Source organism: Pseudoalteromonas sp. MMG007 (assembly GCF_018100985.1).
In the GTDB taxonomy this organism is placed as follows: Bacteria; Pseudomonadota; Gammaproteobacteria; order Enterobacterales; family Alteromonadaceae; genus Pseudoalteromonas.
In genome coordinates this window covers 1-57,671 of sequence record NZ_JAGJEI010000013.1, presented here as the reverse complement: position 1 = coordinate 57,671, position 57,671 = coordinate 1, and the positions used below count along the sequence as shown (strand labels likewise).

The 57,671-nt window shown below is 38.4% G+C and carries 52 protein-coding genes and 1 pseudogene; 24 read left to right on the top strand and 29 right to left on the bottom strand.

The features are described from left to right. Nucleotides 1–133 precede the first annotated feature (133 nt). Nucleotides 134–553 (top strand): hypothetical protein, encoded by a 420-nt coding sequence (locus tag J8L71_RS14460; protein ID WP_211001151.1) that lies wholly within the window; start codon nt 134–136, stop codon nt 551–553. A gap of 66 nt (nt 554–619) precedes the next feature. Here J8L71_RS14460 and J8L71_RS14455 read toward each other — a convergent pair whose 3' ends face one another. The 16 genes from J8L71_RS14455 to J8L71_RS14380 all read right to left on the bottom strand — a co-directional run bounded on the left by J8L71_RS14455 (nt 620) and on the right by J8L71_RS14380 (nt 18,877). Beyond that, nucleotides 620–967, bottom strand: a complete 348-nt coding sequence (locus tag J8L71_RS14455; protein ID WP_211001150.1) for a hypothetical protein — start codon at nt 965–967, stop codon at nt 620–622. A 247-nt stretch (nt 968–1,214) separates the two neighbouring features. After that, entirely contained in the window at nt 1,215–3,938 is a 2,724-nt protein-coding gene (locus tag J8L71_RS14450; RefSeq protein ID WP_211001149.1) for a TonB-dependent receptor, read from the bottom strand. Nucleotides 3,939–4,010: 72 nt separating this feature from the next. After that, the gene (locus tag J8L71_RS14445; protein WP_211001148.1) at nt 4,011–5,615 is read right to left on the bottom strand and encodes a hypothetical protein; all 1,605 of its coding nucleotides are present in this window, start codon (nt 5,613–5,615) and stop codon (nt 4,011–4,013) included. 296 nt (nt 5,616–5,911) lie between these two features. Further along, a complete protein-coding gene (locus J8L71_RS14440; protein ID WP_211001147.1) occupies nt 5,912–7,258 on the bottom strand; it encodes a hypothetical protein in 1,347 nt (448 codons plus the stop codon). 45 nt (nt 7,259–7,303) lie between these two features. Beyond that, entirely contained in the window at nt 7,304–7,909 is a 606-nt protein-coding gene (locus J8L71_RS14435) for an energy transducer TonB (RefSeq protein ID WP_211001204.1), read from the bottom strand. Nucleotides 7,910–7,921: 12 nt separating this feature from the next. Then, complete coding sequence (locus J8L71_RS14430) at nt 7,922–8,335, bottom strand: biopolymer transporter ExbD (protein ID WP_058550327.1); 414 nt, start codon at nt 8,333–8,335, stop codon at nt 7,922–7,924. 53 nt (nt 8,336–8,388) lie between these two features. After that, the gene (locus J8L71_RS14425; protein ID WP_211001146.1) at nt 8,389–8,916 is read right to left on the bottom strand and encodes a MotA/TolQ/ExbB proton channel family protein; all 528 of its coding nucleotides are present in this window, start codon (nt 8,914–8,916) and stop codon (nt 8,389–8,391) included. Nucleotides 8,917–8,919: 3 nt separating this feature from the next. After that, on the bottom strand, nt 8,920–10,287 hold the full coding sequence (locus tag J8L71_RS14420) for a MotA/TolQ/ExbB proton channel family protein (RefSeq protein WP_211001145.1): 1,368 nt from the start codon (nt 10,285–10,287) through the stop codon (nt 8,920–8,922). A gap of 10 nt (nt 10,288–10,297) precedes the next feature. Continuing rightward, on the bottom strand, nt 10,298–11,050 hold the full coding sequence (locus J8L71_RS14415; protein WP_211001144.1) for a DUF3450 domain-containing protein: 753 nt from the start codon (nt 11,048–11,050) through the stop codon (nt 10,298–10,300). 251 nt (nt 11,051–11,301) lie between these two features. Beyond that, the gene (locus J8L71_RS14410; protein WP_211001143.1) at nt 11,302–11,928 is read right to left on the bottom strand and encodes a DsbA family protein; all 627 of its coding nucleotides are present in this window, start codon (nt 11,926–11,928) and stop codon (nt 11,302–11,304) included. 2 nt (nt 11,929–11,930) lie between these two features. After that, nucleotides 11,931–13,025 (bottom strand): GGDEF domain-containing protein, encoded by a 1,095-nt coding sequence (locus tag J8L71_RS14405; RefSeq protein ID WP_211001142.1) that lies wholly within the window; start codon nt 13,023–13,025, stop codon nt 11,931–11,933. Between the two features lie 477 nt (nt 13,026–13,502). Continuing rightward, nucleotides 13,503–14,759 carry an L-fucose:H+ symporter permease gene (fucP, locus tag J8L71_RS14400; protein WP_211001141.1) on the bottom strand — a complete coding sequence of 419 codons (1,257 nt, stop codon included), beginning with the start codon at nt 14,757–14,759 and terminating at the stop codon, nt 13,503–13,505. An 84-nt stretch (nt 14,760–14,843) separates the two neighbouring features. Continuing rightward, the gene (locus J8L71_RS14395; protein ID WP_211001140.1) at nt 14,844–15,737 is read right to left on the bottom strand and encodes a transporter substrate-binding domain-containing protein; all 894 of its coding nucleotides are present in this window, start codon (nt 15,735–15,737) and stop codon (nt 14,844–14,846) included. Between the two features lie 174 nt (nt 15,738–15,911). Further along, nucleotides 15,912–16,427, bottom strand: a complete 516-nt coding sequence (locus J8L71_RS14390) for an RNA methyltransferase (RefSeq protein ID WP_211001139.1) — start codon at nt 16,425–16,427, stop codon at nt 15,912–15,914. Next, a complete protein-coding gene (locus tag J8L71_RS14385; RefSeq protein ID WP_211001138.1) occupies nt 16,427–16,939 on the bottom strand; it encodes a YcgN family cysteine cluster protein in 513 nt (170 codons plus the stop codon). Before J8L71_RS14385 ends, J8L71_RS14390 begins: the two co-directional genes overlap by 1 nt. Nucleotides 16,940–17,035: 96 nt before the next feature. After that, complete coding sequence (locus tag J8L71_RS14380) at nt 17,036–18,877, bottom strand: DUF885 domain-containing protein (protein ID WP_211001137.1); 1,842 nt, start codon at nt 18,875–18,877, stop codon at nt 17,036–17,038. A 154-nt stretch (nt 18,878–19,031) separates the two neighbouring features. Between J8L71_RS14380 and J8L71_RS14375 the strand changes: the two genes are divergently transcribed. After that, the gene (locus tag J8L71_RS14375; protein ID WP_211001136.1) at nt 19,032–20,309 is read left to right on the top strand and encodes an amidohydrolase family protein; all 1,278 of its coding nucleotides are present in this window, start codon (nt 19,032–19,034) and stop codon (nt 20,307–20,309) included. Nucleotides 20,310–20,692: 383 nt separating this feature from the next. After that, the gene (locus J8L71_RS14370; protein WP_211001135.1) at nt 20,693–23,107 is read left to right on the top strand and encodes a TonB-dependent receptor; all 2,415 of its coding nucleotides are present in this window, start codon (nt 20,693–20,695) and stop codon (nt 23,105–23,107) included. Between the two features lie 86 nt (nt 23,108–23,193). On the opposite strand, the gene adhP is transcribed toward J8L71_RS14370, so the two are convergent. Then, a complete protein-coding gene (gene adhP, locus J8L71_RS14365) occupies nt 23,194–24,204 on the bottom strand; it encodes an alcohol dehydrogenase AdhP (protein WP_211001134.1) in 1,011 nt (336 codons plus the stop codon). Between the two features lie 215 nt (nt 24,205–24,419). Here adhP and J8L71_RS14360 point away from each other — a divergent pair, with 215 nt between their 5' ends. Next, nucleotides 24,420–24,968: a MarR family transcriptional regulator gene (locus tag J8L71_RS14360; RefSeq protein WP_211001133.1), complete on the top strand. Its 549-nt coding sequence runs from the start codon at nt 24,420–24,422 to the stop codon at nt 24,966–24,968. A gap of 67 nt (nt 24,969–25,035) precedes the next feature. Here the strand turns inward: J8L71_RS14360 and J8L71_RS14355 are convergent, their stop codons facing one another. Next, complete coding sequence (locus J8L71_RS14355; protein ID WP_211001132.1) at nt 25,036–26,052, bottom strand: lytic murein transglycosylase; 1,017 nt, start codon at nt 26,050–26,052, stop codon at nt 25,036–25,038. Beyond that, complete coding sequence (locus J8L71_RS14350) at nt 26,045–26,332, bottom strand: YcgL domain-containing protein (RefSeq protein ID WP_211001131.1); 288 nt, start codon at nt 26,330–26,332, stop codon at nt 26,045–26,047. Before J8L71_RS14350 ends, J8L71_RS14355 begins: the two co-directional genes overlap by 8 nt. Before the next feature lie 154 nt (nt 26,333–26,486). Here J8L71_RS14350 and minC point away from each other — a divergent pair, with 154 nt between their 5' ends. The 3 genes from minC to minE are packed head-to-tail and all read left to right on the top strand — an operon-like array spanning nt 26,487 to nt 28,271. Beyond that, entirely contained in the window at nt 26,487–27,191 is a 705-nt protein-coding gene (minC, locus tag J8L71_RS14345; protein ID WP_211001130.1) for a septum site-determining protein MinC, read from the top strand. A 5-nt stretch (nt 27,192–27,196) separates the two neighbouring features. Continuing rightward, the gene (minD, locus tag J8L71_RS14340) at nt 27,197–28,006 is read left to right on the top strand and encodes a septum site-determining protein MinD (RefSeq protein WP_211001129.1); all 810 of its coding nucleotides are present in this window, start codon (nt 27,197–27,199) and stop codon (nt 28,004–28,006) included. A gap of 1 nt (nt 28,007) precedes the next feature. Next, nucleotides 28,008–28,271: a cell division topological specificity factor MinE gene (minE, locus tag J8L71_RS14335; RefSeq protein ID WP_004586362.1), complete on the top strand. Its 264-nt coding sequence runs from the start codon at nt 28,008–28,010 to the stop codon at nt 28,269–28,271. A gap of 156 nt (nt 28,272–28,427) precedes the next feature. On the opposite strand, the gene rnd is transcribed toward minE, so the two are convergent. The 3 genes from rnd to J8L71_RS14320 form a co-directional block, all read right to left on the bottom strand. Next, entirely contained in the window at nt 28,428–29,558 is a 1,131-nt protein-coding gene (gene rnd, locus J8L71_RS14330; protein WP_211001128.1) for a ribonuclease D, read from the bottom strand. Between the two features lie 51 nt (nt 29,559–29,609). Next, nucleotides 29,610–31,262: a long-chain-fatty-acid--CoA ligase FadD gene (gene fadD, locus J8L71_RS14325; protein ID WP_211001127.1), complete on the bottom strand. Its 1,653-nt coding sequence runs from the start codon at nt 31,260–31,262 to the stop codon at nt 29,610–29,612. A 115-nt stretch (nt 31,263–31,377) separates the two neighbouring features. Next, complete coding sequence (locus J8L71_RS14320) at nt 31,378–32,229, bottom strand: alpha/beta hydrolase (protein ID WP_211001126.1); 852 nt, start codon at nt 32,227–32,229, stop codon at nt 31,378–31,380. A 408-nt stretch (nt 32,230–32,637) separates the two neighbouring features. On the opposite strand from J8L71_RS14320, the gene J8L71_RS14315 reads away from it, so the two are divergent. Further along, complete coding sequence (locus tag J8L71_RS14315; RefSeq protein ID WP_211001125.1) at nt 32,638–33,927, top strand: alkaline phosphatase; 1,290 nt, start codon at nt 32,638–32,640, stop codon at nt 33,925–33,927. Between the two features lie 57 nt (nt 33,928–33,984). Here J8L71_RS14315 and J8L71_RS14310 read toward each other — a convergent pair whose 3' ends face one another. The 5 genes from J8L71_RS14310 to J8L71_RS14290 all read right to left on the bottom strand — a co-directional run bounded on the left by J8L71_RS14310 (nt 33,985) and on the right by J8L71_RS14290 (nt 41,285). Beyond that, nucleotides 33,985–34,314, bottom strand: a complete 330-nt coding sequence (locus J8L71_RS14310) for a hypothetical protein (RefSeq protein WP_211001124.1) — start codon at nt 34,312–34,314, stop codon at nt 33,985–33,987. Between the two features lie 67 nt (nt 34,315–34,381). After that, nucleotides 34,382–35,086 (bottom strand): tRNA (adenosine(37)-N6)-threonylcarbamoyltransferase complex dimerization subunit type 1 TsaB, encoded by a 705-nt coding sequence (gene tsaB, locus J8L71_RS14305; RefSeq protein WP_211001123.1) that lies wholly within the window; start codon nt 35,084–35,086, stop codon nt 34,382–34,384. Nucleotides 35,087–35,095: 9 nt separating this feature from the next. Further along, a complete protein-coding gene (locus J8L71_RS14300; protein WP_211001122.1) occupies nt 35,096–37,012 on the bottom strand; it encodes an ATP-dependent DNA helicase in 1,917 nt (638 codons plus the stop codon). A gap of 162 nt (nt 37,013–37,174) precedes the next feature. Beyond that, on the bottom strand, nt 37,175–39,034 hold the full coding sequence (locus J8L71_RS14295) for a M28 family metallopeptidase (protein ID WP_211001121.1): 1,860 nt from the start codon (nt 39,032–39,034) through the stop codon (nt 37,175–37,177). A gap of 64 nt (nt 39,035–39,098) precedes the next feature. Beyond that, nucleotides 39,099–41,285 (bottom strand): pre-peptidase C-terminal domain-containing protein, encoded by a 2,187-nt coding sequence (locus J8L71_RS14290; protein WP_211001120.1) that lies wholly within the window; start codon nt 41,283–41,285, stop codon nt 39,099–39,101. 532 nt (nt 41,286–41,817) lie between these two features. On the opposite strand from J8L71_RS14290, the gene J8L71_RS14285 reads away from it, so the two are divergent. Together J8L71_RS14285 and J8L71_RS14280 are read left to right on the top strand one after the other, a co-directional pair. After that, a complete protein-coding gene (locus tag J8L71_RS14285) occupies nt 41,818–43,101 on the top strand; it encodes a sodium:proton antiporter (protein WP_211001119.1) in 1,284 nt (427 codons plus the stop codon). 260 nt (nt 43,102–43,361) lie between these two features. Next, on the top strand, nt 43,362–45,227 hold the full coding sequence (locus J8L71_RS14280) for a cytochrome c/FTR1 family iron permease (RefSeq protein WP_247655313.1): 1,866 nt from the start codon (nt 43,362–43,364) through the stop codon (nt 45,225–45,227). A 79-nt stretch (nt 45,228–45,306) separates the two neighbouring features. Here J8L71_RS14280 and J8L71_RS14275 read toward each other — a convergent pair whose 3' ends face one another. Beyond that, complete coding sequence (locus J8L71_RS14275; RefSeq protein ID WP_211001118.1) at nt 45,307–45,555, bottom strand: hypothetical protein; 249 nt, start codon at nt 45,553–45,555, stop codon at nt 45,307–45,309. 435 nt (nt 45,556–45,990) lie between these two features. On the opposite strand from J8L71_RS14275, the gene hisG reads away from it, so the two are divergent. From hisG to J8L71_RS14225, 10 genes are all read left to right on the top strand, one after another. Then, complete coding sequence (gene hisG / locus J8L71_RS14270; protein ID WP_004586378.1) at nt 45,991–46,890, top strand: ATP phosphoribosyltransferase; 900 nt, start codon at nt 45,991–45,993, stop codon at nt 46,888–46,890. Between the two features lie 5 nt (nt 46,891–46,895). Beyond that, a complete protein-coding gene (gene hisD, locus J8L71_RS14265; protein ID WP_211001117.1) occupies nt 46,896–48,197 on the top strand; it encodes a histidinol dehydrogenase in 1,302 nt (433 codons plus the stop codon). Next, nucleotides 48,187–49,296, top strand: a complete 1,110-nt coding sequence (hisC, locus tag J8L71_RS14260) for a histidinol-phosphate transaminase (protein ID WP_211001116.1) — start codon at nt 48,187–48,189, stop codon at nt 49,294–49,296. Before hisD ends, hisC begins: the two co-directional genes overlap by 11 nt. Then, a complete protein-coding gene (gene hisB / locus J8L71_RS14255) occupies nt 49,293–50,354 on the top strand; it encodes a bifunctional histidinol-phosphatase/imidazoleglycerol-phosphate dehydratase HisB (protein WP_058552308.1) in 1,062 nt (353 codons plus the stop codon). The genes hisC and hisB overlap by 4 nt, the downstream gene beginning before the upstream one ends. Next, nucleotides 50,351–50,941, top strand: coding sequence for an imidazole glycerol phosphate synthase subunit HisH (gene hisH / locus J8L71_RS14250; RefSeq protein ID WP_211001115.1), 591 nt, complete (start codon nt 50,351–50,353; stop codon nt 50,939–50,941). Before hisB ends, hisH begins: the two co-directional genes overlap by 4 nt. A gap of 33 nt (nt 50,942–50,974) precedes the next feature. Next, nucleotides 50,975–51,709, top strand: coding sequence for a 1-(5-phosphoribosyl)-5-[(5-phosphoribosylamino)methylideneamino] imidazole-4-carboxamide isomerase (locus tag J8L71_RS14245; protein WP_211001114.1), 735 nt, complete (start codon nt 50,975–50,977; stop codon nt 51,707–51,709). Then, nucleotides 51,691–52,470, top strand: a complete 780-nt coding sequence (hisF, locus tag J8L71_RS14240; protein WP_211001113.1) for an imidazole glycerol phosphate synthase subunit HisF — start codon at nt 51,691–51,693, stop codon at nt 52,468–52,470. Before J8L71_RS14245 ends, hisF begins: the two co-directional genes overlap by 19 nt. Continuing rightward, nucleotides 52,461–53,075, top strand: coding sequence for a bifunctional phosphoribosyl-AMP cyclohydrolase/phosphoribosyl-ATP diphosphatase HisIE (hisIE, locus tag J8L71_RS14235; RefSeq protein WP_211001112.1), 615 nt, complete (start codon nt 52,461–52,463; stop codon nt 53,073–53,075). The genes hisF and hisIE overlap by 10 nt, the downstream gene beginning before the upstream one ends. 108 nt (nt 53,076–53,183) lie before the next feature. Further along, a complete protein-coding gene (locus J8L71_RS14230) occupies nt 53,184–53,711 on the top strand; it encodes a hypothetical protein (protein ID WP_211001111.1) in 528 nt (175 codons plus the stop codon). A gap of 2 nt (nt 53,712–53,713) precedes the next feature. Continuing rightward, the gene (locus J8L71_RS14225) at nt 53,714–53,899 is read left to right on the top strand and encodes a DUF1289 domain-containing protein (protein WP_211001110.1); all 186 of its coding nucleotides are present in this window, start codon (nt 53,714–53,716) and stop codon (nt 53,897–53,899) included. 141 nt (nt 53,900–54,040) lie between these two features. Here J8L71_RS14225 and J8L71_RS14220 read toward each other — a convergent pair. Next, nucleotides 54,041–54,303 (bottom strand): annotated as a pseudogene (locus J8L71_RS14220) (PLP-dependent transferase); the annotation flags it as partial. Between the two features lie 372 nt (nt 54,304–54,675). Between J8L71_RS14220 and J8L71_RS14215 the strand changes: the two are divergent. The 4 genes from J8L71_RS14215 to J8L71_RS14200 all read left to right on the top strand — a co-directional run bounded on the left by J8L71_RS14215 (nt 54,676) and on the right by J8L71_RS14200 (nt 57,584). Then, nucleotides 54,676–55,482: a hypothetical protein gene (locus J8L71_RS14215; protein ID WP_006791721.1), complete on the top strand. Its 807-nt coding sequence runs from the start codon at nt 54,676–54,678 to the stop codon at nt 55,480–55,482. A gap of 116 nt (nt 55,483–55,598) precedes the next feature. Beyond that, nucleotides 55,599–56,492 carry a DUF2971 domain-containing protein gene (locus J8L71_RS14210; protein WP_211001109.1) on the top strand — a complete coding sequence of 298 codons (894 nt, stop codon included), beginning with the start codon at nt 55,599–55,601 and terminating at the stop codon, nt 56,490–56,492. Between the two features lie 144 nt (nt 56,493–56,636). Next, nucleotides 56,637–56,936 (top strand): hypothetical protein, encoded by a 300-nt coding sequence (locus J8L71_RS14205; RefSeq protein ID WP_211001108.1) that lies wholly within the window; start codon nt 56,637–56,639, stop codon nt 56,934–56,936. 111 nt (nt 56,937–57,047) lie between these two features. After that, nucleotides 57,048–57,584, top strand: a complete 537-nt coding sequence (locus J8L71_RS14200; RefSeq protein ID WP_211001107.1) for a GNAT family protein — start codon at nt 57,048–57,050, stop codon at nt 57,582–57,584. Nucleotides 57,585–57,671: the final 87 nt, after the last annotated feature.

The window sequence follows — 57,671 nt, the reverse complement described above, 5'->3', positions numbered from 1 at the left end:
GGGCATGTAACAAAAAGTAGATAAATTAAACATTAATAAAAGCGTCACCCTGTTGAAACCTAAACTGACCAAGCTTAGTAGGAACATTAAATACAGACATTTATTAAATTTTATATTAACCAAAGGAAAAATAATGAAAACATTCACTTTCGCTCTACTTGCTTTAAGTTCAATATCGATTAATGTATTTGCAAACACAACAATTTCAGCAAACGAAATGACACTAAATAAAGATGAACAGGTAACCTTTGCCCGTGCTGAAGTTGGTATAGAAGAACGACAAGGCGTCTTAGTTAATACTGCCACAACCTATTACAGCCCAAAAGTGTGGATAAATGGTAACTTAAAGCCATTTTTCGTAGGCTCTACAAATGGAAATCAATTTTGTGAAGAACGTGGTCATAACCAAGAAATCTCTGGAAGTACAATTACTTGTGGGGAAGATGAAAGCGCTTATGGTAACTTCGATTGGTATAACCAATTATGGACAATGAAAAGCACCGGTAGTAAAAACCAATGCTATCAACTTTATGCAACTATAAAGTGTCAGTAGTATATTCAATTGTAGCCCTATACTAATATGGGGCTACAAATATGGGGCTACAAACAATTTAGACCATTAGATGCGATGAACTGATCCTATATAGTCAGTAATGCTATCACTACAACTGCGCGCATCATCACCATTAAACTCCTCAAGTATATAAATTTTTACAGGCGTTTCTAAACCTTTTGCTTCAACAAGCTTTTCTAAGATCTGGCCAAATTGAGTGTCTTGGTAAGCTAAAGTTAACTTGTCATTAGCCATGTGAGTAATACTATTAGTTGTCTTTACAATTACCTGAGGATGATTTAGTTGAATATCATCAACAATAACAGAACATGATCTTGCAGCTAGAACATCATTTGCAAAACCAAAAGAACCAATTATAACAACTGAGCTAATAACCTTTCTTATTAAATCCATGGATATTCTTCCTTTTAAAATAAAATTATAAAACTTAATTACAGCCTGTTAAATGTAAACAACCATTATGTTTTATTTATTAAAGAAACATTAAGGTTAAATGATTTAGAGAGTATGCGTATGAGGTGAATGATGATTAAGTTAAGGTAAATATAAAAACTACATCTACGTTTAAAACTGAGGTAGTAAAAAGCCCTGCATATGGCAGGGCTAAGGCTGTAATGGCTTATTTTAGTCGTTCGAGGCTTTAGAACTCGTAGCTAAAGCTGACGCTCAATTCTCTAGGCGTTTCTTGAGAACGAATTAACACATCATTTTGTTCTACTTCAAAGTTTTGTCCCAACATATTTTTCACTTTAAGTGTTAATGTGGTATTAAACGTTGGGTAGTAACTATAAACCATGTCTAACGAGTTCAAAGGCTGTTCGTAAGCGTCATCAAAATTGTTAACACCCGCAGCTAAAATACGGTCACCAAATACGTTATAAATAACTGAAGCTTGATGCATGCCATCATGCGAATCGTAATTCAATTGTAAGTTGGCAACATACTTTGAGTGGCCAGTCATACGGCGCTTTAGATTAGTAAGGTCGGCGCGCTGCTCTTGTGCAATTTCCACTTCTGAATCACTAACCGTTAAATTACCAGAAGTAAAAAAAGCCCCCCCTAATAAATCACTATGCAACTCAGTTAACCATTCAGCTTCTATACCGTAAACATAGGCTGTATCTGCATTGTCAAACTGCAGAGTGAAACGGCCGTCACTCTCGGTTAATAATGCTTCGATTGGGTTATCTATATCTTTATAAAATGCGCCAACTGAGTAGTTATCACCATTGTCCATATAAAACTCGATACGTGCATCGAAGTTATCTAGGTAACTAGATTCTAAGAATGGATTACCAAGCGTTCGATAACCAGTCAACGGATCTTGGAATTGAACAGGGCTTAGCTCACGTAAATCAGGACGCACAACCGTGCTACCATAGCCAAAACGCACTTGGTACGACTGCTGACTATATGTCATTGATAATGAAGTAAAATAATCATCTTCCATCACACTTGCTTGTTTTATCGCATCTGCACTTAATTTATCTGCCAATAAAGCAGGGTCGAATGCTGAGCGAGAAAAAGCAAGGGCAACTTGGCGGAAGTCCTCGTAACGCACACCACCACTTAAACGCCAATCTTGAGCAAAAGTGATATCAAAAGAGCCGTAATAAGCATCAATCATTTGCGCTGCTAAGTAATCATCGGCTGTAGGTTCTTGAAACAATAACTCTACATCCGTTGAATCAATAACAGCATCATTTGCAAAGAAACTACCAATTGACAGCGCCTCTTCTTCACTTTGTGCTAAATCTAAAGACTGTGTTTGGCTAAAGCGATAGTTAAAAAAGTCTGTGCGGTAATCACGCGTTTTTTCAACAAAATAACTGCCACCCGCGATTTCAACTTCAGCGTTATCAAAGTAAAAAACTTTGTTAACATTAACGCCCCAGTTTTCTACATCGTCTTCTAGCTCAACAAATCGATACAAATAAGGATTGCCGCCTAAGCTGCCATTATAAAAGGTACGCTGATATTCGCCATCAACGTACTCATCACGCACCGTTACTTCAAGCTCGCCAGGTATACTTGTTGTCGCTGTTGAATCAGTGTACTGCCAATCTACACCAACACCTTCAAGAAAACTCCACTCTAAATTGTGCATTCCACGAAGTTGAAGTATTTCAAGTTCCCGTTCCTCAAAAGAGGTTAGGTGGCTTCGCTGTAATTGCCCAGCATCAATGCTTAATGACTTTGAAGGCTCTTGGTAAAGTGCAACAGAAGCTTCATCTTCAGTATCTCGTAGCATCATATAAGTGGCTGTTAAATCATGGCCGCCAATTTTATAACCTAAATTTAGAGAGCTATTTAATTTTATATTATGCTTTGTTGATACTTCTTTCTCTGTGGCAGAGTAACAAGTAAAGTCATCTGTTGAACATTCAGATTCAGATGCGTCAACAGATGAAAGTACTGCGCTAAACTTCTCTGCATTAGACCATTCATTTTCATAAGCAACTGATGCTAAAAAGCCAAAAGAGCCATCCAAACCAAATAAGTTATCAAATCGGTCGCCATAAACAGCTTTAATGCCTGCATCAGGGTTTAAGCTTTCTTTTTCTAAGCCAAAATCTCTTGGTAGCGCTTTTGATAAACTTTTATTTAAGTCTATTGCAGCTGCTTGACCAATATCAGCTCCCTGAAGCCTTGACTCAGCATCTCTTATATTTCTGTATGAGATATCAGACAAGCCATTGATATAGCTATTTAGCGCCGTTTTAACGGCTCCTGGTAATGCGCGTGTACCATCGTCTTTACCTAACCAGTCATCACTGCCGCCACTGTATGTATAACCTTCATCGTTTGTATCTTTATAACTAGCACCAACCTCAACTTTAAATAAAGTATCACTTGGAATGCTTTTCGTCCTGATATTAACGTCACCACCACCAAAAGCCGCAGGCATATTAGGCGAGTAGGCTTTTTGAACAGCTAGAGATTCAATAATACTTGATGGGAAAATATCAAGTGGAATTACATTTCGAGTCAGATCTGGGCTTGGAACAACCGCGCCATTTAAACGCACGCTTGAGTAACGCTCACCTAAACCGCGTACATAAATAAACTTATCGTTAACTAACGATAAGCCTGTAACACGGCGAAGTGCAGAAGCGGCATCGCTATCACCCGTTCTAGATATTTGCTCTGAACCCATTATATCAGCAACAAATGCCTGATTTTTACGTTCATCAATTACGGCACTCGCACTGCCTTTGAGGCGTGTACCTGTTGCAACAACTTCTTCTATCGCGTCTTCATTGGTTATTTCTTGTGCCTGTTCAGCGAAAGAATTAAATGAAGAAAAAAGGGAGAGCAGAGATAACGTTATTAGATTAGTTTTAAACTGCTTTTGATGTTTCATATTTATATCCTCTAAACCTAAAATTCCCTTAAAAAAGGCGCCAAAGCGCCTTATAATTAGAGCCGGTCTAGATTAATTACTAGCGCGTTGTAAAGATGCGGCTACAAAATCAGCCCATTCACTTGATTCACCTTCTTTAAGTGCACCAATATAACCTGCGTTAGTAAAGAAAGAGTCAACTTCACTCATGTCTTTCGCTGTTGTCGCTACCGTAGTACCTTGTGAGTCTGTAATGGTTGCTGCTGTTGATACACCATCAGCACCAAGTACATTTTCAAAATCAGCAAAACCAATCAGCTGGTTATTTTCGCCACCAGTAAACCAGGTATTTATATCAAAACTTGCTAACGCACCGGTTAAAGGAGTGTTTACGTCTTCAAAATTCTTACCACACGCAAATATTGAACTCATAAATGCGATATCGCCGTTGTTTGCATTGGCATGCACACCAGCATCTCCTGATTTATCTTTTTCATTATATAAATCAAAACAGCCAGCACCATCTACAGATGATGAGTTTACAAACAACATATTAGCTAATTGCGCTTTGCCCCATTCTTTCATTTCCATACCGGCACCAGTACGACGCCCTTCAGCACCTTGATCACCAGTAGTAACAACGGTTGCATTAGCAATAGTTGGGTTAGAAACAGTCGTTACTAAATCTTGTGCGTCTGCAGATAATGGATCAACTTTTGCGCCATCTGTTTCAAAGCCATGATTTCCATATTCATTCGAACGGACAAGAATGTACTGTCCGTAGCCTTTCCAACCCTCATCCCAGTCAATACCGTCATCACCAGTATCAGTAACAACAATGTGTTTAAGATTCACGCTTCCACCAAAAAGCTCTATCCCATCATCAAAGCCATTATGTACATGAACATAATCAATTGTTGTACCTGAACCAACAGCATTTAGTGTCAAACCATTTAGCTCATCACCTTCAACACCAAAACCTGCATACTTAATAACAATATGCTTTAGAATACCGCTACTATCTTGCGGATCATTACCACCGTAATAAGATACAATGCCTTCGGCTGAGTGGTTACACATGTCTTGTGCCGCTGCTGTCGCTGTACAACGAATTGAATGGCCACGTCCATTTACCTGAACACCACCCCAATCCCCAATTTGAGCGGTTGTTGAATCATCACCATCAACTTCTTTGATACTTGTGAAAATAATTGGCTTATCTACTTCACCAATTGCTTCAATATTTGCACCGCGTGCAATACGAATAAAACTCTCTGGCTTGGTAAACGCAATGGTAGCGCCTGCTTCAATAGACAACGTTGGGCCATTAACATCAATAGTAGCACCAGTAGATGTGTCTACATCGTCACCAATAAATAAAGCACCTTCAAAAACATGGGCACCGCCATCGTCTAGCGCGGGGATAACAAAAGAGCTGGTAATTTCTTTTGCATTACTTGCAAATGCTTGGCTGTATAAACAGTTAATGCCCTCTGCTTCACCTGTAAATGTAGCTCCATCTAATGTGTATGTGGCACAACTTAATGTATCGCCGCCATTATCGTCATCTGGATTAGTCACTGAATTGTCTACACTGTTATCAACAGTCGTAGGTGTAACGTTAATATCACCACCACAACCAGCCAATGTTATTGCTGTAGCCACTAAGCTGATTTTGAATAAGTCAGATAATTTCATTGTTCACTCCGTTAAAGTATTTAATTATTTTTTAGGTGCTTAAATAAACTCAAGTCACCTTAAAACACTTAAACAATGCTTTAAGGTCACTTGAGTTTAGCTGCGGTAACAATACGGGAGACTTATGACAAAGCAGTTACAGTTTGATAACCATAAGATGACAATGGTAACTTATTAAAAATCAGACAATTGGGTACTTAAAGAGACGAAAAAAACCGCCCTAAGGCGGTTTTGGTGTTGCGATTATGAAATGGTTTTACACGCGTTACTTTTTAATGAGTAAAGCGCTTTAAAATTTACAATAAAGCTGTTTTGAGCGTTTCTGCATGCACTTTTTCACGCTTTACATATTTGATCCACTGCTGCGCTAAACGCTGAGATTTTTTATGTTTTTCTGCCTGCTCAAACGCTAAAATTGACGCATCAAAATTTTGCATGTTGTACTGAGCCATACCCAGGGCAACAAATGCATTTGATTCAAAATCAAGGCCGCCTTTATCAAGTGCTTTACGCGCAGCATCAGCGGCTTCTTCATATTGTTCTGTGTTAACAAACACTTCTGCTAGACGTTGTTCGTATTTACCGTGCTCTGATAAATCAGCCGCTTTTGCAAAGTAAGTAATAGATTTTTCATCTTCTTTAGCTTGGATCATAGCTTCGGCTACAAAGGCGTAGTTTTTTGCTGTTTTTTCAGCAATACCCTTATCAATAGCTTCACTCATAACAACTGCTGCTTTAAACGCTAAGCCATTGTATAAATAAACTTGAGCAAGCTGTCGTAAATCAGACTTAGAAGTTAAAAAACCTTGTTGGTAAGCTGATTCAATCACCGCTAACTGCTGTTTTTCTTTGCCCGTTTCGCCATACATTCCAGCTAGCTGAACCCAATACTCAGGCTTATTGTATAGCTTTACCATACGTTCAAGTACACCAACCACCTTATCTGTTTGATTAAGTGAGTAATACATTGCACGTTGTAACACCAGCCAGTTTTCTTTTGGGGTTTTACCTTCATTGTCACTTAGTGAAATAACTTGAGTAATATACTCCAGCCCTTTTAGGTAATCTTTTAGCTGATAATACGTTTGTGCTCTTAATAAATAGTAACCTTCTGTTTTAGTTTTAGTTTTAGTTTTAGTTTTAGTTTTAGTATTTATTGCATCCCACTTATCTAAAAACGTAATTACCTTTTTATAATCACTATTGGCCATAGCCAATTGCGCCAAGCTAAATGTAGTACTTAAACGAAGTGACTCAGGAATAGCTTCTTCTGCAACTACTTTTTCAAACGAGGCAATCGCTTTAGGTAAGTCGTTTTCGTTGTAATAAATAAAGCCGTAAAAGTTATGCATCATTGCAATTTCGTACGAGTTCATACTTGAAGCTCGCTCTTCAATGCTATTAAGCGCTTCAAGGCCTGCTTTAACATCGCCATCATCAGCGAGTTTTTGCGCTCGAGCAAGCTGGCTATAAACCTTTTCACGCAGCGCGGGTACACGCTTTGTTTTTTGCTCTGCATGTGCAGTGGCTACGTTTAGCCCAGGCACTAGGCTTAGTGTACTTGGCACAACAATACTTGCACTCACTGCGGCAGTGCAAAATAACGTTATGTTTAAAAGTTTAACTGTAGGGTGTAATTTCATAATCGCCTCGCATTTCTGTCCGTTTACTCATGGTTAATTACTAAATTAACCACTAATTTGGAAAGATATTTTGTTCTGAACACCGGCCACTTCAACGGCTTCACCGTTTACTACGCGCGGTTTATATTTAAATTTAAGGGCTGCATCCATTGCTGCTCTATCAAATAGTGACTCAGGAACGGCTTTTACAACCTGAGGCTCGCGCACCGTACCTTGCTTAGTCACTGTAAATTCAACAATTACATAGCCTTCAATACCACGAGATAGCGCACGACGCGGATACACAGGCGCTACTTTAACAATGGGTAAGTATTCACCGTCGCTTGTTTCCAGCGCCAAGCCGCCTGACAAATTCACATCGGCATCTACATTAGCGCCAAAGTCGAAATTATTTGCGTTTGCCGCTGCATCACTGCTTTGCATTTGTGGTGATTCCATTGGCGGCGGTGGGTCTTTTGGTGTGGGTGGCTTTTGCGGTTTACGTTCTTTTTTTTGTACTGTTTCTTCTTTTTTCAAACGTACAAAATCTAAAACGTTACCTTTTACTGGCTCCGACATAGCACCTTCACCACCGGTAATAAGTGCTTGCATGCCTAAAAACAGCATAAAGGTCACTACACCGGCTACAACTAATGCAACTAAATATCGCAACATAACTAACCCTTACGACGCATCTTGAGCAGCAATAGATACATCAAACGCACCTGCAGCGCGCGACGCATCCATTACTTTAATTAACATATCAGTGGTGGCTTTTTTATCGGCTTGAATAACCACGCTCCCTTGTGGGTTTTCAGCTTTTAAGCGTTCAATATTCGCTTGCACTGCACGTACATCAATTTGGCGTTTATTAATCCAAATTTCACCTTTGTCTGAAATCGCAACTAAGATGTTTGCTCGCTCTTTTTTAACTGCTGTGGCTGCTTCTGGTCGATTTACATCAATACCGGCCTCTTTAACAAATGAGGCGGTAACGATGAAAAAAATAAGCATGATAAATACAACGTCTAACATTGGGGTCATATTAATTTCTTCTGCTTCATCTTCTTGTAATAGGTTTCCTAACGGGGCTCTCATTTTTATTCTCCTAATATAAGCGGCGCTATAGTTAGCCGCTTAACTATATATATTTAGTGATCTAAAACCATGCTGTCTTCAAGTAGTTCAACTTCGCGCTTAGCCCTGCGTTGTAAAAACGTAGAGGCAAATACACCCGAAAGTGCACCCACCATGCCTGCCATTGTTGGGATAGTAGCTTTAGAAACACCTGATGCCATTGAACGCGCACTACCAGTGCCTGTAATTGCCATTACATCAAACACTTCAATCATGCCAGTTACTGTGCCTAGTAAACCAAGGAGCGGACAAAGCGCTACCATTACGTTAATTAACGCAAGGTTTGTGTTTAAGCGCATACCCGCACGGGATATCATCGCCTGGCGTATTTGCTCTGCATTCCAGCTATTGCGCTCTGCTCGATTAGTCCAATCGTCCTTTACGCCGTGTTTATAACTACGAAAACCATTAAAAAAATAAATAAATCGCTCGAGTATCAATAACCACATCGCGAAGATTAACACCCCGATGACCAAGAGAACTTGGCCACCAGTGTCGAGAAAATCACGGATAGCATTGATTGAGTCAATCAATAGCACCATGGTTTATGCTCCTTTCTCACTACGCTTGGCAATAATGCCTGCACTTTGCTCTTGAATAGTAAGCAATATATTTTTAGCGCGAGTATTAAGTAAGGTGTATAAAAATACCGTAGGAATAGCTACAACCAAGCCAAGTACCGTTGTTACCAATGCTTGCGAAATACCACCAGCCATTAATTTAGGGTCACCGGTACCAAACAGCGTGATAGCTTGGAAAGTGTTGATCATACCGGTTACTGTACCGAGTAAACCAAGTAGCGGCGCAACAACAGAGATGATTTTAATCAGTGTTAAATTACGCGTTACTTTTGGCATTTCACGTAAAATAGCTTCGCTTAGTTTAAGTTCTAGCGTGTCGTAGGCAACATCTGGAAATTGATCTTTTACTTTCATTACGCGGCCAAGCGGGTTGTCATCGCGTGCTACGTCATCTTTTAGTTGGCGACGAATTTTTCCACCCATAATCAATAATGAGAAAAAGCGCTCAAGAGATATAAGGAGTGCAATTACACCCACACCTAAAATAACGTAACCGACTGTACCACCTTGATGTACACGCTCTTGCGTATCGGGTGCTTGTACTAACAAACCTAAAATTGAGCCACCTGTTGGGTCAAGTGCAAACTGCACAACACCATTTTTAGTGTTTTGTAACTCATCTGCCGTGGCTGTAAAACGTGATACAGGTTGGCGTGTTAACTCACTCAATGTGTTAGTCGCTGGATTAAACTCTAGGTACTTACCGTTTGATACGAGGTTAAATGCACCAACACGCACCACTTCTTGCTGTGCTTTAGTGCCGCCCTCAACTATAACGCTTGCATCAAAACGACTTACTTTACCTTGCTCGGTCATTTCACGTTGTAGTTCAAACCACACTTTTTCAATATCTTCGATAGAGGCAAGCTTTGAGGTTGAACCCATTTTTTGAGCCAGCTCATCCATAAATGTACTACGTCCAGCAATCTCGGCTGATACCACGGAAGTTGCAAACTTATTGCTTGAATCCCCTGCTACTTGTTGTAGTACACCAAATAACTCTTTAAGTGATCCCATACGTTTAGATAATGTATCGGTTAAATTAGCTAGCTTTACTTCATTTTCTTCAAACTGAGTTTCTAAACGTTCAGATTCAACAAGCATTTGATTACGCTTTGCTTGTGTATTTTTAAGCATTTGTACTTGCTCATTTTGACGAGCTGCGAACTCTTGCTCACGTTGTTTATTTTGTACGCTTTGGGCTGACTTACCCTCTTCAAGGGTTTTAAGTAGCGAATCTAAATTCATCGGCTCTGCCGCTACACATGTACCCGCAATGCTAATACTTGCAACAACAAGGGCCATTTTTGTCATTTGAGTAAACAGTTTCATTTTTAACCTCTTATTCTGCTGCGTGTACTGGCAGAGTTAACATATCTGGGGCAAGTTGCTTACGCGCAATGCGTAAACCTTTATTGATTTGGCTTATCGTAGAATCTGGCAAAGCAACAAACGACTTAGTGTCTGTATTCCAGCTACCTGCTTTTTTACCATCGCGAGTTAAGTAAATAAGCTCTAAGCGGCCAATGCGTAAAAAATCTACCTCCCGCTCTTTACCGTCTATATCTAATAAAGAGGTGTAGGCTTCGATAGTGCGACCGTAATCAACTTCAACTTGGTAAGCTTCAAGTACACGGCGAAATTTTTCGCTTGAGTTGATGTCTGCACGGTTCATCATTTCACTTAAAGAGGTAATTCTTTTTGTGCGCTCGTCAGTTAAAAATGGCACATCAAAGGCTACAAATTGCTCAAGGCCTTCAATCATACGAAGCATAAGCGGGGTAATTTGACGTTCAATAATAGAGACTTGATCCATTGATAGGTTAAGTGATTCCATTTCTTCAATTTGGTTGTTTAACTGCTTAGTTAATTGCGCGTTATAAACCGCTAACCCGTCAATTTCTTTGTTAAGCGTTTTAAATTGCTGAAGACGTCCTTGCATTGAGTCTGCAATCTTGTCTATTTTTGTTTGTGATTGCGCAGCTGACTTATTTATTTCGCTGCTTTTATCGATAACCTTATATAAATCATTCGCCTGTACAGCAGCACTTGCAGCCACAATACCAGCTAAAATTAATGGTTTAACGCCTTTCATCGCATACACCTTTACTCGTTAATTAGCGGATTTGCTAGTAGGTTTTTTAGCTTTAATTGTTCAATGCAAACAATTTAAAGACTAAAGATTTTCAATGAGCGAAATTGTATAGATGAAAAATGACAGGCATGTTGCGCAAAAAAGTCGGTTTTATGACAACGGTAATAATGGCGACTTAATGAAGCAAAAGTGTAATGAGCAGTATAAAAAGGGCACGAGTGTTTTGAGACAAAACACTCATTTATAAAACGTTACTTTAAAAACGCACTAATTTGATTAAAAGACTGCTGCCAATCGGTGTAATTAATATCAATAGGAAAAGCGTTGTTATTATTAATAAGCACTAATGATGGAAAGCCTTGAATGGGTAAGCTATGAGCATAGGCAAGCTCTTTATTGAGCTCATCATTAATTTGATGTGATTGCAGTGAACTTTCAAAATCGGCTTTATCTAAACCAATGTGCTGTGCAAGTTCAATTAGCGTGTTTTCATCAGATGGGTTTTGAGCATTGAGATAATAAGCATGTTGAATAGCAGCGACCATGTCGGCCTCTTTATTGGCTTTACGTGCAATAAGCGCAGCCCTACATGCTGGATAGGTTGAACGCCTAGGCTGGCATTCTTGCCAAAAGGCATAATTAAATTGTGTACCTAACTGTGCAGCGATTTTACGCCATGTGTTTTGTAGCATATCTTGCATATTTTGTGTCATAGGCGCTTGGCTGTCCGGTGCTAAGCCCCCCACTTTGTACTCTATGGTTAGTATATCTTTAAAGTTATTTTCTAGTTCGCTTTTTAGCTTTAACCAGGTAGGTACGAAACCCCAACACCAACTACACATTGGGTCATGAACATATATGAGTTTACTTTGTGTCATAATTAACCTTTATTATGTGCTGATCTAACTTTATTGCGACCTTGCTCTTTCGCTAAATATAAAAATTCATCAGCTTTTTTTAATTCTTTTTCGTACTCAGCCACATTATTTACTTGTGCTACGCCTATACTACACGTTAATACGACCCTGGATTTAGTACTATTTAAAATAACATATTCACTCACATATTCTCTAAAGTCATCAGCTAATTTAGTGGCATGTTGACTGCGCTCGTTTGGCAAAATCACTACAAATTCCTCACCACCATAACGCGCTTTAACCGCAGAGCTTGGAAACTGCGACTCTAGCAATTTTGTAAACTCAATTAAAACAGTATCACCAAAGTCATGGCCGTACGTGTCGTTCAACGCTTTAAAGTTATCTAAATCGAGTAACAAAATTGAAAAAGGCAAGTATTCGTGTGGATTTTCATCAACCAATTTTAAAAAATGTGAGGTTATAAAGCGCCTATTAGCACCACCGGTAAGCTGATCAGTATAAGCGTCTTGTGTTTGTTCAAGAGTAATACCCGCGATATTCATATGGCTTCTGTGCCTAAAATATTCACCAATAAATGAAAAAACAAACACTAAAGTAAAACCGGCTAAAAAACGTGACTTTTCAACATCACCATAACTAACTTGCCCAATATCGGGCCCATACAATATAAATGTACAGCAAAGCAATAAACATGATCCAAGCCATGTAGCATACTTAACACCTAAAGAAGCAAAACTAACAACGGGGTAAAACATAAGCCAATAAAGGGCTGTATTTTCATTTCCCCCTGTATAAGTAAGCGCCACGCACATAATAAAAACTATAAGCATGCTAATTAAAGCGACAACCTCTAGCTTACCCGTTTTTACAAAATAGACTGTGCTACAAATAATTGTAATATTAACTACAATTAACGAAACCGTTAGGATTGGCGAATATATCTTATAATTTAAAGCCACCAGTATCGTTAATACAACAATCGCAATAGCAATCATTGTAAATAACGAAAAAGCTTGCCGTTGCTTGTCAGAGCTATAAACGTTGTCGATGTTGATAAGGTTACGCCAACTTTGTGTACTAACACTTTTTTTAGGCATCAGTTGCACCGAAACGATTTACACTTAATTCTAAAAACCTTGTTCTGCTAGCCATATTTAATAGTTCTGAATAATCAAGCTGATAAAATTTAGCTGTGTAATTAACCATAACAAATTTAGTTATTAAAAAGCACGCAAAACAATAAAAAGCAGAGACTAACTTTTGCTGAAATACAGTAAGCAACACAATATTTACCTTGAAACATCGCTTTAAAGAGTTAAACACATGAGCCCTTTATATTATTCTTCATTATTAACTTCATACTTTTAGCAAAAAAACAGCTAAATGTCTTACTAAACAAGACTTAAAAACAGATTACTAATAAGAAACAATAATAAAGTAGTGAATTTCTATCCTATAACAAGGCAAGTACTTATTTGACGAGAGGTAGCAAGGAAACACTAAAATTGGAACGTTCTTATATTAAAAATAATTTAAGTGGTTGAATACGTATTCAACCACTTAAAATAAGTAGGTTATTTCCACTTATTTGCTAAACGAGTAACATTTAAGCCATACCACGCTATAAATACGTAACATATCATCGGTACAAAAAAACTTTGCTGTATGTTTACTGTATCGGCTATAAAACCTTGCAACAAAGGAACCAACGCACCGCCTACAATAGCTAAACATAACCAACCCGATCCTTTACTTGTCAGCGAGCCTAACTTTTCAATTGCTACAGAAAATATTGTCGGAAACATAATAGAATTAAATAAACCTATCGCAAGCACTGAATAGAGTGCAATATCGCCTTGTGTAAATATGGTAATAAGCAGTAATGCAATAACACTGAATGCGTTAAAGGCAATAGCTTTTGATGGGGCAATTTTTTGTAAAAGTGCCGACCCAATAAAGCGCCCTACCATCGCACCGCCCCAATAATAACTGATTAGTGCAGCAGCTGCATGCTCTTCAAGACCTGCTATATGCGCTTCACCAAAATAATTAACTAAAAAGCTTCCTATAGCAACCTCTCCACCCACATAACAAAATATAGCAAGCACACCCATAGTTAGGTGTGGTGCTTGCGTAAGCGAGCGAGATTCAATGGCGGCATTGTTCTTTTCTTTATGCGCGTCTATTTCAGGTAGTTTAATAAATGCAAAAATAATAGCGATTAACAGCAAGGCAGCTGCAAGCATTAAGTAAGGTACTTTTACAGACTCAGCACTAGCTGCAGAAGCCGCGAGTGTGCCAGCAGTGCCAAAAAATAATATACCACCTACATATGGCCCAACTGTTGTGCCCAAAGCATTAAGTGCTTGTGCTAAGTTTAAACGAGATGAAGCTGTTTTCTCAGGGCCAAGAGCTGCCACGTAAGGATTGGCTGACACCTGTAATACCGTTACACCTGCAGCAAGTACAAATAAAGCACCTAAAAACAGCCAATATTCATGCACTACTACAGCGGGATAAAACAGCATACAACCAACAGAGGCAACAATTAAGCCTGTTAATATGCCCTTTTTATAGCCAAGCTGCTTTACTAAAATGCCAGCAGGTATAGAAACTATAAAATAAGCACCGAAGAAACAGAGCTGTACTAACATTGCCTCAAAATAACTGAGGTCAAATACCCCCTTCAAGCGCGGTATTAGTACATCATTTAAAACGGTTATAAAACCCCACAAAAAAAACAGGGTCGTCATGGCGGTCAACGGAAACAGATAATTTTTATTAGATTGCTCATTGACACCATATGATTGATTTATATTTATTTCACTCACGTTGTTTTCACTCCATTAACAAATTAAGGCAAGTTTACCTGTTTATTTGTTAATTGGGTGAAACTCAAATAGGAACGTTCCTACTCAGTTGCATCCTTTGGCAAGACTTTTAATTATTCGATCAGTCTCTCCACTGTTATGAAACTGATATAGACCTTCATTAATATCTTCTAAAACATTAAGCCATGAGGGTGTAAGTTTACTTATAGCAAAATAAAGTGGGTTATATTGCAAAGGAGTGGTTTCTTGTTCAATAGAACTTAACAGATTCTGCTTTTTGGTATCGCTAAGCGTTGAATACACCACAGAAAATTTAAGTACTTGAGGATCGCCAATTATTAAATCTACACGCTTAGCTGCAAGAAGTTGTACAAGCTGTAAATCATCAACTGCACTAATCGTTTCAAATTCACCATTATCCATCATAGCGTCAAATTCAGGTGTGTTTTGATACCCTCGTACGACCCCTATTTTATGACCTTTTAGAGATTTTAAATTACCTGTAAAACGATCTGTTTCACCTTTGCGTTTTAAAAAAGCAATTTTCCCCCCTACAAATGAATTTGATAATCCTAGTAGTTCACGGCGCGTTTTATTGGTAACGTAATCAGAAGGAGCTGTATCTTCAATAAAGTATTCAGGAAGTAATATATCCGCTTTACCTAGCTCTACGTTTCTTACCGCACGGGCCCATGGTAAAAATTCAATATAAACGCTGTAACCTTTACTATTCAACAACGCCACTGAAAATTGATATACCCATCCTTTTTTACATAAATTATTACCAATATACGGAGGCCAGTCTAGCGTAGCTAAATGAAGAGTTTGCTTTGAATTTTCAGTCTCAAACAGTATTCCTGATTTATGGTTATAACCGTCTATAACATGATGACTACCATTTAAGTAATATTCTACTGTTGAATCAGAATAACTAGGGTTGCTCGCTAACAATAAAACTAATAAAAATAACCAACGCATTGCAATATCTTAAAATGTTTAATTTATTCAAGCTTAGTAAAAAATTAATTATTTGCATGATTTAATTGGGTAAGATTTTGTAAAGGCAGGTGTGTTTAGTGAACTCAACCTAGCTTGTAAGTTACATTTAGGTACATACAAACTAGGTTCTGTAGTAAAAGCAGAAATATACGATTAATCTGTTTTTTTCCATCTCATTTTATTGTTTGTATCGCGAGAGCTAATAATAGTGTCGTCACTACTCTCTACCCCGCCAATCTTCGCTAAGCGATCGTATAACACAACATTACATGTTGCTGCTAAGTTCATACACCCAATAGTAGGAATGTAAACCACTTCATCACACCATTTTAAAACGTCTTTTGGTACAGACCCATCTTCAGGACCAAAAACATAAAACGCATTTTCTGGGTGTTGAAAATCAGGTAACGGTGTAGCACCTTCTATCAGCTCGATAACAACGACAGTTGCACCTTCAGGCTTTACCAACTCAAGGTTGTTAGTTTCGGTAAGGGGGATTCTTTCAACTACATTTTTTGTATCGGTATGAAATTTTTTAGCGTTTAAGTATCGGTTACCAGTAAAAAATACTTGCTTAGCATCGTAGCAACCTGCAGCGCGCAAAACGCCACCTACATTAGTAGGACTCTTAGGATTAATTAAACCAATACTTGCTTTTAGCTCACTCATTAATCAGCGTCCTTTGTTGGCCACTCGGCAATGTATAAATCAAAATCATCAAGCTTTACGTCACAATCTTTAACGGTTTTATCTTTTACAGAAATACCTAACTCATGCATTTTTGTTTTATTCCCGTTATTTAATAACGGATGCCATGATGCTAAACCACGACCTTCATGCAAGCGGCGGTAGCTGCAACTTTGCGGCATAAAAAAGATATCTTTAAGATTCGCTTTAGTAAGCTTTACACAAGATGGGACTAGCGTTTGGCGGTTTTCGTATTCGCTACAACCACAGGTATTGTTATCAAGATATTGGCAAACGATATTTGTGAAAATCAGTTCTTCGCCTTCACGAAGTTGATCGGTGGCGGTGAATTCGTCTTCATCTTCGCTATCAATAAAGGTGTTTAAACAACACTTTCCACATCCGTCACAAATGGCTTCCCATTCATTTTGGTTCATGTCGCTTAGATTTTTTTTAAGCCAAAACTGTGTATCTGCTAATTCTTGATCAAACATAATTTACTCGCGCCCCTAAAGAGCGCGCATTCTAACGTATTGCAGCTATGCGCGCAAAGCCCGCACCTTTATTAGTACGGGCTTTCGCGTAATTGATTACTTTTGCGTTGCAACCCACCGTTTAATTTTTTCTTCTAAAATTGGCATCGGTAGTGCGCCATCTATCAATATTTGTGTGTGGAACGCTTTAATATCAAACTTATCGCCTAATTCTTTTTTAGCGTAATCACGTAACTGCTGAATTTTAAACTGCCCTAATTTGTATGAGAGCGCTTGCCCAGGCCATGCAATATAACGCTCAACCTCGGCTATAACATCGCTTTTGGCCATTGATGAGTTAGCAAGCATGTAATCAATACCTTGCTGACGTGTCCAGCCTTTTGCGTGAAAACCGGTATCAAGCACTAAACGCATAGCTCTAAGTTGTTCATCGGCTAAACGCCCGTACCACATATAAGGGTCGGTAAATAAGCCAAGCTCTTTGCCTAAACTTTCAGCGTACAACGCCCAACCTTCAGCAAATACGGTATAGCCACCAAATTTTCTAAAGTCAGGTAGTCCTTCTATCTCTTGCTGTAAAGCAATTTGAAAGTGGTGCCCTGGTGCAGCTTCATGAATAGAGAGTGTTTCGAGTAAAAACTTAGGCTGCGCTTTTAGGTTATAAGTATTAATGTAAAAAATACCTGGACGTGATCCGTCCGGTGCAGGCGCAGCATATGATGCCCCAGCCGCAGATTGCGCTCTGTACGCTTCAACTGCTTTTACAACATAAGGTGCTTTAGGAGCAATATCAAAAAGTAGCGGAACGCGCGAATCTATTTTTTGTTTAATATTTTCGTATGCGGCGATCAACTCTTCAGGCGTATCGTAATAAAATTCGTCTGAATCACGTAAATGCTCAAAAAACGCTGAGAGTGAGCCTTCAAAACCCACATCGCGTTTTACCTTTTTCATTTCATCTAAAATACGTGACACCTCACTTAAACCAATAACGTGAATTTCATCAGCTGATAAATTAAGTGTCGTGTTCTTTTTAATTTGGTATTCATACCACGCTTTGCCATTGGGTAAGTCGCTATACCCTACTGTTTCTCGGCTATTTGGAATATATTGATTAGCTAAAAAATCACTCATGCTTTTATAGGCTGGCACCAAATCATTCATGATGAGCGTTTCGTATTGTGTTGTTAGTTGCTGTTTTTGCTTTGCCGAAAATGTTTTAGGTAAGTTGGCTACAGGCCCCCAGAATAATGAGCCCTCGGCTTTTTTTACAACGTGAGCTGCAAATTGTGGCTGAAGTTTTTGAGCCAAAGGTTTAGGTAAGGTAATACCGGCTTTAATACCTTGCGCCATTGCATGCTGTACGCTATTAAGCCATGTAATAAACCCTTTGCTGCGCTTTAAAAAATTAGTGTAGTCTTGAAAAGTATTAAATGGCTGAGCACTTTGCCCAGAACCAAAGCCTGCAAAAGTATTATGCGCCCCAGACATTTGGTTAATTGCAAGCATATAGCTTGGAAACTGCATTCCTTCTAAATTGAGTGCCAAATCTCTAGCTAAAATTTCATAGCTTAAAAGCGCTTGCCCCGTTAATTGTGAATTATCTATATAGGTTAGACGTTGTTGGTATTTTTTATAAAAAGCCGCCTTTTTAGCACGATTTTTTTCTGAAATTTCTGGTGTGAATTGGTCGTTAAATTCACTACGGCCAGTGTAAGTTGCATTAATTGGCTTAAATGTAAGTGATTCATCGTAATATTGAGCTACAAGTACATCGAGCTGCTGCTCTGCTGATAATTCTGAAATTACAGATGCTTGTGCGTTTGAACTGTTTAACTGTACATTGGTATTAGTACGCTCACTAACATCAGTACTTGTACAGCCACTTAAAGCAAACATAACGCTACTGGCAACTAAAGCAAATTTAATAGGTTTCATGGTATTCCTTTTTTGTGTCGACTTTTAATTATGCTTATAAACCACTACTTAATAAAGAAATTACGATAAATTGAGCTTCAGAATCTCTATTTACACTTTTGTATTAGGTTGTTACATTAAATTTAATTAAAACCACTACTACAGAAGAATAACAATGAAAAAACAAATGCTCAGTGCTGCAATAGCATTGTTAACTTTTTCAAGCATTAACGCTCAAGCAACGACTTATTTATCTGCAAAAGCGATGATTGATGTACAAACCGGTAAACTCATTCAATCGCCTTTAATTACTATTGATGACGGCATCATCACAAATATTGAACAAAATAAAGATCCCAAATTATTAAAAGGGGATAAATATATTCAACTACCCGAGCAAACAATAATGCCTGGTCTTATGGATATGCACGTTCATTTAACAAGTGATCCTACCGTGCCACGAAGCGAACGTTTAGGCCAATCAGTACCACGTATGGCTATTAAAGCAGCCTATTTTGCTAAAAAAACATTAGAAGCTGGCTTTACCACACTTAGAAATGTGGGTGCACAAGGCTATAGCGTTATTGCAGTGCGTGACGGTATTAACGCAGGTGATATTGTAGGGCCACGCATTTGGGCCGCAGGTCCTTCTTTAGGGATTACTGGTGGGCATTGCGATAATAATCGTTTACCTCCTGAGCTAAAATTCACTTCAAACGGTGTAGCTGATGGTCCGTGGGCTGCGCGCGTAAAAGTGCGTGAAAACATTAAATACGGTGCTAATGCAATAAAGTTTTGCGCAACAGGTGGTGTTTTTTCAAAAGGCACAAAAGTAGGTGTACAGCAGTATTCATTTGAAGAAATGAAAGCCATTGTAGATGAAGCGCACATGCGTGATTTACCCGTCGCTGCGCACGCTCATGGAACAAGCGGTATTAAAACCGCAATTAAAGCAGGCGTTGATAGTATAGAGCATGCCAGCTTTTTAGATGATGAAGCGATTGCCCTAGCTAAAAAACATGGTACATGGCTATCTATGGATATTTACAACACCGAGTATACGCTTAGCTATGGCGAGCAAAATGGTGTAGCACAAGAAAATCTAAATAAAGAACGCCAAGTGTCAAAAAAACAGCGAGACAGTTTTAGTCGAGCAGTAAAAGCAGGTGTTAACATGGTATTTGGTACAGACGCCGCTATTTACCCTCACGGAGATAACGCAAAACAGTTTTCCCGTATGGTTGAATTTGGTATGTCTGAACTGCAAGCAATTCAAGCTGCAACAATTAATAGTGCAAAACTATTAAAAATGAACACTAAGCTTGGTCAGCTAAAAGCAGGGTTTGCGGCAGATATAATTGCATTAAAAGGCAACCCACTTGAAAATATTACTGAACTAGAGCATATCCCTTTTGTTATGAAAGCAGGTAAAGTGTATAAAAATGATTTGTAGCATTAATTTTATAATTTTTAGATAGTAGAATTTACCTGTTCTTAGGGGTTTAAGGTAACACACCTTATTCCCCATAAAAGTTAAGTTAATTACTTATACTTTACGCCTTAAGCTGATATTTAGCTGTTAATAATCAACCTTTACAAACAATAATGACTTTATTGAAGTTAAATTATTTATTTCGTTATTGCTAATTTTATAGTCTTGCTGTTAATTAATAAAACGTAAACAATGTTGCATTAATAACCTAAAAACACCCTCAACTGTATATTTTTAAATCAAAAAACACTATTTAATAAATTTATTTGAACTTTTTATTCACTTTAAAAACAATAACCATTATCATTCGCGCAAAGTTACTAAATGCGAATACTTATCACCCCATGAAAAAATTTAAATACTCATTAGTTACCCTAGCATGTTTAAATGCACATATTGCAGTTGCCCAATCAGCTGAAGAAGATATTGAACGTATTAGCGTTTATCAAAAACAAAACCAAGTAGTAATGAGCTCAGGTCTTGCTACTAAATCTGATATGTCACTAATGGAAACGCCTGCTCCGGTTGTTGTTATTGACCGTGAACTAATAGAGTCACAAGGTGTAGATAGCTTACAAGAGTTAACGCGTAACGTAAGTGGTTTAACACAAGCTGGTAATAACTATGGCATTGGTGACAATCTTGTGATTCGTGGCTTAGACGCTAACTATACTTATGATGGTATGTATGGCGGTGCAGGCCTTGGCAATACATTTAATCCAACACGGTCTTTAACAAATGTAGAGTCGGTTGAGGTATTAAAAGGCCCAGCAACAGGTTTATACGGTATTGGTAGTGCTGGTGGCGTAATTAACTTAATTGAAAAAAAGCCAGAGTTTGAAGAAAAACATAAAATATCTGCTGAGCTTGGACAATGGGATAGCTACTCACTTGCATTTGATAGCACCAACGCAATCACTGATAATTTAGCCTATCGTGTTATGGCAAAAACAGCCTCTAGCGATGGTTACCGTGACCTAAAAGAAGACAGAGATGAGCTTTACGCATCACTTAAATATGTATTAAGTGATAAACAAGACATTATGCTCTCTGGCGCATATATTAAGGACTCGATTGCAGTTGACTCAATAGGTCACCCTATTCGTATTTATAGTGCAGAAACTGCAAATGGCCTAAGCGCTGGTGAAGTAACAGGCGCTGATTTAGTCAATGATCCTACAGGCAGCGGCGTACAATTAACATCAGATCAGCAACAACAGCTAGCTGATTCATTGTCATCGACTGATGGTTTAACCCCTTACGACTTCGGAACCAACGGTATTATTTCACCAATGGCAGATGATAATGAAGGTGAAGAATTACGCTTCAAACTAACGCACAATTACTTTATTACAGATGATTTATTTTTAAATCAGCAACTGCAATACCGTAACTACACATCAAGCTTTGCACGCCAAACCGGTGCGTTTAACTACGTTTATTCAACACGTGACGGGATTATTAACAATGACCCTCGCGCACCACTTGTTGAAGACGGTGTACTTTATCCATTTGCAGCACGTCGACAAGAGTACCGCCAAGTAGAAGCCGACGAAAAATCGTGGCAATACTTTTTAGACCTGCGCTATGACTTTATGCTTGGTGACGTAGATAACGAACTTTTAGTTAATGCTAACTATGAAGACAGAGATATACGCTTTAAACAGTACTCAATATACGATGCAGACAAAGAAATCTACGACAGTGAAGGTAACTTATTATACCAAGGTAGCTTGCCATATATTTATGATATGAGAGCACCAAATTGGCCAACAGGTAGCTTTGACGATTATGATCCACTTAAAACAAGTGACTATAATAAAAAAGTACAAGCATGGGGCTTAGGTATTCAGCATGTAGGTTACATTACAGACGAAGTAACAACACGTGTAGGTGTTGCTTACAACCGTATTAAGCAATCTTACGAGCACTTTGGTGTTGATGAGCGTTATAGTTCAAGTCGTGCTCAACCAACGCCTGAAGCAAATACTTCTGACAGTGGTTTAACGTATAACTTAGGCGCGACTTATCAACCAACTGAAGATTTTTCTGTGTTTATAAACCACGCGAAAGGACGTACTGCATACAGTGTATTAGGTTCAGTCGCAGGAAATGAAGCTGATAGAGAAGATTCAGAGTCAATCAGCAATGATTTAGGCTTTAGGTTTAAAGCGTTTGATGATCAGCTTTTAGCATCACTTGTTATATTTGAAAGCGCACGAACTAATTTAGAATACGCTAACCCTCTATATGAGGCGGGGGTATCTAGCTCAGATGTAGTTGAAAGCTATTACGATGGTGAAGAACAAACTAAGGGTGTTGAGCTTGACTTGAATGCGCACTTAAATGAGCAGTGGAAAATTAATATAAATGGGGTTTATCAAGACGCACGCGATAAATCTAACCCAACAAGCAGTAGCTACGATACGCGCCAAAAAGGTGTACCTTATGTAACTGCAAGTACCTGGGTTACTTATTACGCTGAAATGTTTAATTTACCAGAGGCTGTTAATATTAGCGGTGGTATTACGTTTGTTGATAACAGAAGTACTAATTCAAGCTCATTTAGTATCCCTGATGGTTACGTACCTAGCTACACAGTTTATGATGCAGCGGTTTCGTACACTACAGATAAATGGCACATGCAGCTGAACTTAAACAATCTGTTTAACAAAAAGTATTACTCTAAAGCAATGTTCTTAGGCGGTATGCCAGGTGAAGAACGTAACGCTAAATTAAGCTTTAGTTACACGCTTTAGTTACACGCTATAATCATGCAAATGATTAGTTGAGGCTTATAATGATGGCATGCCTGCTTGGCATGCCTTTTTATCTAATGGTTAACTCAAAGTGTAACCACTATTCGACCATTGATATCACCTTTGATCATATCATCAAATATTTCGTTGATATCTTCTAGGCGCTTTTCTTCTATAATAGCTTTAACCTTTCCTTGAGCCGCAAATTCCAAGCACTCTTGTAAATCTTTACGCGTGCCAACAATCGACCCGACTACCGATACACCATTGAGCACAGTATCAAATATAGGTAATGGCATATCCTCTGGCGGTAACCCCACTAACACACACTTACCACCCCGACGCACACTTTTATAAGCTTGCTCAAAACCCGCTTTAGATACCGCAGTACACACAACACCATGCGCACCACCAACTTGTTCAAATATTGCTTCACTTGGTACAACTTCTTTAAAATCGAGAGTAATATCTGCGCCTAACTCTTTAGCAAGCTCAAGTTTTTCTTTGCCTGTATCAACAGCTATTACATTAAAGCCCATTGCTTTGGCATATTGCACAGCTAAATGCCCGAGCCCACCCACACCAACAATAGCAACCCAGTCACCTGGTTTTGCACCCGATACTTTTAATGCTTTATAGGTAGTAACACCTGCACAAAATAAAGGCGCAGCCTCTGAAAAACCTAAACCATCTGGAATTTTAATTACGTAATCGCCATGAGCTAAGCAATATTCTGCATAACCACCATCGATTGAGTAACCCGTGTTCTGCTGTGATAAACACAGGGTTTCTTTACCCTCTAAACAAAATTCACAATGCCCACAAGCACTATAAAGCCAAGGCACACCTACTCTATCTCCAACCGCTAAATGCTGTATGTTGCTGCCTACTTCTTCAATTATGCCTACGCCTTCGTGTCCCGGCACAAGTGGCATTTTGGGTTTTACCGGCCAATCACCATGACAGGCATGTAAATCGGTATGACATACTCCACAGGCCACTATTTTAACCAAAACATCATTAATGCCTACTTGTGGCTTTGGTAAGTCTGTAATTTGTAATTTACCTTTGTACTGAGTGTTTATTGCAGCTTTCATAGTCATTCCATCATATGTGAGTAACCAAGTTAAATCTAACTAGGCTAACGGTTTAAGAAGAGTATTAGCTATAAACATAACCTAATTTTGATGAAGAAAAATTAATCTAAATCAACCTTTAGATGTGTAAGTTTAATTTTACTTAATCTAAAATCTTGCTATCCAAAATCAGCATGCTAGCATTACTTTCTGAATTTACTGAAAGTTAAAAAGCTATGAGTTTATCCGAAAAAAATTTAGCCTTTGTTATGCATTGTGGTGAAATGGGCAGCCGCTGGGGTTTCAATAGAACCATAGGGCAAATGTGTGGCTTATTGATCATTACTAAAGAACCCATGACTGCAAACGAAATAGCGGATTCGCTGAGTATTTCACGTGGTAACGTAAGCATGGGCATAAAAGAATTACAATCATGGCAACTAATAAAAGTACATCATAAGCCTGGAGATAGAAAAGAGTATTATGCACCTGCTGGTGAAATTTGGGACATGGCCAATCGTGTTTTTGAAGAACGAAAAAAACGTGAAATTGATCCAACCTTAAGTCTGCTGCGTGACAACTTGCTTGATGAAGCCAGTAATGACGATGAGCTATACGCTCAAAAACAAATGGGTGAAATTCATAACCTATTAGAAACGGTTACAAAGTGGTCATCAGAACTACAACGTTTAAGCCCTGAGCAGTTAAATAAGCTCATGAAGCTTGGATCAGGCATTGGCAAGGTAATCGACTTAAAAGATAAAATATTTAAAAAAGAACAATAAACCCTAAGCTCTTATCTAAATACAAAAAGCCGCATACAGCGGCTTTTTTAATATAGATAATCGGTAATTAAATTTTAGGATAACCGATTCTATCTGATAGGTAGCCCACGCTTGTGGCAAAGTAATACGAGCGATTCCAATGCATAAATACTTTATAGTTATCGTATGCTAGGTACATACGCCCATTAATATCATCGGGCATAACTAAAGCTGCACGAACATCAACATTTGGTAAATCAGAGCCATCTGCTTTGCGCACACCTAACGCTTGCCATTGAGCCAACGAGCGCTCAGAATCATTCCAGTACTCAAGCCATTGTTTACGTGTTTTAGTGCCACGTACTAATACATATTTACTGTCAAAATTTTCTGGCAACTGCACCTGGCGGCCCCAAGTAAGAGAGTCATCCCACCCTTCTTGTTTTAAGTAATTAGCAATAGAGGCAAACGCATCCTCTTTGGTAGTCCAAATGTCTTTTCGACCATCATTATTATAATCGACCGCATAAGCATTAAAAGAGGTAGGCATAAACTGTGTTTGCCCCATCGCTCCAGCCCAAGAACCTTTAAACTTATCGAGCGTAATATGGCCCGACTTTAATATATCTAGTGCAGCCCATAGTTGGCGTTTATAAAGAGCTTCACGACGTCCATCAAAAGCAAGTGTTACCAAAGATGAAATAACATTATGGCCGCCTTGAATTGTTCCAAAATTACTCTCAAGACCCCAAAGGGCAACAATAAAGCGTGCCTGTACGCCAAATTCTTTTGCTACTTGTTCCAATACATCTTTATTTTCTGCATAAAGCTTACGTGCGCGGTCAATTTTCCATTGCGGTACACGTTTAGGTAAATATGTTTCAAGTGTTTCTTTTACTTCTGGTTGATTTTTATCAGCAGATACAACTTTTTCTTTATACGTAGCAGTAGCAAAAGCATCATCGATTAATTTGCTGTCGTAACCTTTTGCTATCGCTTCATGCTTTAAATCTGTTAAATACGTTTGAAATTCAGCTTGAGTTTTGGCTATTACAGAGCCACTTAAGCAAACCCCACATAATAAAACGGTCAGTTTTCTAATCACTATCGGCTCCATTTTCTTTTCGTAATTGACTTAACAAGTTTTCTTTTGGCGGTGGTATTTGTAAATAAAAGCCTTTATCAGGATCAGATAAAGCGGCTTTAACTGTTTCTAAATCTGCACCACCTAAATGTTCACGCTTTGCTAAATTAATGATCATAACGTATTGAGGTTGACCAAACATGGTCATTAAAGGTTCCGGAACTTTACTAAAATCATCTCTTTTTTCAACAAATAGGAAGGTATCCGCTTTTTTCTTACTTTTATATACCGCAGTGAGCATTATGAGCCTATAAATTCTTGCTTAACAATGCCGCACACTATAACATGAGAGTAATAATAAGTTAGAAAAATTAGATTAGAAATTTCAATAAAGGCCTTATTCAGCCTGTGTTTATCTTAAATAATTTCTTATCGAACAATTCAATTGAGCGTGTATGTCGGACCAAATTTTTGAGTTAAAAGGGAATCTTTTTACGTTATCAGTTTTACATCTTTACAGTACTGATATAACCCTTTTAGCAGAACAGTTATATGTAAAAATAGCCCAAGCCCCTAAGTTTTTTGAAGGGGCTCCTATAGTTGTTAATTTAATAGAAATTAGAAACAGCTCTTTAGATTTTGTTCATTTAAAATCACTTATTGAGCGTATGAGTTTTAACGCAGTAGGTGTATGTAACGGCTCTGATGAGCAACATGTACAAGCTAAAGCTGCAGGCCTATCTGTATTAAATTATTCACAAGACGTTAAGAACGAACCTGTTAAACAAGAGGCAAATACCTCGATTGTAGAAAAAACGGTTTATTTACCTGCACAAATTATTAATGGTACGGTACGTTCTGGACAACAGGTTTATGCAAAAGATAGAGATTTAATAGTACTTGGCGCAGTAAGCCACGGTGCAGAAGTTATTGCCGATGGTAATGTACATATATATGGCACATTACGCGGGCGCGCCATTGCAGGCGCAAAAGGTTTCAAAAAAGCACACATTTTCTGCCAAAAGCTTGAGGCTGAGTTGGTTTCAATAGATGGCAATTACTGGATAAGTGATTCCCTTCAGGGCGAACATTGGGGAAATGCAGTGCAAATACAACAAAAAGACGAATCATTAGAAATTTCAGCTTTGGTTAAAGGATAAATCTCATGGCAAAAGTAATTGTCGTTACCTCAGGTAAAGGCGGTGTTGGTAAAACAACATCAAGCGCTGCAATTGGCACCGGATTAGCATTAAAAGGCTACAAAACAGTAATTATCGATTTCGACATTGGTTTACGTAACCTTGATTTAATCATGGGTTGTGAACGTCGCGTTGTATACGATTTTGTAAACGTAATTAATGGTGAAGCAAACCTTAATCAGGCGCTAATAAAAGACAAGCGCGTAGAAAAACTATTTTTACTTCCTGCTTCGCAAACTCGAGATAAAGACGCACTTACCCGTGAAGGTGTTGAGCGTGTACTTAACGAATTGAAAAAAGATTTTGACTACATCGTATGTGACTCTCCAGCAGGTATTGAAGCTGGCGCGATGATGGCAATGTATTTTGCTGATGAAGCAATAGTAACAACAAACCCAGAAGTGTCTTCAGTTCGCGATTCAGACAGAATTTTAGGCATTTTACACAGCAAATCTAAACGTGCTGAAGAAGGCCTAGAAAATATTAAAGAGCACTTATTATTAACGCGTTACAATCCTGAGCGTGTTGAGAAAGGTGAAATGTTATCGGTAGAAGACGTACAAGATATTCTATCTATTCCTCTTTTAGGTGTTATCCCTGAGTCGCAAGCCGTATTGAGCGCATCTAACTCAGGCCAACCTGTAATTTTAGATGGCGATTCTGATGCTGGCCAAGCCTATGCAGATGCAATTAATCGCTTATTAGGTGAAACAGTCGATTTTCGCTTCTTAGACGTTGAGAAAAAAGGCTTATTTAAACGGATTTTTGGAGGTTAATGTGTCTTTACTTGACTACTTCCGCTCAGAAAAGAAAAACAGCGCGTCATTAGCAAAAGAGCGATTGCAGATTATTGTCGCGCACGAACGTTCTCAACGTGGAACGCCGGATTACTTACCACAATTAAAACAAGATATTTTAGATGTGATCCGAAAGTATGTGAACGTAAATACTGACGCAGTTCAGGTACAATTTGATCAAAACGAAGACGATTTAGCGGTACTTGAACTAAACGTGACACTACCTGACGAAGAAAAGAAGTAATATTAAAAACGGCACTTTGAGTGCCGTTTTTGTTTAGTACTCATTTGCGTAATTAAAATAGTATTTAAAATTATTGCAGATTAATAGCAACACCCATCGTATGTATATGGGTGTTTTTTGTGTTTAGTTGAGTAAGCATTAAAGCCCGTTTCAACCTTATTTATCCCACTCTTTTAGTGTTTCTTTTATATAACTATAGCGCCACGAACTTAGTAAATCTGGCTTAATATGCTTTTGTTTTTGCTCATTAGTGAGCTTCCAATTCCAGCTTATAAGTTGATTAACTTGTTTTTTAGAAGCCATTACGTCTTCTGGTATATTGTGCTCTTTAGCCACTTTAGTTACTTTTTGTTTTATATCTTTAGCTACTTTTTTATAAGAGGGAAAATCTATTAAACGTTTAAGCACAGGAGGATGAAGCTCTTCAGGCATTGCTTTAGCAGTTTCAATACATTTTAGTATTTCTACACCTGAGCGATTAACTTCCATCGATTCAACACCCGGAATTTGTCTAAGCGAGTTTAAGCTCGAAGGCCCTCGTTTAGCAATTTCAGTCATATTGTGTTCTTTAAGCACAAAGTTAAGCGCTAAATTTTTTCGTATTGCTTTGTTACGTCTCCATACAGCTAGCTCTTTTAGTACTGCCAGCTCATGCGGTTTTAACTGCCATGCATTTTTTATGTCTTTATATAAAAGATCATCGGGTGTTTGAAACGCACGTTTATTTGCAATTAACTCGCTCTCATTTATTACAATATCAAACAAATCGGCCTCATTAATACGCTCTATAATCAGCTCAAAACAAGGTAATAGATGAAAAGTATCGGCAGCTGCATAATCTAATTGTTTTTTAGTTAAAGGACGCTGAAGCCAATTGGTACGCGATTCACTTTTGTCTATTTCTATTCCTAACAACTCTTTTACCATTAAAGCAAAGCCCATACAGTTGCCCTCACCAAGTAACTGCAGTGCAAATTGAGTGTCAAATAATGGAGCAGGAACAAAGCCTGCGTATTTTTGAAAAACTTCGATATCTTCTGAGGGTGAATGCAGTACTTTTAAAACAGCGGGATCTTTTAAAATCTCCCAAAAATCAAATAATGAAAGTTCAGCAAGTGGATCTATTAATGCTAAATGTTCACCATCAAAAACTTGGATCAGTGCAACCTCTGGATACAAAGTGCGACGGCGCATAAATTCGGTATCAATTGCTAAGATAGGTTTGCTTTTAATTTGCTCAACAAAAGTATTAAGCTGATTTTGTGTTTCGATCAATTGGTATTGCACTTAATCTCCTACAATAAAAAAGCCGGCTAATGCCGGCTTTTTTATAGGTTGCTAATCTTTCAAGGCTCTTCTGAGTATTTTACCTACGTTTGTCTTAGGTAACTCATCTCTAAACTCTACCAGTTTAGGGACCTTGTAATTAGTTAAATTATCACGACAGTGATTTATTATATCTTTTTCAGTTAAAGAAGGGTCTTTTTTCACAACAAAAACTTTAACTTGTTCGCCACTTACATCGTGGGGTATACCAATAGCTGCTACTTCAAGCACACCATCATGCATCGCAACGACTTCTTCTATTTCATTAGGGAAAACATTAAAGCCAGAAACAATAATCATGTCTTTTTTACGATCTACTATGTAAAAGAAACCTTCATCATCGTATGTTGCTATATCACCTGTTGCAAACCAGCCATCTTTTAAGCATTCAGCTGTTGCATCTGGGCGATTATAGTAACCAAGCATTACCTGTGGGCCTTTAACCCATAACTCACCTGGTTCACCTTTGGCTGCTTCTTCGCCATTATCAAGCATAAGCTTAATTTCTGTGTTTGGCGCAGGTAAACCAATTGAACCATTATAAGCTTCTAAATCGTATGGGCTTACGGTTACAAGTGGTGCACACTCGGTTAAACCATACCCTTCCATTAGTTTAGAGCTTGTTACTTTTTGCCATCTCTCAGCTACAGGGCGCTGAACGGCCATTCCACCACCAAGCGACATTTTTAAATGACTAAAATCAAGTTCCGCAAAACCCGGTGTATTCAATAAACCATTAAATAATGTGTTTACTCCGGTTATTGCAGTAAAGTTGTGCTGGCTAAGCTCTTTTACAAATGCTGGCATATCGCGTGGATTTGTAATTAATACGTTTAAACCACCGTATTTCATAAACGTTAAGCAGTTCGCTGTTAAAGCAAAGATATGATAAAGCGGTAAAGCGGTAACAACTACTTCTGTGCCTCTATCTAATACTTTGTCTAAACAGCCTGATACTTGCTCAAGATTTCCAACCATATTACCGTGGCTAAGCATTGCACCTTTAGACACACCGGTGGTACCACCTGTGTACTGTAAGAAAGCCAAGTCAGATAATTGCATTTCTGGGCGGGTATATTTAGCGGCATCGGCGTTAAGTACATCAGAGAATTTAATTACATTAGGTAAACTGTAGTTTGGCACCATTTTCTTTACGTACTTGACTACAAAATTAACTATATGCTTTTTAACACCACCAACTAAGTCACCCACTTGCGTAACAACAATGTGTTTTACATCTGTTTTAGCTAGTGCTTTTTCAAGCGTATCTGCAAAGTTTGCCAAGATAAAAATAGCGGTAGTATCAGAATCTTTAAGCTGATGCTCAAGCTCACGCACTGTGTATAGCGGGTTAACATTAACCACAACACAACCTGCGCGAAGTACACCTAAAATAGTAATAGGGGTTTGTAACAAGTTAGGCATCATAACAGCGACTTTGTCGCCTTTTTTCAAACCTAAATCATTTTGAATATATGACGCTACTCTTTTTGTAGCATTATCTATTTCATCATAAGTTAAAGTTTTACCCATGTTAGTAAATGCAGGTAAATCTTTGTAATCAGAAAAACTTTTTTCGAACACTTCGAGTAACGAGTTATAATGCTCAGGATCGATTGTTTCAGGCATACCCTCTGGGTAGCGCTTAAGCCAGATTTTTTCCACTCTTAGCCCCTGTTTATAATTATATTTTTATTAACCTTAATCTAAGTAAGGCACTTTCACAATTGAGCAAATACTCTAATGCAGGAATAATCCCACATTTTACGTAAACTTACAATTAACATGCACCATTTTGCTGCATAAAGTCTTGAATATGCTCAAAACATAACTCACTACTTTGCATATGGCAATGATGCCCACCAGACACATTAATTACCTTTAAGTCATTGTAATAACTAATATACTTTTCTAAATTTTGTTTTACAAACGAATACCCTTCGTTCCCTAAAATTAATTGACATGGTGCAGTTAATTCTTTTATTGCACCAATACATTGCGCTTCATCAAACCTAAAACCTGAATGATTTTTGAGCTTAGGATCAGTGGTTAAAACAAAACCTTCTGCAACCTCTTGTATATTGCGCTGCATTAACAACGCTATTTGCTTACTATTTAAGTCAGTTGTTTGAGCACGCGCATCATAAATTTGTTGTTTAGACTTATAAAAACGCGGTTTTTTATTTTTTAATCTAGCCCTGTTTAAAACTGCACTTTTAAGCTGCTCACATACTTCATCGCTTGGTGTCGTTATACACCCAATGCCTTCTATAAAGGTCACGCTTTTAACCTTTTCACTAAAACAGCTAGCATAAAGCCCTGCTACCATAGCCCCCATAGAATGCCCAACTAGGTGTATTTTTTTAAAATTAAGTGCAGTTATAAACTCATGTAAATCATTAATATAATCTACAAAATAATAATGTGCATCATCGCTTCGCCAACTTGATAAGCCATGCCCTACTAAATCAATACAATACCATGTTTCATCAGGCTTTGAATTATTCAACATAGGCAAAAAACTATTACAATTATCTAACCAACCATGCAACGCTATAACTATCTCGGTGCCAGAACCAACTTTTAAGCCATGAATATGTAAGTTGTTTGTTTTAATATCAAATGGCTGCACATAAAACTCCTTACTTATTTAAGCGCGTCGGTATTTATATCATACATGTTGTCAGACCTCTAACCCCTCAAATGGTGCCAAAATTCAGCATGTAATACATATTTGATTTATAAAAAAACGCCAATGCTTTTAAAGTATCTATATTTCATAGACTTAATGAAGCTGTTTAGATACGGATATATTTTAAACATGTGTTATCGCCCCATGATAGATTAAAATACCCTCTAATTTGCTTTATATATAAAGTGTATAACTAGTATAAATATAATAAATACCCCTAATGTTAGCTCTTATTTAATATTCTTAAAGCGCAATTATTACAAAAACGCTAGATATTCATTTATTTATAAGGCTATCGGTATACAATATCAGCGGCTATTAAATAAGGTACACTCATAAGGTACAACAATGAAAAAACAATTAAGCTTATTAGCACTGTTATGTGCTTCTTCTGGCGTACAAGCAGAGTCTGCGCCTAAAAATGTCATATATATGATTGGTGACGGTATGGGTCCTGCGTATACAACTGCTTATCGCTATTTTAAAGACGACCCAGCCACCAAAGACGTTGAAAAAACAGTATTTGATTCAATTTTAACAGGCATGGCTACTACTTACCCTGATGATCATACTTATGTAACCGACAGTGCTGCAGGTGCTACTGCACTTAGCAGCGGTCATAAAAGTTATAACGGCGCTATTGCAGTAGATACCAAAAAAGCACCTGTAAAAACAATGTTAGAAGTAGCCCGAGAACAAGGGATGACCACCGCACTTGTTGCGACATCACAAATAAACCATGCTACGCCAGCAAGCTTTGCAGCACATAATGAATCACGCAATAATTACGATGATATTGCCAATGACTATATCGATAACAAAATTGCAGGTAAATTACCGGTCGATTTAATGTTAGGCGGTGGTACTCAGTATTTTATTCGCGAAGACCGTAACTTAGTAGATGAGTTTAAAGCTGCAGGTTATCAATATGGCGACGATATTAAAAACCTAAATCAAATAACACAAGTGCCTGCAATTGGATTATATGCTCCTAAAGGTCTACCTTTTGCACTTGATGAAAACCCAACGCGTTTAACTCAGCTTACCTCCAAAGCACTTGATTTACTTGATGGCCAAAATAAAGAAGGCTTTTTTGTAATGATTGAAGGCAGTCAAATTGATTGGTGTGGTCATGCTAATGATATTGCGTGTGCCATGGCTGAAATGGATGACTTTGCTAAATCAATCGAAAAAGCAAAAGCTTATGTCGATAAAAATAAAGATACCATATTAGTAATTACAGCCGATCACTCTACTGGTGGTTTAACCCTTGGCGCACACGGTCAATATAAATGGGAAACAGATGTAGTGAAGGGTGTTAAAGCAACAGCAGGTAAATTAACTCAGCAGTTACTTGAATCAGACGACCTAAAATCAGTGTGGAATGCTAACACTAATATTGAATTTACGGCTGAAAATAAAATAAAGCTTGAGCAAGCTAAGCAAATGGGCGATAAAGCGCTTAATTTAGCGGTTAAAAGTATTATTAGTGATACGAGCTTTACTGGTTGGACTACAGGCGGGCATACCGCAGTAGACGTACAAGTATTTGCTTATGGTAAAGGGAGTGAGCAATTTATTGGTTCACAAAACAATACCGATATTGCAGATAAACTAATTGGCTTTATTGAAAAATAGTATTTAGCACTAAACGCAAAAGCCCGAACTCCTGTTCGGGCTTTTTTTTAAAAGGCTTTAAGCGTATATATCTACGCCTATTAAATCTTGTACTTCTGCTCTGCGTTCTAAATTAGCAAACTCTGTATAAGTAGAAATTGCTTTGCTTACTTGTGCAGTTGGTTGGTCGTAAATTGTTTGGCTGAACTGCGTAGTATTCGCGCTGGCTTTAAAGAACTCATTTGCGCGCTCTACCCCCTCTTTACTGCTTTTTACATACTCAGTGTTTGTTTTTTGCGTTGTATTTTGATCAGCAACACTTTGAGGTTTATTTGTGACAACACTTTTTGAGCTTACTCTACCAGGAATATCCCCGGCAAAAAAACCAGAACCAATGGGCAATGTCATAAACAAACTCCAAACTTAAACATGGCTAAAATTATGATTTAAAATTAAACAATTTGCAAACTTAAGCCTATTCGCGACCAGGTAGCTTTTTCCATGTGACCGTATCTCGTACATATTTTGGTTGAGCATCGCTTGCTTTAACACCATTACCAGCTAAAAATTCTGCATCTACAAGGGCGAGCATATAACGTGCATCTGGCAGTGTAATATCACTATTAATAGAAACGTTATCAAAACTGTCCAGTGAATCTGAGTAAGTTTTGAAGCCTGTACCAACAGCTGTATAGCTTTGCTCGTTATCTGAAATATAATCGGCGTTTAAAAGTTCAGGCTTTAATACACATTCTTGATTAACAAGCTGCATTAAATTGTTATTAGCTTGATACTGAGCAAAGTAAATTTCGCCCATTCGCGCATCAATAGCTGGATATACATGAGTACTGCCGTTTTGTTCAAAAGCTTGCTGCGCCATAATCGCAAGTGTAGACACCCCAACTAATGGTAAGTTAGTTGAATAAGCTAACCCTTGTGCAATTGCAACACTTATACGCACACCAGTAAAACTACCTGGTCCTTGGCCAAAACCAATGACATCTAAGTCTTTTAATTTACAGTTGGCTTTACTTAGTAGCTCATCTATCAGCGGAAGAATTTTTTGGCTATGCTGCTGTGGGCATTCTTCAAAATGATGAAATGTTTGTCCCTTTACATGTAAAACAATTGAAAGCGCTTCTGTTGAAGCATCAAGGGCAAGAATATTACTTTTGATCATTTTAGTACTCTAATTAATTTGTTTTAAAAATGTATTGGCATCTTCTAAGCTTCGCGTGCGGCGCATAGGCGGTAAGCTTTTTAAAAATACTTGGCCATATTGGCGTGTTACTAAGCGATTATCGCATATTACTAATACGCCTTTGTCTTTATTATCGCGTATTAAACGCCCTACACCTTGCTTTAGTGCAATAACAGCTTGTGGAAGCTGAATATGCGCAAATGGGTCTTTACCTTGCATTTGGCAATCTTGCATTTTAGCTTGCAATAAAGGGTCATCTGGTGCGGCAAACGGTAACTTATCAATAATAACACAGCTTAAAGTGCTACCGCGCACATCCACGCCTTCCCAAAAAGAAGCGGTGCCAAGCAGTACTGCGTTGCCATGGCGGGTAAACTTTTCAAGTATGATACGTTTAGACATTTGCCCTTGCATATACACTGGGTAATCTATTTGCGTGGTTAAGCCTTCGGCAACCAAGTGCATCATTCTATAACTGGTAAAGAGCACAAAGCAGCGCCCCTTTGCCGACTTAATCAGTTCAAGTGTTAGCCTAACAATCGCATGAGGCATATTGTCTGCATGTGACTCAGGTAAAAACCTGGGTAAACATAATAACGCTTGGTTTGGATAGTCAAATGGGCTATCTACCATCATACTTTGTTTGGGCTTTAGTCCTAAACTTGCATTAAAATGCTCAAGCTTATTATCTACAGATAGCGTAGCTGAGGTAAACACAAAGCCCGCGCCTGTATCTTCCATCATTTTAGCAAATTTAGCTGATACATTTAACGGTGTAATATTAACGGTTAAATAGCGCCTTGTTGTTTCGTACCAGTAACTAAACCCTGTTTGAGCTGTATCAAATACACGCTCTAGCTGACCTTTAAAGGCAAGTGTTCGCTCAAACGGGTGTTCTATTTTATCACTTCGCTCTAAGCATAACTTTAATACTTGATACACAAAGTCTAAATCGCTTATTACTCTGTGCAGTGCTGCACATATTAATTTATCACTAAGCTTTTCGCGCCAGTCACCACGGCTGCCATCAACACCAAACTGTAAACGTAAATCAGCTACACTCGTTTCAAGTTTATTTAAGCTTTTACCCAATTGCAGCATATCAGGGATTTCGGCTCGGTAAATTGCACGTAAATCGTTAATTAAATCAACCAGCTTTTTAGTACTTATACTTTCGCCAAAGTAATCACTTGCAATTTCACTTAACTGATGGGCTTCGTCAAATATGTAAGCATCTGCAGTGGGCATAAGCTCAGCAAAACCTGAGTCTTTTACTGCCATGTCTGCAAAAAATAAATGATGATTTATAACAACTACATCTGCTTCGGCTGCATTTAATCGCGCTTTACGTATATAACAACTCTGAAAGTCGGGACATTCTTTACCTAAACAGTTATCGGCGGTTGAGTTTACATAAGGCAACACTTTGGCGTCTTCTTCAATGCCAATACAATCGGCTAAATCACCCGACTGTGTTTCGCTTGCAAACTTTGCGACCATCGCCAGTTGATGCATTACATCCGAGTCATCTGTGGGTACGTGTGCAACATGTTGATTTAATCGATAGGTACATAAGTAATTGGCACGCCCTTTTAGTAAAGCCGTTTTTTTAGAGGCGCTTAGCGCTTTAACAAGTTGAGGTAAATCGCGGTGATAAAGCTGTTCTTGCAGGGCTTTTGACCCCGTTGAGATAATGGTTTTACCTTTTGATTTTAGTGCGGGTGCTAAATATGCAAATGTTTTACCCGTACCGGTCCCCGCTTCTACCACTAGCTGGGTGCTATTTTTTAATGCATCTGCAACAGCTACGGCCATATCAATTTGAGGCTGGCGAGGTGTATAACCCTCAAGCGATAATGCCAGTGGTCCGGTTTCACTAAACAGCTGTTTGATAATGCCAATCACTTTAAAATAAATAATAGCGGGATTTTACGTAAGCTATACATCAAGGGCAAGTATTTAAGTAAGCAGCGCAAGTACAATATAAGGGAGCATAGCTCCCATTAATTAATTCATCTCTACTTAGCAACATAATAGTTATATTGGTAAGCTATTTGAGGATGCGTTTCATTGCGCAGTAATATTTAATGAAATATCACTTGCAGCACTGTACCCTTTTAAATCTATATACCACTTACCACCTTGAGGATTAGAAATACTGCATTGTTCACTATTGCCATTTTTGTAAGGCCTACATACATAAACTTGCTCGGATGATTGACTATTAAAATTTACATACAAATCAGCATCACCTGAGCCACCAGCTATGCTTATATTTAAAGAAGAATACCCAGCTTGTAATTCTTGTGTAAACCTAACCCACTGGCCTGAGGAAACACTAATATTTTCTTCAATGCGGTTAACTGGCTCTAAGTTATCTTCTTCGGTATAACTAGCTATGAGCGATACATTAGCTATGTCGTTCCAAGCCTCTACCATCACGTAATAAACTCCCGCTTGAGTGTTTAAAATATCACAGCTTTCATTGCTAGATGAGGTTGCACTTTTACAGTCGTAACTAGCAAGCGACGGTGCAGAGTTATATTTCACATATAAATCAGCATCGCCACTGCCACCAGCGGTAGAAAAGTTTAAATTACTACTATTATTCGTTACTTGTAGCGTGTAAAAAAGTTGCTCTTTAGCATTAGCTGCTATATCTGTTACTGCGACCCCGTTTTGTAGCTCATTATTATTTACTGGGGGTATTTCTCCAGCATTTTTAGCCATTTCAGCTAAATAACTAACGGCTAACTTTGCAAATTTACTTGCGTGTTCAGCATCAAAAGCTGCATCATTTTCGCTATGTATTAACGGGTTGATATCAGCCATTTTTGACTCAAACGGTATCGATGCTGAAAAGCCTTGTTGATACCACGAAGCATGATCAGAACAACCATAACCACACTGATCAAATCCATAAGTAACCGCAGGTAAGTATGTATCAATTAACTGCCCTAAGTACTGATTTTGTGAATTAGTAGTGTAATCAGTCATCATAACAATATCTTCACTGCTACCATTGTTACCGGTCATATCAAATTGCACCATACCAATCACATTTTTACCTTGTGATTTATACGCTGTAGCAATCTCCTTTGAACCTCTAAGACCCACTTCCTCAGCAGCAAAAGCCATAATTTTAATCGTTCTTTGGGGTTTATAATTCTGCTCTACCACAGTACGAAGTGCTTCAGTTAAAACCGCAATGCCTGATGCATTATCATCAGCACCGGGTGAACGCCCATTGCTTGGGTTTGACTGATTAATAGAATCTAGATGACCACCAATAATTACAATTTCGTCTGCTTTTTCACTGCCGTTAATAGTTACAATAACCGATGACTGAGACCAACTATGTGTAAAATAATCAACTGAAATATCATTTCTAGCACTTGCAAGTTGCTGCCAATAACCTTTTAACCATTGGGCTGCATCTACACCAGTTTGAGATGAATAGTAACGGTTATAAAAATCACTTAATGTATTAACCGTATTTGTTAGATTAATCTCGCTTACACGATTTATTAGCGCTTGGACTGTTTGTGAATTATCTATGGTGTAGCTAGTTGAAATATTGGCAAGTTGATTTTGAACAGAAGCTAATTGCTGCGTATATTGCTGTGCTTCACTTAGTGAACTATGCGCAACAAATCCACCACAGCGGTTGTAATTGTGATGCATAAACTCACTCAATTGAATGATATTTTCTTGCTCAATTTTTATTAAGTTTACCGAATCCATATTTGTATTCTGTACGCTTAATAATTGTTCCTTTTGTATAAATGTTTTTTGGGCTTGTTGATAATGTTTTGCAGCAGCCGGATCAATACTAACCCAAATGCTTTCATTATTTTGAGCATATAATGTCGACGATGTTAAGAGAGTAGATGCGCATAATAGAGAAGTATAAATAGAACTTTTCATAAGTATTCCTTGTTATTAAATACAACTTTGAAAGAAAGGGAGCGAGAGCTCCCTCAAAGTAGGTTTAATTTGCTGAAATACTAAGCGTTACACCACTTGCAGAACTGTAACCGCGTAAGTCTATATACCAAGTACCTGCTTGTGGAGCATCAAAGGTACAACTTTCACTATTGCCATTTTTATACGGGCGACAAAGATATGTACCCGTACTTGATGCTGATCCATAATTTACGTACAAGTCAGCATCACCACTTCCACCAGATATAGAAACATCAAGTGACGTATAACCTTCATTTAATGTTTGTGTAAACCGTGTCCACGCACCCGCGCCAACACTCACATTAGTTTCTGTCACATTAATAGGGGTAACTTCGCCACTACTACTGCCATCAAAACTCCCCGTTAGAGAAACGCCAGAAATAGCATTCCATGCTTCAACCATTACATAGTAAGTTCCGCTTTGAACATTACTAATTGAACAGCTCTCAGTACTTGATGAAGTGGTACTTTTACAATCAAAGTTATTTAACGTTGGTTTTGCTCCAAATTGTACATAAAGATCAGCATCACCTGATCCACCATTGGTATTAAATACTAAATTACTTGCTCCAGCAGGCACCTCTAACGTAAAAAACAGTTGCTCTTTAGAAGAACCACTTATGCCAGTGCGAGTTACGCCATTAATTAATGCTTCATCGTTAGTTGGGGGAGGTGTTGAGCTACATGTGCTACCTGAACTTAAATTAGAGGTTACTCCCACAGCACTTAGCGCTGCCTGTACATCACTTGGGTCATAGTTTAAATCACATGCTGCATCCATTACGCCATTACCTGCTAAATCCCAATCTGTACTTGCGCTCCAATAAAGCTGATTTGCTCTTGTCATTACGATAAATGCTTTTTTTGTATCCCAACCGGGTGTTGTAGCTAAATTATAAAAAGCTTTATTAAATACACCTGAGCTATTGTGTACATCCATCCCAGAGTAATAGCTCGATTGATTATCTATTGAATTACCATCTTGCGTTGGGTTATTCATGTAGCGAAGCGCACCATTGCCTTTGAATATATCTTGGCCAACTAACCAATCGTTAGTGCCTTTCATATAAAACTCAGCCGCTTCACCCGCCATATCAGAAAAAGCTTCATTTAAACCACCCGATTTGCCACTGTAAATTAAGCCAGAGTTCTGTTCAGTAAAACCATGGCTGACCTCATGAGCCGACACGTCTAAACTAACAAGCGGATAAAACGTGTTTTGGCCATCACCGAAGGTCATGGCGCTGCCATCCCAAAATGCATTTTCATAGTTACTACTGTAGTGAACTCGCATTTTTAACTGAAAGGTAAGGGGTGGCGTACCGATCCAATCGTTATACATATTAAAAATTACATTTCCGAAATAATGCGCATCATTAAGTGGAGAATAAGCACCATTTATTTCTTTAAAAGTATTTTCAGGACACGTAAAAGAATAGGCAGACGTACCACTTGTACCACCGTTGAGATTTATGGTGCGTACATTTGAGTTATTCATCGTACAATTATTGCCTGACTGAGTAACATCTAAACTATCGAAGTCAGTGCCGTATATGTATTTCCCTGTTTTTAAATTTCCGCCAGGACCTGTAGCTTCTGCATGTTGAAGATTGTCAAAGCTTAGCAGTACTTCTCCAGAATTAGCATCAATGATCTGGTAGGGTCTAGAAGGCGTTTTTCCATAGGTGACATACGACACCTCATAAACCAAGTGCGCTTTACTTTGCTGATCGACCCAAATCGCCAATCTAGATTTTTCATTATGTTTTTTTAAACCAATTGTTTTTGCTGCAATACCCACACTTTGACTTTGGAGCATAGCCTGTGTAGCTGATAATTTAGCACCAACATCGCTTATATCACCTTCAATGTCATACACTGCTGCGCCGTGCGCTTTTTTTAGCATGCCGTTTCTAAATGTAAGGCTTACAGTATCCCCTATCACGGGCAATCCTTGATAAGTTTGTTGATACCGGCGAGTCACTTCCCCGTTATTGCTCGTAAACTCTTTTAGTACAACTAATTCGTTCCTTACACTCAACCCAATTAATTCTTGAGGACTTGTAGATAGTAGTGATACAGAATTAGATTGCACCATAGTATTTATAGCCGCTTGTTGATTTAAGTATTTCTTATTCGCAGCTACTGCATCTGTTGCTTGAACAAAAGTTAAAGCAGCAAAAGTTGCTAATGTGATTTTTGATAAATTCACGTTTACGCTCCGTTAAAATATTTAGTTTGTAGTGGAATTGTATTAACCGGAACTACCTGTACCCGATTAGGGATCAAGCATATGTTACAAATTTAAGTTTTAAAAATTAAACATTTAATTTACAAGTAAAGTATTAGTTTAAAATTTAACCTATTTAATTACAGTCAGTTAATGATTTAGTGAAAAACAATCAAAAACTCAATTTAACATTTTGTAAACATATATTTACTTAAAATTACATTGATTGATATTTTAAAGAAGGCGTAGAAAAAAATTGAAGAAGATAAAAACGGTTAATTAGAGCAATGTTTAATGTTGGTTTAGTCAACTACCTTCACCAAGTAACCCAGTATTAAAAAATGCATTACAACACGTAACAACAGAAATTATACATTAACTAAATGTCCTACAGGACATAATAAATATAGCTAATCAAACCATAAAGGCTGTGACACAGGTAAAGCACAGAGGTACCATACGCGGGTTTAAAATTTCCTTTTTTTCTATCGTAAATAAATAGTAAGGTTAGCCAATGAATGCTTGGTATCTCATTTGTTTTCTCTCTGCCATTGCAATTTTTATTGCTTTTGCAAACCAATATATCCTCAAAATGCAAACTACTATTGCCATTACAACTGGCTCAGTCGTTATTTCTTTATTATTGATTGTTGCCGTTAAATTATTAGGTGATCAAAATGCCTTAGCCATGACCCAAATCGTCTCTAGCATCAATTTTAATGAATTATTACTCAAAGGTATGCTCGGATTTTTACTTTATGCTGGCGCACTGGAAATTAACCTTATGGCGCTTCGTAAGCAGCGCTGGGAAATAACCGCATTAGTGCTATTTTCTACTATTGCTTCAACTTTTATAGTGGGTTATCTAAGTTTTTATCTGTTCGCATTATTTGGCTTTGAAGTACCATTTATATACTGTTTATTGTTTGGCGCACTTATTAGCCCAACCGACCCTATCGCTGTACTTGCTATTATTAAACAAATGCGCGCACCAGAGGGTATATCGGTGCAAGTTGAAGGCGAGTCTTTGTTTAATGATGGTATTGGTCTGGTAATATTTACAACTATTTTCTCGGTTGCTTTTTATGGCACGGATGCACAATTTGGCGATATAGCAGAGCTCTTTTTTATAGATGCTCTAGGCGGTATAGCCTTTGGTTTAGCTATTGCTTTAGTGGGTCACTTTTTAATTATTAACAGTCGCGATGTAAATATTCGTTTATTGATAACGTTAACTATTCCTACTGCAGGTTTTGCTGCTGCAAATATTTGGGAGATTTCGGGTGCACTTGCTATGGTAACAAGCGGCATATTGATGGGTAATATTACCCGCACTAAAGCAACAGAGCGCACAGGCCCAGAAGATACCCGTTACGTAAAAGATTTTTGGCATGCAACCGACAGCTTTCTAAACGCACTTTTATTTTTAATAATTGGCATGTTAATAGTTACAATGCCAATCACGCTTGGTGAAATTGGTTTAGGTTTATTAATGGTACCTGCTGTATTACTTGCTCGCTTTATAAGTGTGGGAACCCCATTTATATTTTTCAAACGATTTAGAACCTACGATAAACACAGCGTAAAAATATTGACGTGGGGCGGCCTTCGTGGAGGGTTAGCACTTGCAATGGCAGCAGCAATTCCTCGCGAACAAGTGTTTATTGGTGGCTCAGACTTACATAATCTACTTGTTATTGTTACCTACGTTGTCGTTATATTCTCTATTATTGTGCAAGGTTTAACTATTTCACCGCTTATTCAAAGTAGTATTAAATCGGCTGACCAAACTAAATAACACTAATTTTAAATAACAGCGAATAAAGCTTTTGTATCTTTATTCGCTGTTATTTAAGTGTTGCAAAAGCGCTTAAAACTTTTACTAATTGTTATACTTTTAACCAATAGCCTTGCTTTAGTTTAATCCGCTTGAAATGCAAATGAAAACGATTATAATTTTTGACTTTTCCTCTTCAGGGCTTTCCGATGTCCATAAATAATTCTCACGTATTTTTTAAATTAATGTCGTTAAGTAAAAGACAGTTTAATTTTATTCTCATGCTTTTAGTCATAACAGTTTTAAGCTTCAGTGCTTCGGCTTCAGAAAGTGAACAAACAAAAATTAAGCAAATTGCTCAACTTGCTGAATATGTAGGGGTAGATTACGTTGCCGCTGTAGGTAATGGAGAAATACTGGATTCTGATGAATACCAAGAAATGAGCGAGTTTTCACACGTTATTCTTGAGCAAGCAAATCAGCTTTCAAGTCAAACAACTAAATTTGATACCGTAAAAACTCACGCAAAGGCGCTGCATACAGCGATTTCTAACAAAGAGAGTGTAGAAAAAGTACGAAAAGAAAGTTCTGCACTTCGCGAATCACTACTTACTTTTATGCCTCAGTTATCTTTACCAACAACACTTCTGCCAATCGAGCAAACTAAAGCACTCTTTGCTGCTAATTGTTCTATGTGCCACGGCGCAAGTGGGCAAGGTAACGGGCCGCTTGCTAAAAACCTAACACCAGAGCCAACCAATTTTACTGACAAAGAGCGCGCAACCAATCGTTCGCTAATGGGCTTATATGATGCTGTTACAAATGGTATTAACGATACACCCATGGTTGCTTTTACGCAGTTTAATGCGCAGCAGCGTTGGTCACTCGCCTTTTATGTAGGGAGCTTGGCATTTAAAGATGTACAAAAACCCGAAGGGACTTTTGAAAGTGTTACCGCTTCGCAAATTGTAAACCTAAACCCAGCGCAGCTTTCTGCTGGGCAAAGTGATTTACAGGCGCATTATGTAAAATGGTTACGCGCTAATCCAGCGCAATTATTTACCACTAAAAAGAACCCAATAACTATAACCCGTACACAATTACTTGCAGCTCAGACAGCGCATGCTAAAGGCAATTACTCTCAGGCGAGTGATTTAGCAATTAGCGCCTACCTAGATGGCTTTGAGCTTGTTGAAAATAACTTAAATGCTTACGACGAAACTTTGCGTAAAAACATCGAAGTACAACTGATGAACCTGCGTCAAACCTTCAAAAATGAGAAAGATGCTGCCATCGTTGACGAAAAAGTAAGTGCAGCGCTAACTCAACTTGCTAAAGCAGATAGCTTGCTAAACGAGACCAAGTTAACTGATGGTGCACTCCTCTCAGCAAGTTTAGTTATATTGCTACGCGAAGGCTTAGAAGCATTATTAGTTGTTATTGCGCTCATGACTGTGCTTATAAAAACGCACCGCCAAGATGCGCTTAAATACGTTCATATTGGCTGGGTTATGGCACTCATTGCAGGCGGCTTAACATGGGCAGCAGCGCAAACATTAATACAAATAAGTGGTGCAAGCCGCGAAGTTATGGAAGGTGCAGGCGCCCTATTTGCAGCTATTATTTTGCTATACGTTGGCGTATGGATGCACAGTAAAACCAGTGCACAACAATGGAAAAAATACATAAAAGACAATATTGATAAGCGTCTTGAGTCGGGTACATTATGGGGATTAGCGGGGCTTTCTTTTATTGCTGTATACCGTGAAGTTTTCGAAACGGTATTATTTTATCAGTCGTTATTAACGCAAAGCTCACAAACGCAGTATTCATCGGTGGCTATTGGATTTGCACTAGGTGTGGCTTTATTAGCACTTATTGCATGGGTGTTAGTCAAATATTCGATTAAGTTACCTATTGCAAAGTTTTTTGCCTATACAACGTACTTATTATTTGCACTTGCCTTTGTATTAATGGGTAAAGCTGTCATTGCACTACAAGAGGCTGATATAGTTGCTATAAGTTCAATGCCGATAAACTTTGATATTGCACTACTTGGTTTAAAATCTACGTGGCAAGGCTTTATAGCGCAAATTGCTGTTGTAGCCATATTTAGTTTTTATATTTTTAAAGCAAAAAAGCACTAATAAGTAGATAAGGCGTAAAGAACAACACGCCCATAATAGTAAAAAGTCATTCGTGGCTTTTTACTATTATTCATTCAGATCATGCCCACGTATCTAAATGTTTATTCCCTTTATTATCTACGGTAATCGCTTTTTCATTATCGGTGTTTGCGCTTTTGTTGCCCTGAGCTGTTTCTAATCGTTTTTTATTTAGCGGTTGTTTTTTTTCATTTTCCAGCTTAATTTTTTGTGTTTGAGGCGTATTTTGTACACCTGCAATGTGAAAAGCGCCTTTTGGCTCGAGTTCGAGTCGTGATATTTTCCCTAAAAAAGGGAACATTATGTCCATACATTTCTCCCCAACGTTAATTTACTAAATTAGATAAAACGACCAACAAGGCCTGGTTTGTCTACATTTTAAACATTAAAACAGCAAAAAATGAGGTTTTGCTTTCAATATTATCGACTGTTATAAGATATGCTTTAATTAGGTAAAAAAAAACTTGCCTTAGCAAGGCAGTTTATGTTTTTATGAATGCGAAATTTATTGAAACAGATTAAAGCTTAATGCTCACTAAACAGCGTTAAGCAAAATAGGATATAAAAATGCGCTTAAACCTGACAACAGTACATCATCACCACCATTCACCGGAATAACCTGTCAGGTCTTTCGCTGAGAGGTTATTCCTAAAAGGAACCTCTGGCGATTCAAAACACATTGATTCATTTTCGCCCTGAGGTTCCCCTCGGGGTTTTTAGTTTTTAAATTAAAGGAAAATGAATAATGAGTAACACAAATCGTCTACGTATCGCCATCCAAAAAGGCGGTCGCCTGTCTAAAGATTGTCAAGATTTACTAAAGCAACTAGGTGTTAAATTAAACCTACGTGAGCAACGCTTAATTGCACACTCAACTAATATGCCAATTGACGTACTACGTGTGCGCGATGACGATATTCCGGGCTTAGTAATGGACGGTGTATGTGATTTAGGTATTGTTGGCGAAAACGTGCTTGTAGAAGTACAAGCAGAACGTGAACGCCAAGGTGTACCAAGCGAAGTTAGCAAACTTGCTAAACTAGACTTTGGTTACTGTCGCCTTGCACTTGCATGGCCACAAGAGCTTGGCCCTCGTGATAAGAGCTGGTTTGAAGGCAAACGTATTGCTACAACCTACCCAGAAATTTTAACGCAGTGGTTAAAGCGCGAAGGCATTAATGCAAGTACTGTAATGCTAACAGGGTCAGTAGAAGTTGCCCCTCGTGCAGGTCTTTCTGATGCAATTTGTGATTTAGTTTCAACCGGTGCAACACTTGAAGCGAACGGCTTAATTCAAGGTGATACAATTTTAGAATCAAACGCCTGTTTAATTCAAAATAAAGACCTTCAAGATGAAGACAAACTCGCGCTAATCAATAAGCTTATGCCGCGCCTTCGTGGTGTTAAACAAGCAAAAGAAAGCAAATACATTATGCTACACGCGCCAAAAACTAAACTTGATGAAATTTGCGAAATTTTACCAGGCTCAGGCCAACCTACTCTACTAGCTCTTGCTGGTAATGAAGAGTACGTAGCGCTTCACATGGTAAGCAGCGAAACATTATTTTGGGAAACAATGGAGCAGCTTAAAGCCCTAGGCGCTAACTCTATTTTAGTAATGCCAATTGAAAAAATGATGGAGTAAGTACCATGCTTCGTTGGAATGAGGAATCTTCACAAGTACAAGCAGCGGCGCTAATGCGCCCTGCGGTTTCTGCCAGCGCAAAGGTTGAAGCAATATGCCAAACAATTATGAGCGATGTTAAAGAGCAAGGCGATAAAGCCTTACTTGATATGGCTAAAAAGTTTGATAATAGAGCGAACCCTCGTTTACGTGTACCGCTTGATGAAATAAACGCATCAGAGCAGGCACTAAGCGCAGAGCTTAAATACGCAATTGACACCGCTTATGCAAACGTTAAACGTTTTCACGAAGCGCAATTGCCTAAAGATATTAAGTTATCAACCCAACCTGGCGTTGTATGTGAACTGAAATATCAGGCCATCGAAGCTGTGGGCATTTATGTACCCGGTGGCAGTGCTCCACTGCCATCATCGGTTATTATGCAAGGTGTACTTGCGCAATTAAGTGGTGCTAAAACCGTCGTACTTGCAACCCCTGTTCAAGGTAATGAACGTATTAACCCTGCCATTTTATATGCTGCAAAACTGTGTGGTATTACAACTTTAATTGAAAGTGGTGGCGCAGGCGCAATAGCCGCAATGGCCTATGGCACCGAATCAGTGCCTAAAGTGAACAAAATTTTTGGCCCTGGTAATAGCTTTGTAACGATGGCAAAACAGCTTGTTGCGCAAACAATTCCTGGTATGGCAATCGATATGCCAGCAGGCCCGTCTGAAGTACTAGTTATTGCAGATGAGCGTGCAAACCCAGAATTTATAGCAGCAGATTTACTCTCGCAAGCTGAGCACGGCGGCGACTCACAAGTTATTTTATTGTGTAACAGCGAAAGTATCATTGAGCAAACGCAGCAGGCGCTTACACGCCAACTTGCAAACTTAAGCCGCAAAGAGACAGCCGAGCAAGCACTGGCTAATTCATCACTTATTTTAGTGGACTCTGTTGAGCAAGCATTTGACGTATCAGCGCAATATGGCCCTGAGCACTTAATTTTACAATTAGGCGATGCAACACCTTTCCTAGATAAAGTAAAAAATGCAGGCTCGGTATTTGTTGGCGACTACACGCCAGAGTCCGCGGGCGATTATGCATCGGGTACTAACCACGTGTTACCAACATATGGTTACAGTGCAACTTACTCGAGTTTAAACTTGCTTGATTTTTTCCGCACTTACACTGTACAAACTATTAGTAAAAGTGGCTTAACGCAGCTTTCAAAAGCTATTTTACCACTGGCAGATGCAGAAGGCCTTGATGCACACGCAAATGCGGTTTCAATTCGTTTAGAGGCAATTAAAAATGAGCAATGAGAGCGCACAAGCGACAAGCTTATTACCACAAAATATTGCAGCCCTTGCTGCCTATAGCTCTGCTAAAAGTGAAAAGCTAACCGGTACAACGTGGTTAAACGCCAACGAAAGCCCTTATGCTAAAAACCTTGAACTGAGTATTGAAGATTTAAATCGCTACCCAGATCCACAGCCGCAACTGGTAATTGACCGCTACGCTGCTTATACAGAGCTTGAAAGCGAAAACGTATTAATGACGCGCGGCGCCGATGAAGGCATTGAGCTTTTAGTACGTACTTATTGCGAACCTGCAAAAGACAGCATTGCGTTATTTTTGCCAACATACGGTATGTACAAAGTAACGGCTGATACTCATAACGTTGCAATCAATGGCTTAACCCAAGCGCTATTACTTGATGGCAGTGTAGATGAAATAGTAAAGGCAGTGGGCAGCTCAAAATTGGTGTTTATTTGTAATCCAAATAACCCAACCGGTAGCCTAACACCGCTTAATAAAATAAAAGCAATTGCTACAGCGCTTGCGGGTAAAGCACTGGTAATTGTTGATGAAGCCTATATAGAATTTTGCCCAGAGCAAAGCGCCACAGCACTTATAAATGAATTTAGTAATGTAGTGGTACTGCGCACATTATCTAAAGCGTTTGCACTTGCAGGCCTAAGAACTGGTTTTACACTTGCACAAGAAAGTGTACTGGAGCCAATTCGCAAAGTAATTGCGCCGTATCCGGTATCGGGTGTGGTGGCAAGTATTGCAGCGCAAGCAATTGCACCTGATGCAATTACATCGATGCGCCGCCAAGTGACTATTTTAAATAGCTTAAAAGCTAAACTTGTACAGTGGTTAAACGCCTCTCCCGCTGCATTAAAAATTCTCACTGGTGAAGGTAACTTTGTTACCTTAAAATTAGCCAACAAAAATTACTTTAAAGTAGCACTTGAGCAAGGTTTAGTAATGCGCGCGTTTACCCTATACGGTGAAGACGATTGGCTACGAATTTCAATTGGTAGTGAACAAGAGCTCGAACAAGTAAAAATTTGGTTAGATGGCTTACAAACGCCAGCTACCACAGCACCATTAGCAGGAAACGAAGTATCATGAGTAACCCCTATTTATTTATTGACCGCGACGGCACCATAATTGAAGAGCCAGTTACCGACAAACAGGTAGATAGCCTAGAAAAACTTGCCTTTTTACCAGGTGTTATCCCGGCTTTATTACAATTACAAGCCGCCGGTTACCGTTTAGTGATGGTATCGAATCAAGATGGCTTAGGCACAGACAGTTTTCCGACTGCGGACTTTGATATAGCACAAGATAAAATGATGGACATAATGCAAAGCCAAGGCATTAGCTTTGACGAGGTATTAATTTGTCCACACTTTGACGAGCAAAACTGTGATTGCCGTAAACCTAAAACAGGTTTATTAACTGAGCTTATGCGCTCTGGCAAAGTTGATTTAGCACGTTCATATGTGATTGGCGATCGCCAAACAGATATTGGCCTTGCACAAAATTTATGTTGTGAAGGCATTTTGTACGATGGCAGCTGGCCTGCCATCGTTACCAAGCTAACCACAGCTAACCGTGAAGGTCGTGTTACGCGTAACACCAAAGAAACCCAAATTGATGTAGCCATAAATCTAGATCAAACTAAAAACGGTAGCATAGATACAGGCCTTGGCTTTTTTGACCACATGCTTGATCAAATTCGCACCCACGCCAACATTGGTTTAAACATTAAAGCGAAAGGCGATTTACACATAGACGAGCACCACCTTGTTGAAGACATTGGTATTGCCCTAGGTGTTGCACTTAAACAAGCGCTTGGTACTAAATCGCAAATTGCACGCTATGGTTTTGCACTGCCAATGGATGAATGTAAAGCAGAGGCACAAATTGATTTATCGGGTCGCGCTTCGTTTGTATTAAACGCTAACTTTAGCCGCGAAAAAGCAGGCGACTTAGACGTGCAAATGGTTGAGCACTTTTTTAAAAGCTTAAGCGACAATGCTGCTATTAGCCTTATTTTATCGGTAAGCGACGGTAACTGTCATCACCAAGTAGAAGGCTTATTTAAAGCGTTTTCACGCGCCCTTCGCATGGCAGTAGCACAAGACACGACCCAACAAACAGCCAGCTCTAAGGGATGTTTATGATTGCTATCATTAATACCGGTTGTGCCAATATAAATTCAGTACGCTTTGCGTTTGAACGCTTAGGGCAAACGCCAACAGTAATTACCTCGCCAGATCAGTTAAAAGGCTTTGAGCGCGCTATATTGCCAGGTGTTGGTCATGCATCGGTTGCCATGAAACGCCTAGTCGATAACGGCTGGCAACAAGCTATAAACGAATACCAGCGCCCGCTTATGGGTATTTGTTTAGGTATGCAGTTACTGTGCGAAAGCACCGAAGAAGGTAACGTACAGTGCTTAGGTAAAATCCCAGGCCAAGTAAAAGCCCTTGATGTTGGCAGTCTAACGTCACCACATATGGGTTGGAATAACTTAAGCGTAAATAAAGAGCATGCACTTACTAAAGGTTTATCACAAGACGAACAAGTGTACTTTGTACATAGCTTTGCTCACACCGTAAACGATGCAACACTTGTAAGCGGCGAATACGGCCAAACCTTTTCAGCCATTGTTGCTAAAGACAATTACGCTGGCATGCAATTTCACCCAGAGCGCAGTGCAAAAGTAGGCACACGTTTATTACAAAATTTTGTTGATTGGCAGCTATAAACTGCCCATTAACCAACAATGAAGAGATTATTTGTGATTATTCCAGCATTAGACGTATTACAAAATCAAATTGTTCGTTTATACCAAGGTAAATACGACACAGCTCAGTTTTACCCTTTTGAGCTTGGTGCCCGTTTAAAAGAATATGCCGACAGCGGCGCAGGTAAACTACACCTTGTAGATTTAGAAGGCGCACGCGATCCAAGTAAAAAACAATGGAAACATATTCAAGCTGCAACCAAAGCGCTTAACGTACCGTATCAAGTGGGCGGCGGTATTCGCTCAGAGCAAGATGTAAGCGATTGGCTAAAAGCCGGTGCAAACCAAGTTGTTATTGGTTCAATGGCAGTAGAAAAACGCGAACAAGTAAAAGCCTGGATTGAGCAATTTGGCGCAGAGCACTTTGTAATTGCCCTTGATGTAAATAAAACAGCCACTGGCTGGGCACCTGCTACGCACGGTTGGTTGAGCGAGTCTGAGTTTGGTTTACTTGAGCTTGTTGATTTTTATGTAAGCTTAGGTGTTATTGATTTTTTATGTACGGACATCAGTAAGGATGGCACCATGACAGGTCCATCATTTGAATTATATGAAGATTTAACTCGTCACAACAGCACCATTAAAGTGCAAGCCTCAGGTGGCGTAAGTTCACTTGATGATATTAAAAAACTTAAAGAGCTTGGCGTAGGCGGTGTTATTTTAGGTAAGTCACTACTTGATGACGCATTTAGCGTTGAGGAGGCGTTGGCATGTTATCAAAACGCATAATTCCGTGTTTAGATGTTAAAGACGGCCAAGTAGTAAAAGGCGTTAAGTTTAAAGGCCATGAAGTTGTTGGTGATATTTTAACAATGGCAAAAGCATACAGCGATGCTGGTGCCGATGAACTGGTTTTTTATGAGATCAGCGCAAGTGTTGAAAAACGCTTACTTGATGTAAACTGGGTAGAGAGCATTGCCCGCCATATTGATATTCCATTTTGTGTGGCAGGTGGTATTAAATCGGTAGCTGATGCAGCCCGTGTTTTAGAGCGCGGCGCCGATAAAATAAGTATTAACAGCCCTGCTATTGCACGCCCTGAACTTATAAAAGAGCTACACGATGAATTTGGTAAGCAATGTGTTGTTGTAGGTATTGATAGTTTTTACGATGAAGTAACCGGCGAATACTTAGTGTATCAATTAACCGGCGATCCTAACGCATCAAGCCGCACACGTTATAAAACCGAGGAATGGGTTAAACGCGTTCAAGACTTAGGCGCAGGCGAAATTGTTTTAAACTGTATGAACCAAGACGGTGTACGTAATGGTTACGACAACGAGCAGCTAAGTAAAATGCGCGCATTATGTAATATCCCTTTAATCGCATCAGGCGGTGCAGGCAGCATGCAAGACTTTGTAGACGTATTTAAACAAAGCGAAGTAGATGGCGCATTAGCAGCCAGTGTTTTTCATAAAAATGTGATAAACATTAGCGAACTAAAACAATTTTTAACAGATAACCAAGTGGCTGCAAGATTATGCAATTAACACAACAAAACCAAACCCAAGTTGATTTTGCTAAAAGCGAAATGATCCCTGCTATTGTTCAAGATGCCCGCTCTGGCGTTATTTTAATGCAAGGCTTTATGAACAGCGAAGCACTAAAGGTAACGCTTGAAAGTAACAAGGTGACCTTTTATTCGCGCTCTAAATCGCGCTTATGGACTAAAGGCGAATCATCAAAAAACTACTTAAACGTGGTATCGGTTCATACCGATTGTGACTACGACTCAATTTTAGTACTTGCTAACCCAGAAGGCCCAACGTGCCACTTAGGCACACAAAGCTGTTTTGGTGATGATGCAAAACCTAGCCTGAGCTTTTTAGCACAATTAGAAGATGTGATTGTTGAGCGTAAAAACGAAGACCCATCAAAAAGCTACACCGCTTCTTTGTTTGCTAAAGACTTAAGCCGTAGTTGTCAAAAAGTAGGTGAAGAAGGCGTAGAAGTGGCACTTGCCGCTATGAAACACGATAACGATGAGCTAACTAATGAGTCAGCTGATTTAATTTATCACCTTACAGTATTACTACAACGCCAAGGCTTAGGCTTAGAAGACGTAGTTAAATGCCTGCAAGGTCGCCATAAATAGCATTAGTTGCGACTAACAAAGAGGCTCATATTTATATGGGCCTTTTTATTTTTACAGTAAATCACGTGTGATATAGTGCGTGGCTAAATTAATCGGTTACTGTGAACTATGAAAAACTATAATATTCTTCTTATTGTGTTTATTTTAGCGGGCTGTACCAGCAAAACTAATCAGACTACAGCAATCATGACTACAACGAATCAGTCTGTAAAAACCTCAGTAATACCCGATGAATGCAGCACCATTAATAACCTAATAAATGGTTATGAGTCTGGTTTTAATTCAATAAAAACAGATAAAGTAAATAACCAGTTTACTAACCAATGGCGCACGAATACTCATATGATTGGAGCAAACTGCACAGTTACTTTAAATAAGTCAGAGCAAGTAAGCTACCAATGCCAAACACCTGTTAAAACACAAACGCAAACAATAAAGTCTCATCAAAAAATTGCTAAGCAATTACGCCAATGCTTAACCAAAACAGGTTGGCTTGAAAGCCAAAAAGAAACAGCAAGTTCAATTTACAGCACCTTTGTACTTGATACTAAAACCCCTGTTATTACACTTTCTACAATTCAAGAAGGCAACGGGTTTTCTACTCGCTTTGAAATTGCACCACCGTTAGGACTTTAACAATGCGCAAATCAAATCAAAACAAAAAACCATCTAAATTAAAAACCGACTGTTTAGGCATATGTGAACGCCGCAGTGGTTTTTGTACTGGTTGCGGACGTACTAACGAAGAAATTTTTGATTGGATAATATTATCTGAAGATGAAAAAAAAGCGATTTTAGAAATGCCAAGAGCTGATTTAAAATAACCATTAGTTAGAAGCTCGAAAATTCGAGCCCAAATATTGTGTATATTTATAGTAGCTTTAGTAACTGCGAGCTTGGTACATCGGTACGCGCTAATAATGCTGGCGTTACTGCAATTTTGCTTTTTAACTTATCCATTTTTCATACGTAATAGCAGCCATCCCAGAGGCCACGGCTAGCCCACCAATACCCCCTTCCATTGCAGCAATACGTTGTTCAAGTACGGCATTAGTTGGGTTCATTATGGGGTGTAAATATTTCCAGGTACTTTTATATCGAATAAATCAGCACCATGCTGCGTGTTATCAAATGTATAAGAAGAAGTATTGTAAATAGGCACGGCTGCCGATTTGGTCGTAGGCTCAGATTCGTAACCGTGGTGCAGTGCTAATGGCTCTAATATCATAATTATTCCCTTCAATTAATTTACCACTAAGCTAGCACTTCTTGGTTATAAAATTCACATGAAATATATTAAAGGATATCGAGGTGATTTGATTTAAGTTAAAGGCAGGTAAGAGCGATAACCAGTCATTGAGATTGGCTAAATATAGATGTTAATTGATTGGTAAACTGCTCTTTGCGCATATATTCATGAAAATGAGCGCTGCGCGCAAATTGGATTATTTAACTTTACCTAAAAACTTTAGAAAACTTAGCTATAGTAATACCTTAGGTAATTTGTTAAAACTATATAAAGTAGATAAATGAGCGTTAAGTCGGCAGAAATATGCGCGATGAGCGCACTATTAAATTGTTAGTTTCCTGTCGAGGTTTCGTGAAAAAATTTGCTCTTGCTATATCAATTTTGGCCTTAGTTGTTTTCTATTTTATTCCAAAAGAACATAGTGAAATTGAAAAGTTTAGAGATAAAAATGATAGTGAAAACGCTGTTTCTAAAGACTTAAAGCGCAAAGAAAAATCAACGATTGAAACTGATATAGGTGTTAGTGAACTTGCATCCGCAGAAGAATACTTATTTGAAGCAAAAGAAATACGTCGTTGCAGCGCAATACCCAAAACTCAAGATGAACTTGATAAATGGATGAGCAAAGTAAATGAGGTGGGTGAGCCCTACGAGTATATCGAAGAGGTTTTGTCTCGTTTTGAGCGCTGTTCACAATTTAATTTTATATCTGATGATTTTGTTGAATTACTTTTTAAAGCAATTGAATTAGGTTCCGATAATGCCGTAGCAGAGTTATGGGCTGTTTCGGATAGAGAATATTTTCAAAGTAAAGGCTTAGATGAATTAAGCAGAGAAGACACAATAAAGCAAAGAGTTAAATTTAATAAATTGAAATACCGCCTTTCCGAAAGTGTTGCTTTGACTGGTGGAGAGCAGTCAATATTAAGGCTGGTAAAAGAGTATCAAAATTACGATCCTGACACTGGAAACCCAAACTATTTAAAAGTCATAGCATATGCAGACTTTGGGTTAAAAATAGTAGAGGATAACGATATTTACTTGAAATTAGATTTTATCAAGCATCGTATTAATCAAAATATGGAATTTCAAGATATTGAACAGGCGCAAATGCTAACTGAAAAGTTGTTGAATAAGTTTGGTGAAAATGGAAACTAACAAATCACTTAAAAGGACAAATAGCAGTTGGCTGTTTGCTCCTTCGTCGCCTATTTTAGCCAACAATTATTTGCCTCTTAGTGAGGCGTTAGCAAGCTCGCAGTATCGGAGGTTTAATGAGTCTATATAAATATATTTCTGTAGATACACTTTTTAAAATCTTAGAAGGCAACATTAGACTTACACAGCCTAGTGCTTTTAACGATCCATTTGAGCTATTGTCTGAAATAAATATCCCTGAAGGTTTAGAGAAACAAGATTTGGATATGCGATTCGACTTAATGAGTCCCGCACGTGTTCCTCCTGTAGGAGAGCTACCTTATGATTTTAAATCTCCTACTTGTAACGATGATACTGCAAGAACTATTAGGAGTGATTTAGATAACTCAATTGGAATCTTATGTTTAACTAAAAATCCAAATTCGGTTCTTATGTGGTCACATTATGCAGAAGAATATGCAGGAGTCATGATTGAATTCGATAGAGATCATGAATTTTTCGAAGGTCTATTTGAAATTGATTACAGAAAAAATAGAGCAATAAAAGATTATTCTTTTTTTGCTGATTCTGAGGAGCCAATAAGGCTTTCAGAATTATGTATTAAACCGAAAGACTGGGAATATGAACAAGAAGTAAGAATAGCACGACCACTTGTTAATTGCGTTATGGTCAATGCAAAGCCTAAATATCCAATATATGTTATGGATCTTCCAAGTGAATGTATAAAATCAATTACATTCGGTGAAAGAACATCTATTGAAAACCAAATTAGTATTTTTAATAAAGTTAAAAATACTAATATTTCATTATCGCTTTCTGCTATATCCAACTGGGGGTTTAACTTTAGGCTTGAGCTAATAAAATATAATGTTCCAATATCAGAAATGAGCCCTGTTATAAGTCCCAGAACAGCACATATTTTTAAAGATCTTCCTGGTCAGTTTGGTGAAATTGCTAGGTGGCAAATCAAGAACAATAAATTTTCAAAATTAGTTAATAAAACGGTGTAGCTTGCTAACAAGCGCATTAAATCTGACGTCACACATTGTCCGATTTTTTGCTTAAAAGAAAAAGGCGCAAAAAAGCGTCCAACATGCTCCGTAGCTTATGCGGGCGTTAGTTGTTAAAGGCATATTATGAAATTGGTTCTTTTATTGAGTCTACTCAGTCTAAATGTACTCGCTAAAGAGTTACTTTATAAAAAGGCCGATTTAGATAATTTTATTGAGTTCGCCACGGGAGATGATGTTGGGTATCTAGGTGAAAAAATTGATAATCAGACATGGCGAGTAAAATATGTTGGAATGGACAACACTTCATTTGATGAACTAAATGCCCTCATTTTAAAACGAATAAGCGAATTATGTACCAATGGTTTTGCGGTTATGGATAGTATGGAGAATGCGTCAATTGTAGCTCACCGTAAACCAGTAAAAAAAGGTATATTGAGGTAAAAGTTAAGTGCAGTATTTGAGTACCACAACTAACAAATGCATGAAGACGGATTTGTCAGAAAAGCGCTGCCAAACCGCTTATGCAAGTTGTTATATAGCAAAGGAAAGCCTGTGCAAATTGAAACCCAAAGGCTCATTTTAAAGCCAATTTGTAAAGATGACAGGGAGCTTTTTGAGCAGCTTCATCAATCAAGCGATGTACTCAAGTATGTCAGTGATCCATTTACCGAATCTGATATAAATGAACGTTTTAATTGTCGCTTAGGCGAATGGAAAAAAACTTCTAATCATTGGTTAACTTTAACAATCATTGAAAAAGCAACTGGGATTAAAATAGGCGTAACTGGTTTTTATCCCGAATGGGAGCCATATCAACAAGCTGAACTTGGCTTTTTACTAAGTCCTGAGTTTCAGGGCAAAGGGTATGGTAAAGAGTCAACTATTGCCGTTATTGAATATGCCTTTAATCAATGTAATTTCCATAAAGTGATCGCAACTGTCACTGAAGGCAATTCCCCATCATTTAATTTACTAAAAGCGTTGGGTTTTACTCATGAAGGTACAATTCGAGATAACTTTAAATTAGGTGGTCGTTGGTGTAATGATTTAAAGTTAGGGTTACTTAATCATGAGTACAATGCTATATAACAAGCTGTTTAACAAGGACAAAATACAGTTGGCTTTTGCTCCTTCGTCGCTTATTCTAGCCAACTATTTTTTGCCTGTTAACAGGGC

Excerpts from the sequence above, each read along its gene's own strand:
- J8L71_RS14455 (WP_211001150.1), bottom strand. The coding sequence starts at position 967 with ATGGATTTAATAAGAAAGGTTATTAGCTCAGTTGTTATAATTGGTTCT.
- J8L71_RS14450 (WP_211001149.1), bottom strand. The coding sequence starts at position 3,938 with ATGAAACATCAAAAGCAGTTTAAAACTAATCTAATAACGTTATCTCTG.
- J8L71_RS14420 (WP_211001145.1), bottom strand. The coding sequence starts at position 10,287 with ATGAAACTGTTTACTCAAATGACAAAAATGGCCCTTGTTGTTGCAAGT.
- J8L71_RS14370 (WP_211001135.1), top strand. The coding sequence starts at position 20,693 with ATGAAAAAATTTAAATACTCATTAGTTACCCTAGCATGTTTAAATGCA.
- J8L71_RS14405 (WP_211001142.1), bottom strand. The coding sequence starts at position 13,025 with ATGCCTAAAAAAAGTGTTAGTACACAAAGTTGGCGTAACCTTATCAAC.
- J8L71_RS14390 (WP_211001139.1), bottom strand. The coding sequence starts at position 16,427 with ATGAGTGAGCTAAAAGCAAGTATTGGTTTAATTAATCCTAAGAGTCCT.
- hisIE (WP_211001112.1), top strand. The coding sequence starts at position 52,461 with ATGCAATTAACACAACAAAACCAAACCCAAGTTGATTTTGCTAAAAGC.
- J8L71_RS14415 (WP_211001144.1), bottom strand. The coding sequence starts at position 11,050 with ATGAAAGGCGTTAAACCATTAATTTTAGCTGGTATTGTGGCTGCAAGT.
- J8L71_RS14385 (WP_211001138.1), bottom strand. The coding sequence starts at position 16,939 with ATGTTTGATCAAGAATTAGCAGATACACAGTTTTGGCTTAAAAAAAAT.
- J8L71_RS14225 (WP_211001110.1), top strand. The coding sequence starts at position 53,714 with ATGCGCAAATCAAATCAAAACAAAAAACCATCTAAATTAAAAACCGAC.
- J8L71_RS14445 (WP_211001148.1), bottom strand. The coding sequence starts at position 5,615 with ATGAAATTATCTGACTTATTCAAAATCAGCTTAGTGGCTACAGCAATA.
- J8L71_RS14275 (WP_211001118.1), bottom strand. The coding sequence starts at position 45,555 with ATGGACATAATGTTCCCTTTTTTAGGGAAAATATCACGACTCGAACTC.
- J8L71_RS14440 (WP_211001147.1), bottom strand. The coding sequence starts at position 7,258 with ATGAAATTACACCCTACAGTTAAACTTTTAAACATAACGTTATTTTGC.
- J8L71_RS14310 (WP_211001124.1), bottom strand. The coding sequence starts at position 34,314 with ATGACATTGCCCATTGGTTCTGGTTTTTTTGCCGGGGATATTCCTGGT.
- J8L71_RS14425 (WP_211001146.1), bottom strand. The coding sequence starts at position 8,916 with ATGGTGCTATTGATTGACTCAATCAATGCTATCCGTGATTTTCTCGAC.
- minD (WP_211001129.1), top strand. The coding sequence starts at position 27,197 with ATGGCAAAAGTAATTGTCGTTACCTCAGGTAAAGGCGGTGTTGGTAAA.
- hisH (WP_211001115.1), top strand. The coding sequence starts at position 50,351 with ATGATTGCTATCATTAATACCGGTTGTGCCAATATAAATTCAGTACGC.
- adhP (WP_211001134.1), bottom strand. The coding sequence starts at position 24,204 with ATGAAAGCTGCAATAAACACTCAGTACAAAGGTAAATTACAAATTACA.
- J8L71_RS14315 (WP_211001125.1), top strand. The coding sequence starts at position 32,638 with ATGAAAAAACAATTAAGCTTATTAGCACTGTTATGTGCTTCTTCTGGC.
- J8L71_RS14360 (WP_211001133.1), top strand. The coding sequence starts at position 24,420 with ATGAGTTTATCCGAAAAAAATTTAGCCTTTGTTATGCATTGTGGTGAA.
- tsaB (WP_211001123.1), bottom strand. The coding sequence starts at position 35,086 with ATGATCAAAAGTAATATTCTTGCCCTTGATGCTTCAACAGAAGCGCTT.
- hisD (WP_211001117.1), top strand. The coding sequence starts at position 46,896 with ATGCTTCGTTGGAATGAGGAATCTTCACAAGTACAAGCAGCGGCGCTA.
- J8L71_RS14380 (WP_211001137.1), bottom strand. The coding sequence starts at position 18,877 with ATGAAACCTATTAAATTTGCTTTAGTTGCCAGTAGCGTTATGTTTGCT.
- hisB (WP_058552308.1), top strand. The coding sequence starts at position 49,293 with ATGAGTAACCCCTATTTATTTATTGACCGCGACGGCACCATAATTGAA.
- hisF (WP_211001113.1), top strand. The coding sequence starts at position 51,691 with ATGTTATCAAAACGCATAATTCCGTGTTTAGATGTTAAAGACGGCCAA.
- hisG (WP_004586378.1), top strand. The coding sequence starts at position 45,991 with ATGAGTAACACAAATCGTCTACGTATCGCCATCCAAAAAGGCGGTCGC.
- J8L71_RS14280 (WP_247655313.1), top strand. The coding sequence starts at position 43,362 with ATGCTTTTAGTCATAACAGTTTTAAGCTTCAGTGCTTCGGCTTCAGAA.
- J8L71_RS14410 (WP_211001143.1), bottom strand. The coding sequence starts at position 11,928 with ATGACACAAAGTAAACTCATATATGTTCATGACCCAATGTGTAGTTGG.
- minC (WP_211001130.1), top strand. The coding sequence starts at position 26,487 with ATGTCGGACCAAATTTTTGAGTTAAAAGGGAATCTTTTTACGTTATCA.
- hisC (WP_211001116.1), top strand. The coding sequence starts at position 48,187 with ATGAGCAATGAGAGCGCACAAGCGACAAGCTTATTACCACAAAATATT.
- J8L71_RS14295 (WP_211001121.1), bottom strand. The coding sequence starts at position 39,034 with ATGAAAAGTTCTATTTATACTTCTCTATTATGCGCATCTACTCTCTTA.
- J8L71_RS14350 (WP_211001131.1), bottom strand. The coding sequence starts at position 26,332 with ATGCTCACTGCGGTATATAAAAGTAAGAAAAAAGCGGATACCTTCCTA.
- J8L71_RS14395 (WP_211001140.1), bottom strand. The coding sequence starts at position 15,737 with ATGCGTTGGTTATTTTTATTAGTTTTATTGTTAGCGAGCAACCCTAGT.
- J8L71_RS14430 (WP_058550327.1), bottom strand. The coding sequence starts at position 8,335 with ATGAGAGCCCCGTTAGGAAACCTATTACAAGAAGATGAAGCAGAAGAA.
- J8L71_RS14230 (WP_211001111.1), top strand. The coding sequence starts at position 53,184 with ATGAAAAACTATAATATTCTTCTTATTGTGTTTATTTTAGCGGGCTGT.
- J8L71_RS14460 (WP_211001151.1), top strand. The coding sequence starts at position 134 with ATGAAAACATTCACTTTCGCTCTACTTGCTTTAAGTTCAATATCGATT.
- J8L71_RS14210 (WP_211001109.1), top strand. The coding sequence starts at position 55,599 with ATGAGTCTATATAAATATATTTCTGTAGATACACTTTTTAAAATCTTA.
- J8L71_RS14285 (WP_211001119.1), top strand. The coding sequence starts at position 41,818 with ATGAATGCTTGGTATCTCATTTGTTTTCTCTCTGCCATTGCAATTTTT.
- J8L71_RS14375 (WP_211001136.1), top strand. The coding sequence starts at position 19,032 with ATGAAAAAACAAATGCTCAGTGCTGCAATAGCATTGTTAACTTTTTCA.